The 57,671-nt window shown below is 71.9% G+C and carries 44 protein-coding genes, 1 tRNA gene, 1 rRNA gene and 1 pseudogene (1 of these 47 running past the window's edge); 17 read left to right on the top strand and 30 right to left on the bottom strand.

What is annotated here, in order from left to right; all coding sequences use genetic code 11:
• The 6 genes from hflX to miaA form a co-directional block, all read right to left on the bottom strand.
• Window positions 1-538 carry the beginning of a GTPase HflX gene (gene hflX / locus ACZ4VA_RS07950; RefSeq protein WP_355792093.1) on the bottom strand. It extends 956 nt beyond the left edge of the window, so 538 of the gene's 1,494 nt are visible here — the first part of the coding sequence; it begins with the start codon at window positions 536-538; its stop codon lies off the left edge, out of view.
• Window positions 539-707: 169 nt separating this feature from the next.
• Window positions 708-2,192: a M1 family metallopeptidase gene (locus tag ACZ4VA_RS07945; protein WP_468080378.1), complete on the bottom strand. Its 1,485-nt coding sequence runs from the start codon at window positions 2,190-2,192 to the stop codon at window positions 708-710.
• 92 nt (window positions 2,193-2,284) lie between these two features.
• Window positions 2,285-4,438, bottom strand: coding sequence for a RelA/SpoT family protein (locus ACZ4VA_RS07940; protein WP_356243872.1), 2,154 nt, complete (start codon window positions 4,436-4,438; stop codon window positions 2,285-2,287).
• Window positions 4,439-4,732: 294 nt separating this feature from the next.
• The gene (gene dapF, locus ACZ4VA_RS07935) at window positions 4,733-5,620 is read right to left on the bottom strand and encodes a diaminopimelate epimerase (protein ID WP_468080375.1); all 888 of its coding nucleotides are present in this window, start codon (window positions 5,618-5,620) and stop codon (window positions 4,733-4,735) included.
• Between the two features lie 64 nt (window positions 5,621-5,684).
• A complete protein-coding gene (locus ACZ4VA_RS07930) occupies window positions 5,685-6,239 on the bottom strand; it encodes a hypothetical protein (RefSeq protein WP_355792876.1) in 555 nt (184 codons plus the stop codon).
• A gap of 107 nt (window positions 6,240-6,346) precedes the next feature.
• Window positions 6,347-7,285 (bottom strand): tRNA (adenosine(37)-N6)-dimethylallyltransferase MiaA, encoded by a 939-nt coding sequence (miaA, locus tag ACZ4VA_RS07925; RefSeq protein WP_355792868.1) that lies wholly within the window; start codon window positions 7,283-7,285, stop codon window positions 6,347-6,349.
• 182 nt (window positions 7,286-7,467) lie between these two features.
• On the opposite strand from miaA, the gene ACZ4VA_RS07920 reads away from it, so the two are divergent.
• Both ACZ4VA_RS07920 and ACZ4VA_RS07915 read left to right on the top strand, forming a co-directional pair.
• Window positions 7,468-7,725 (top strand): hypothetical protein, encoded by a 258-nt coding sequence (locus ACZ4VA_RS07920; RefSeq protein ID WP_356172411.1) that lies wholly within the window; start codon window positions 7,468-7,470, stop codon window positions 7,723-7,725.
• A 25-nt stretch (window positions 7,726-7,750) separates the two neighbouring features.
• A complete protein-coding gene (locus ACZ4VA_RS07915; RefSeq protein WP_452922659.1) occupies window positions 7,751-8,011 on the top strand; it encodes an antitoxin in 261 nt (86 codons plus the stop codon).
• A gap of 129 nt (window positions 8,012-8,140) precedes the next feature.
• On the opposite strand, the gene ACZ4VA_RS07910 is transcribed toward ACZ4VA_RS07915, so the two are convergent.
• The 3 genes from ACZ4VA_RS07910 to ACZ4VA_RS07900 form a co-directional block, all read right to left on the bottom strand.
• Window positions 8,141-8,854: a class III extradiol dioxygenase subunit B-like domain-containing protein gene (locus ACZ4VA_RS07910; protein WP_356172414.1), complete on the bottom strand. Its 714-nt coding sequence runs from the start codon at window positions 8,852-8,854 to the stop codon at window positions 8,141-8,143.
• A gap of 99 nt (window positions 8,855-8,953) precedes the next feature.
• Window positions 8,954-10,480, bottom strand: a complete 1,527-nt coding sequence (miaB, locus tag ACZ4VA_RS07905) for a tRNA (N6-isopentenyl adenosine(37)-C2)-methylthiotransferase MiaB (protein WP_355792797.1) — start codon at window positions 10,478-10,480, stop codon at window positions 8,954-8,956.
• A gap of 38 nt (window positions 10,481-10,518) precedes the next feature.
• A complete protein-coding gene (locus ACZ4VA_RS07900) occupies window positions 10,519-10,923 on the bottom strand; it encodes a pyrophosphohydrolase domain-containing protein (RefSeq protein WP_355792800.1) in 405 nt (134 codons plus the stop codon).
• Window positions 10,924-11,030: 107 nt separating this feature from the next.
• Here ACZ4VA_RS07900 and ACZ4VA_RS07895 point away from each other — a divergent pair, with 107 nt between their 5' ends.
• Window positions 11,031-12,041: a TAXI family TRAP transporter solute-binding subunit gene (locus ACZ4VA_RS07895; protein WP_356172418.1), complete on the top strand. Its 1,011-nt coding sequence runs from the start codon at window positions 11,031-11,033 to the stop codon at window positions 12,039-12,041.
• 42 nt (window positions 12,042-12,083) lie between these two features.
• On the opposite strand, the gene ACZ4VA_RS07890 is transcribed toward ACZ4VA_RS07895, so the two are convergent.
• Entirely contained in the window at window positions 12,084-13,499 is a 1,416-nt protein-coding gene (locus tag ACZ4VA_RS07890; protein WP_355788035.1) for a sensor histidine kinase, read from the bottom strand.
• Window positions 13,500-13,508: 9 nt separating this feature from the next.
• Window positions 13,509-14,195 (bottom strand): response regulator transcription factor, encoded by a 687-nt coding sequence (locus ACZ4VA_RS07885; protein ID WP_356243880.1) that lies wholly within the window; start codon window positions 14,193-14,195, stop codon window positions 13,509-13,511.
• A 283-nt stretch (window positions 14,196-14,478) separates the two neighbouring features.
• On the opposite strand from ACZ4VA_RS07885, the gene ACZ4VA_RS07880 reads away from it, so the two are divergent.
• The 8 genes from ACZ4VA_RS07880 to ACZ4VA_RS07845 all read left to right on the top strand — a co-directional run bounded on the left by ACZ4VA_RS07880 (window position 14,479) and on the right by ACZ4VA_RS07845 (window position 21,486).
• Window positions 14,479-15,255: an amino acid ABC transporter ATP-binding protein gene (locus ACZ4VA_RS07880; RefSeq protein WP_468080370.1), complete on the top strand. Its 777-nt coding sequence runs from the start codon at window positions 14,479-14,481 to the stop codon at window positions 15,253-15,255.
• Window positions 15,256-15,316: 61 nt separating this feature from the next.
• Complete coding sequence (locus tag ACZ4VA_RS07875; RefSeq protein ID WP_355788042.1) at window positions 15,317-16,156, top strand: glutamate ABC transporter substrate-binding protein; 840 nt, start codon at window positions 15,317-15,319, stop codon at window positions 16,154-16,156.
• Between the two features lie 105 nt (window positions 16,157-16,261).
• Window positions 16,262-16,930 (top strand): amino acid ABC transporter permease, encoded by a 669-nt coding sequence (locus ACZ4VA_RS07870; protein WP_356172424.1) that lies wholly within the window; start codon window positions 16,262-16,264, stop codon window positions 16,928-16,930.
• Window positions 16,927-17,844, top strand: a complete 918-nt coding sequence (locus tag ACZ4VA_RS07865) for an amino acid ABC transporter permease (protein WP_356172427.1) — start codon at window positions 16,927-16,929, stop codon at window positions 17,842-17,844. Before ACZ4VA_RS07870 ends, ACZ4VA_RS07865 begins: the two co-directional genes overlap by 4 nt.
• Window positions 17,845-18,343: 499 nt before the next feature.
• Window positions 18,344-20,095 carry an FAD-dependent monooxygenase gene (locus tag ACZ4VA_RS07860; protein WP_356172430.1) on the top strand — a complete coding sequence of 584 codons (1,752 nt, stop codon included), beginning with the start codon at window positions 18,344-18,346 and terminating at the stop codon, window positions 20,093-20,095.
• Window positions 20,096-20,175: 80 nt separating this feature from the next.
• Window positions 20,176-20,478, top strand: coding sequence for a putative leader peptide (locus ACZ4VA_RS07855; protein WP_355783336.1), 303 nt, complete (start codon window positions 20,176-20,178; stop codon window positions 20,476-20,478).
• Between the two features lie 76 nt (window positions 20,479-20,554).
• Complete coding sequence (locus ACZ4VA_RS07850) at window positions 20,555-21,082, top strand: cupin domain-containing protein (protein ID WP_355783333.1); 528 nt, start codon at window positions 20,555-20,557, stop codon at window positions 21,080-21,082.
• Complete coding sequence (locus ACZ4VA_RS07845; protein WP_468080366.1) at window positions 21,079-21,486, top strand: rhodanese-like domain-containing protein; 408 nt, start codon at window positions 21,079-21,081, stop codon at window positions 21,484-21,486. The genes ACZ4VA_RS07850 and ACZ4VA_RS07845 overlap by 4 nt, the downstream gene beginning before the upstream one ends.
• A 749-nt stretch (window positions 21,487-22,235) precedes the next feature.
• Here ACZ4VA_RS07845 and recX read toward each other — a convergent pair.
• Window positions 22,236-23,129 carry a recombination regulator RecX gene (recX, locus tag ACZ4VA_RS07840; protein WP_468080364.1) on the bottom strand — a complete coding sequence of 298 codons (894 nt, stop codon included), beginning with the start codon at window positions 23,127-23,129 and terminating at the stop codon, window positions 22,236-22,238.
• Between the two features lie 3 nt (window positions 23,130-23,132).
• The gene (gene recA, locus ACZ4VA_RS07835; RefSeq protein WP_355783324.1) at window positions 23,133-24,257 is read right to left on the bottom strand and encodes a recombinase RecA; all 1,125 of its coding nucleotides are present in this window, start codon (window positions 24,255-24,257) and stop codon (window positions 23,133-23,135) included.
• 462 nt (window positions 24,258-24,719) lie between these two features.
• Here recA and ACZ4VA_RS07830 point away from each other — a divergent pair, with 462 nt between their 5' ends.
• Window positions 24,720-25,568, top strand: a complete 849-nt coding sequence (locus ACZ4VA_RS07830; protein WP_452922649.1) for a hypothetical protein — start codon at window positions 24,720-24,722, stop codon at window positions 25,566-25,568.
• A 3-nt stretch (window positions 25,569-25,571) separates the two neighbouring features.
• Here the strand turns inward: ACZ4VA_RS07830 and ACZ4VA_RS07825 are convergent, their stop codons facing one another.
• Together ACZ4VA_RS07825 and ACZ4VA_RS07820 are read right to left on the bottom strand one after the other, a co-directional pair.
• Window positions 25,572-26,828, bottom strand: a complete 1,257-nt coding sequence (locus ACZ4VA_RS07825) for an AI-2E family transporter (protein WP_468080361.1) — start codon at window positions 26,826-26,828, stop codon at window positions 25,572-25,574.
• Window positions 26,829-27,092: 264 nt separating this feature from the next.
• The gene (locus tag ACZ4VA_RS07820) at window positions 27,093-27,287 is read right to left on the bottom strand and encodes a DUF3046 domain-containing protein (RefSeq protein ID WP_355783315.1); all 195 of its coding nucleotides are present in this window, start codon (window positions 27,285-27,287) and stop codon (window positions 27,093-27,095) included.
• An 80-nt stretch (window positions 27,288-27,367) separates the two neighbouring features.
• Between ACZ4VA_RS07820 and ACZ4VA_RS07815 the strand changes: the two genes are divergently transcribed.
• Complete coding sequence (locus ACZ4VA_RS07815; protein WP_356172440.1) at window positions 27,368-28,321, top strand: prenyltransferase/squalene oxidase repeat-containing protein; 954 nt, start codon at window positions 27,368-27,370, stop codon at window positions 28,319-28,321.
• Between the two features lie 278 nt (window positions 28,322-28,599).
• Here the strand turns inward: ACZ4VA_RS07815 and ACZ4VA_RS07810 are convergent, their stop codons facing one another.
• The 3 genes and pseudogenes from ACZ4VA_RS07810 to ACZ4VA_RS07800 all read right to left on the bottom strand — a co-directional run.
• The gene (locus ACZ4VA_RS07810) at window positions 28,600-28,908 is read right to left on the bottom strand and encodes an AzlD domain-containing protein (RefSeq protein ID WP_355782593.1); all 309 of its coding nucleotides are present in this window, start codon (window positions 28,906-28,908) and stop codon (window positions 28,600-28,602) included.
• Window positions 28,905-29,657, bottom strand: coding sequence for an AzlC family ABC transporter permease (locus ACZ4VA_RS07805; protein ID WP_356243906.1), 753 nt, complete (start codon window positions 29,655-29,657; stop codon window positions 28,905-28,907). Before ACZ4VA_RS07805 ends, ACZ4VA_RS07810 begins: the two co-directional genes overlap by 4 nt.
• A 263-nt stretch (window positions 29,658-29,920) precedes the next feature.
• Window positions 29,921-30,670, bottom strand: a pseudogene (locus ACZ4VA_RS07800) (AraC family transcriptional regulator); the annotation flags it as partial.
• A 107-nt stretch (window positions 30,671-30,777) separates the two neighbouring features.
• On the opposite strand from ACZ4VA_RS07800, the gene ACZ4VA_RS07795 reads away from it, so the two are divergent.
• The 3 genes from ACZ4VA_RS07795 (at window position 30,778) to ACZ4VA_RS07785 (ending at window position 37,589) form a co-directional block, all read left to right on the top strand.
• On the top strand, window positions 30,778-35,847 hold the full coding sequence (locus ACZ4VA_RS07795) for an ATP-dependent helicase (RefSeq protein WP_468080358.1): 5,070 nt from the start codon (window positions 30,778-30,780) through the stop codon (window positions 35,845-35,847).
• Between the two features lie 51 nt (window positions 35,848-35,898).
• The gene (locus tag ACZ4VA_RS07790) at window positions 35,899-36,744 is read left to right on the top strand and encodes an Fpg/Nei family DNA glycosylase (RefSeq protein WP_355793524.1); all 846 of its coding nucleotides are present in this window, start codon (window positions 35,899-35,901) and stop codon (window positions 36,742-36,744) included.
• Between the two features lie 83 nt (window positions 36,745-36,827).
• A complete protein-coding gene (locus tag ACZ4VA_RS07785) occupies window positions 36,828-37,589 on the top strand; it encodes an SDR family NAD(P)-dependent oxidoreductase (RefSeq protein ID WP_355793522.1) in 762 nt (253 codons plus the stop codon).
• Between the two features lie 1,248 nt (window positions 37,590-38,837).
• Here the strand turns inward: ACZ4VA_RS07785 and ACZ4VA_RS07780 are convergent.
• The 9 genes from ACZ4VA_RS07780 to ACZ4VA_RS07740 form a co-directional block, all read right to left on the bottom strand.
• Complete coding sequence (locus ACZ4VA_RS07780; RefSeq protein WP_356172452.1) at window positions 38,838-39,308, bottom strand: Dps family protein; 471 nt, start codon at window positions 39,306-39,308, stop codon at window positions 38,838-38,840.
• A 206-nt stretch (window positions 39,309-39,514) separates the two neighbouring features.
• Window positions 39,515-39,892 (bottom strand): helix-turn-helix domain-containing protein, encoded by a 378-nt coding sequence (locus tag ACZ4VA_RS07775; protein ID WP_037620346.1) that lies wholly within the window; start codon window positions 39,890-39,892, stop codon window positions 39,515-39,517.
• 109 nt (window positions 39,893-40,001) lie between these two features.
• Window positions 40,002-40,547, bottom strand: a complete 546-nt coding sequence (locus ACZ4VA_RS07770) for a CinA family protein (RefSeq protein ID WP_355792692.1) — start codon at window positions 40,545-40,547, stop codon at window positions 40,002-40,004.
• Window positions 40,544-41,251, bottom strand: a complete 708-nt coding sequence (pgsA, locus tag ACZ4VA_RS07765; protein WP_355792689.1) for a CDP-diacylglycerol--glycerol-3-phosphate 3-phosphatidyltransferase — start codon at window positions 41,249-41,251, stop codon at window positions 40,544-40,546. Before pgsA ends, ACZ4VA_RS07770 begins: the two co-directional genes overlap by 4 nt.
• Window positions 41,248-42,723, bottom strand: coding sequence for a 30S ribosomal protein S12 methylthiotransferase RimO (gene rimO / locus ACZ4VA_RS07760; protein WP_356172456.1), 1,476 nt, complete (start codon window positions 42,721-42,723; stop codon window positions 41,248-41,250). The genes pgsA and rimO overlap by 4 nt, the downstream gene beginning before the upstream one ends.
• A gap of 92 nt (window positions 42,724-42,815) precedes the next feature.
• Entirely contained in the window at window positions 42,816-43,670 is an 855-nt protein-coding gene (locus ACZ4VA_RS07755; protein ID WP_356172459.1) for a helix-turn-helix domain-containing protein, read from the bottom strand.
• 265 nt (window positions 43,671-43,935) lie between these two features.
• Window positions 43,936-46,698, bottom strand: a complete 2,763-nt coding sequence (locus tag ACZ4VA_RS07750) for a DNA translocase FtsK (protein WP_356243899.1) — start codon at window positions 46,696-46,698, stop codon at window positions 43,936-43,938.
• Between the two features lie 258 nt (window positions 46,699-46,956).
• Window positions 46,957-47,637, bottom strand: coding sequence for a response regulator (locus ACZ4VA_RS07745; RefSeq protein ID WP_389390237.1), 681 nt, complete (start codon window positions 47,635-47,637; stop codon window positions 46,957-46,959).
• 339 nt (window positions 47,638-47,976) lie between these two features.
• Window positions 47,977-53,472, bottom strand: coding sequence for a HAMP domain-containing protein (locus ACZ4VA_RS07740; protein WP_468080353.1), 5,496 nt, complete (start codon window positions 53,470-53,472; stop codon window positions 47,977-47,979).
• Window positions 53,473-53,815: 343 nt separating this feature from the next.
• Between ACZ4VA_RS07740 and ACZ4VA_RS07735 the strand changes: the two genes are divergently transcribed.
• On the top strand, window positions 53,816-56,563 hold the full coding sequence (locus tag ACZ4VA_RS07735; protein WP_468080351.1) for a SpoIIE family protein phosphatase: 2,748 nt from the start codon (window positions 53,816-53,818) through the stop codon (window positions 56,561-56,563).
• Between the two features lie 86 nt (window positions 56,564-56,649).
• Here the strand turns inward: ACZ4VA_RS07735 and ACZ4VA_RS07730 are convergent.
• The 3 genes from ACZ4VA_RS07730 to rrf all read right to left on the bottom strand — a co-directional run.
• A tRNA-Thr gene (locus ACZ4VA_RS07730) sits at window positions 56,650-56,722 on the bottom strand.
• An 84-nt stretch (window positions 56,723-56,806) separates the two neighbouring features.
• A complete protein-coding gene (locus tag ACZ4VA_RS07725) occupies window positions 56,807-57,469 on the bottom strand; it encodes a DegT/DnrJ/EryC1/StrS family aminotransferase (protein ID WP_355794025.1) in 663 nt (220 codons plus the stop codon).
• Between the two features lie 114 nt (window positions 57,470-57,583).
• Window positions 57,584-57,671, bottom strand: a 5S ribosomal RNA gene (rrf, locus tag ACZ4VA_RS07720); the annotation flags it as partial.

The raw sequence follows: 57,671 nt of genomic DNA, 5'->3' as shown, positions 1-57,671 counted from the left end.
GGATCAGGGCCGTCCGGTCGATGACCTTGACCTTGACGACGTCCTCGAGGTGGATCAGCTGGCCGGGGCTCAGCTCACCGTCGCAGATCACGGTGTCGGCGCCGGTCTCCAGGACGATGTCCCGCAGCTCGTTGGCCTTGCCGGATCCGATGTACGTGGCCGCGTCGGGCTTGTCGCGGCGCTGCACCACACCGTCGAGCACGAGCGCTCCCGCGGTCTCCGCGAGGGCGGCCAGCTCGGCCAGCGAGTTCTCCGCGTCGGTCATGGTGCCCGTGGTCCAGACACCGACGAGCACGACCCGCTCCAGGCGGAGCTGCCGGTACTCGACCTCGGTGACGTCCTCGAGCTCCGTGGAGAGGCCCGCGACGCGGCGCAGCGCGGCACGCTCGGAACGGTCGAACTGCTCGCCGTCCCGCTCTTCGTCGATCTCGTGGCTCCAGGCGACGTCCTCTTCCATCAGGGCATCGGCCCGAAGACCTTCGGGGTAGTTCTGCGCGAGGCTCTGCGCGTCCTGGGAAGGGGAAGAAGAGGAGGTCATTGGATCCTTACGTCGATGGGACCTGCGAGTCGGCGACGGACGTCACCCGACATGAGGGACAACGTCCGGGGGCCCGGGGAGATTCCCGGTGCCCGCGGCGCCGGCCCCGAGGGGCGGTGCCGCCGACCTGAAAGATGGTCGCACGGCACGCCCCGTCTCGTCACGCGACTTATCGCCTGCCCTGTCGCGCCGGCGGGGCGTCGCTCTTCCAGTCCGTGTGCCCCGGCATGGGCGGTGTCTTCGTGTCGTACAGCCACGCGGCGAAGAACCCGCCTAGGTCGCGTCCGGACATCGTCGAGGCCAGGCGCACGAAGTCCGAGGTGGACGCCGTGCCGTCCTGGTGGAGGGCCACCCAGGTCCGCTCCAGGCGCTCGAAGGCGGGGCGCCCGATCTCCTGCCGGAGCGCGTACAGCACCAGTGCGGCCCCGTCGTAGACGTTGGGCCGGAAGATGCTGATCTTCTGCCCCGGCTTGGGCCCCTTGGGCGCGGCGGGCGGCCCGCCGGTCGCCCGCCAGGAGTCGGAGGCGCGATAGGCGGCCTTCATGCGCGTCTCCATGGGCCGGTCGGCCTTCTCCTCGGAGTACAGGGCCTCGTACCAGGTGGCGTGGCCCTCGTTCAGCCACAGGTCGGACCAGGTGCGAGGGCTGACGCTGTCGCCGAACCACTGGTGGGACAGCTCGTGCACCATGATCGACTCGACGTACCACTTCGGGTACGCGGGCTCGGTGAAGACATCCTTCTCGAACAGCGAGAGGGTCTGGGTCTCCAGCTCGAAGCCGGTCTGCGCCTCGGCCATCAGCAGCCCGTACGTCTCGAAGGGGTACCGGCCGACCTTCTCCTCCATCCAGGCGATCTGCCCCGGCGTCCGCTTCAGCCACGGCTCCAGGCGGTCGCGGTCCTCGGTGGGCACGACGTCGCGCAGCGGCAGCCCGTGCGGTCCGCTCCGGTGCACCACGGTGGAGCGCCCGACGGAGACCTGGGCCAGCTCGGTGGCCATCGGGTGTTCGGTGCGGTAGGTCCAGGTGGTGGCCCCGGCCCGGCGGTCCGTTCCGGCGGGCAGGCCGTTGGCGACGGCCGTGTACCCCTCGGGGGCGGTGACGCGGATGGTGAACATCGCCTTGTCGGAGGGGTGGTCGTTGCACGGGAACACCAGGTGGGCGGCGTCCGCCTGGTTGGCCATGGCGAGGCCGTCCCGGGTCCGGACCCAGCCGCCGTCCCGGCCGTCGGCGGAGACGGGGTCGCTGGTGTGCCGCACGGTGACGCGCACCGCGCTGCCCGCGGGGAGCGGCTCCTGAGGGGTGATCACCAGGTCCTCGCCGGCGCTCGTGAAGGCGGTCGGCACGCCGTCGACCTCGACGCCCCGCACGGTGCCGTGCGCGAAGTCCAGGTTGATCCGCTCCAGCGGGGCGGTGGTGCGCGCGGCGATCGTGGTCACGGCGGTGAGCGGCTTGTCGTTCGAGCCGGGGTAGGTGAAGGCGAGGTCGTAGGACGCGACGTCGTAGCCGGGGTTGCCCAGGTGCGGGAAGAGGCGGTCGCCGACACCGAGAGGCGCGGCCGGTGAGGGGGCGCTCGCGGCGAGGAGGCAGACGGACACGGCGGACGCGAGCAGCGCCGTCGTGACGCGTCGCGCGCCGGGGCGGGAGGTGAGCAGCATGGACCACCGCTACCAGCGCGCACGGGCCCCGCGGTGACGACGCGCACCGGGCCCACCCGAACGGGTTCCCGTCGGATGCCTTCTCCGGGGGTTCAGCGTGCGGCGGCGGCCTGGTGCTGCGCGCGGTTGACGTCGAAGACGCCCGGGACGTTGCGCATCGCCCGCATCAGGGCGGGAAGGTGCGCGGCGTCCGGGAGTTGGAGCGTGTACGTGTGGCGGACGCGCTGCTGGCTGGGGGGCTCGACGGTCGCCGAGACGATCGCGACGCCTTCCAGGGCGATGGCCTCGGTGAGGTCGGCGAGGAGGTGGGGCCGTCCGAAGGACTCGGCGACGAGCGTGACCCGGCACTCGGTGGTGTCGCCCCAGCTCACCCCGACCTCCGCGCGGCCCACGCTCTTCATGCGGTCCACGGCGGCGCAGCCGAGGCGATGGACGGTCACCACGCCGCCGCGTACGGCGAAGCCGGTCACCTCGTCGGGCGGTACGGGCGTACAGCACCCGGCGAGGCGTACGGACGCGCCGGGCTGGTCGACGACGGCGCTGGCGGAGCCGGGCCGGGCCGGGGGTGCCTCGGCGGCGGGCCTGGGGGCGGCCGCGGGGCCCTCGGGGGCCGCCGTGTCGCGGGGAGCGGGGTGGGCGGCCAGCCAGCGCTGGATGGCGATGCGGGCGGCGGGTGTGTGGGCGTGCTCCAGCCACTCCCGGGAGGGCTCCGAGGCGGGGTCCTGGCCCATCAGGAGCTGCACGGTGTCCCCGTCGCGCAGGACCGTACTCAGCGTCGCCAGGCGGCCGTTGACGCGCGCCCCGATGCAGGCGTGCGCGTCCTCGCCGTACTGGGCGTACGCGGCGTCCACGCAACTGGCGCCGTCGGGGAGCCCCAACGAGCCGCCGTCGGCCCGGAAGACGGTGATCTCGCGGTCCTGGGCGAGGTCTTCGCGCAGGGTGGACCAGAAGGTGTCGGTGTCCTGCGCGGCCTCCTGCCAGTCGAGGAGGCGGGAGAGCCAGCCGGGGCGGGTCGGGTCGGCGCGCTCGCCGTCGCCGTCCGTCTGCTCCTCCGCGGGCGCGGCGTAGGGGTTGCCCAGGGCGATGACCCCGGCCTCGGCCACCTTGTGCATCTGGTGGGTGCGGATGAGGACTTCGGCGACCTCGCCGTCCCCGCGGGCGACGGCCGTGTGCAGCGACTGGTACAGGTTGAACTTCGGTACGGCGATGAAGTCCTTGAACTCCGAGACCACCGGGGTGAAGCAGGTGTGCAGTTCGCCGAGGACCGCGTAGCAGTCGGCGTCCTCCCCGACGAGCACGAGGAGGCGTCCGAAGTCCGAGCCGCGCATCCGTCCGCGCTTGCGCGAGACCCGGTGCACGGAGACGAAGTGCCGTGGCCGGATCACCACTTCGGCCTGGATGCCGGCCTCGCGCAGGACGCCGCGCACCTCTTCGGCAATCTCCGCGAGGGGGTCGCCGCCGTGGGCCGCGTCGTCGTCGATCAGTTCCCGGGTGTGCTCGTACTCCTCGGGGTGCAGGATCGCGAAGACCAGGTCCTCCAGCTCGGTCTTGAGGGCCTGGACGCCGAGCCGTTCCGCGAGCGGGATGAGCACGTCCCGGGTCACCTTGGCGATGCGCTCCTGTTTCTCGGGGCGCATGACGCCCAGGGTGCGCATGTTGTGCAGGCGGTCGGCGAGTTTGATCGACATCACGCGGACGTCGTTGCCGGTGGCGACGAGCATCTTGCGGAACGTCTCGGGCTCGGCGGCGGCCCCGTAGTCGACCTTCTCCAGCTTGGTGACGCCGTCGACGAGGTAGCACACCTCCTCGCCGAACTCCGCGCGCACCTGATCGAGGGTCACATCGGTGTCCTCGACGGTGTCGTGCAGCAGGGAGGCGGTCAACGTCGTGGTCTCCGCGCCGAGTTCGGCGAGGATCAGGGTCACGGCGAGCGGGTGCGTGATGTACGGCTCGCCGCTCTTGCGCATCTGGCCGCGGTGCGAGGACTCGGCGAGCACGTACGCCCGGCGCAGCGGTTCCAGGTCGGCGTCGGGGTGGTGGGCGCGGTGGGCCTCAGCGACGTGCCCGATGGCGTCCGGCAGCCGGTCGCGGGCGGCGGGGCCGAGGAGTGCGGCCCGGCCGAGGCGGCGCAGGTCGATCCGGGGACGGCCCTTCCTGCGGTGCGGTCGCGCGCCCTGCTCGGCCGGGAGCCCGGGCGACGGCGTCACTGGGCCTGGCGTCGCGGGATTCGTCGCCTCCGCACTCATGGGCACCTCCGGCTGCGTAGACCGGCGGACGGGGCGCCCCATGGCGTACACGGCTCAGGGGCTGGCGTCGTTCCCCCGTCCGGGCCGGTGCTTGATGCTACCGAGCCCACCACGCCCGGCTGACCGCCTCTCGCCGAGCGTGAAACGGATCACCCATTCGAGCGATGATTGGCGGGTTTACGGTTTCGGATCTTTTGCGGGCGAGCCGGACCCGGTGGCCGGCCGCCGTCCAGGCCCCGTGCCGCGCCCGGCCGTGACCGACGATCGATGACGGCCGGATGCGGACGGCAGGGTCTAGGCGAGCGCGACGGCGAGCCAGTCCGCGTCGATCTCGCCCTCGGCGACGATCACCGCGGGGCCCGTCATCTCGATCTCGCCGTCCGGGCGCTCGGTGATCACCAGGGTGCCGCCCGGCACGTCCACCGTGTACGTCGCCGGGGTGCCCGTCACGGCCGGGTCCGCGCCGTCGCGGCGGGCGGCCGCCACGGCGACGGCACACGCGCCCGTGCCGCACGAGCGGGTCTCGCCCGAGCCGCGCTCGTGCACGCGCATCGCGACGTGCCCGGGGCCGCGGTCGACGACGAACTCCACGTTGACCCCGTCCGGGTAGGCGGACGGCGGGCTGAAGGGCGGCGGGGTGAACAGGTTTCCCGCGTGTGCGAGGTCGTCCACGAAGGCGACGGCGTGCGGGTTGCCCATGTTCACGTTGCGGGCGGGCCAGCTGCGCTCGCCGACGCTCACGCTGACGTCCCCCTCGGGGAACCGGGCCCTGCCCATGCCGACGGTGATGTCGCCCGCGCCGGTGCCGCCGGACGCCTTGGCGATGTGGACGCTCTTGACGCCCCCGCGCGTGGCGATCGCGACGTCCCCCTCGGTCACGAGGCCGGCGCGCTGGAGGTAGCGGGCGAAGACGCGCACGCCGTTGCCGCACATCTCCGCGACGGAACCGTCGCCGTTGCGGTAGTCCATGAACCACTCCGCCTCGGCCGCCATGGCCTGGGCCTCGGGGTGCGCGGCGGACCGCACGACGTGCAGCAGCCCGTCGCCTCCGATGCCCGCGCGGCGGTCGCACAGGGCGGCGACGGCGGCCGGGGGCAGCTCGATGGCGTTCTCCGGGTCCGGGAGGATCACGAAGTCGTTCTCGGTCCCGTGACCCTTGAGGAAGGCGATCCGCGTGCTCATCCCTCGATCGTACGGGCTGGGCAGGACAGCGGGCGGCTCCGGTCCGGGTGGCGGACGGGACGGGTCAGCGCAGCCGGGCCACGCGCCACACGGCGAGCACCGCCACGGCCGCGACGACGACGGCGTACGCGATCACGACCCGCCAGTCCGGCCGACGGCCCGAGCCGCGCGGCGGCAGACCCGGCCAGGTGTAGCCGACGCGGCGGGCGGCCATCATGCCCCAGCCCGCGGAGCAGGCGCAGATCAGCAGGCCGAGCATGGCGACGACGGCGCCGCCGTCCCCGAACTCGAAGGCGAGCGGGAACGCGAACATCAGCGAGCCGACGGCCGCCAGCCCCACGATGGGCGCGAGCTGCCAGATCCGCAGCCGGCGCTGCGGGCGCAGCTCGACCACCTCGACCTCGTTCTGGGCGGACAACTCGTCGGGCCCGGGCCCGTCGGCGGTCACGCCGTCCGGGGTGTCCTCGGGTCCGTCGGAACTCAGGCTCACCACGTCCGGACCGTCAGCTTCCGGGTCGATGCCCAGACGCTCCCCGTCCGGACCGATGCCCGGAGGCTGTCCGTCCGGATCGGCGTCGTGCTCAGCGTCACGTGCGGTGTCACGAGGGCCGGCCTCCATCGCCACGCGCCCTCCCAACTCGGACTTCACTGGTCGATCGAAGCTCGATGATGGCACGGCGCCGGAGGCCGGGATGACGGCCGGAGCGTCCCGATGCCAGGACGTGATCAGGCTGTGACCGGTCGTTCGACCAACGCCAGTGCGAGCTCGGGGAGTTCTGTGACATCCGCCGCAGCCCCACTGAGCCAATGCACCCGGGGGTCGCGTCTGAACCACGAATCCTGACGGCGCGCGAAGCGTTTGGTGGCGCGTACGGTCTCGGCCCGTGCCTCGTCCTCGGTGCACTCCCCCGCCAGCACGGCGAGGACCTGCTGGTAGCCGAGCGCCCGGGACGCCGTACGCCCCTCGCGCAACCCCTGCGCCTCCAGTGCGCGCACTTCCTCGACCAGTCCCGCCTCCCACATCCGGTCCACACGGCGCGTGATGCGCTCGTCGAGTTCGGGGCGGGCGACGTCTACGCCGATCTGGACGGTGTCGTACACGGAGTCGTGACCGGGCAGGTTGGCCGTGAAGGGCTTGCCGGTGATCTCGATGACCTCCATGGCGCGCACGATCCGGCGCCCGTTGCTGGGCAGGATCGCGTGGGCGGCCCCCGGGTCGGCAGCGGCCAGCCTCGCGTGCAGCGCGCCGGGGCCGCGAAGCGTGAGCTCCTCCTCCAGGCGGGCGCGCACCTCGGGGTCGGTGCCGGGGAACTCCAGGTTGTCGACGGCGCCGCGGACGTACAGCCCGGAGCCGCCCACCAGGACCGGCCAGCGGCCCTCGGCGAGCAGCGCGTCGATACGGGCCCGCGCGAGCCGCTGGTACTCGGCGACGCTCGCGGTGACCGTCACCTCCCAGATGTCCAGGAGGTGGTGCGGGACGTCCCGGCGTTCCTCGGGCGTCAGCTTGGCGGTGCCGATGTCCATCCCTCGGTAGAGCTGCATGGAGTCGGCGTTGACGACCTCACCGCCGAGGCGCTGGGCCAGGAAGACGCCGAGATCGGACTTTCCGGCCGCGGTCGGTCCGACGACGGCGATGACGCGGGGGGCGGGGGGTGCGCTGCTCACCGCCCCAGTCTCGCAAACCCCGGGGCCGGCCCTCGAACGAGCTACGTGACGCGACGGGTCCGGGGTCGTTGCCTGTTGCGAGGTTTCAGCCGCCGGTTTCGAGAGCCGGTGACCCGGGCGGCGCAAACGGACGCACCGGTCGACGCGGGATTTCGCCCGCACGAGTAACGTATGGAGTGGATATGGGCGTTTTTGCACGACTTCTCCGGAGGTCGAAGGCAGCGGAGGAGGCGTCGACCGCCGAGGCGGAGACCGGTGCGGTGACGGCCGGTACCGACGCGGAGACGCCGGACGAGGCGAAGGGTTCCCACGGGACCGAGAGCGGGGCCGCGACGGAGGAGTCCTCCGAGGCCACCGCGTCGGACGGCGTGGACATCCCCAAGCAGCAGTCCGCCGACGAGGCCGCCGACAGTGAGGCCGGCGACGGCGCCCGCAAGTGACTGCCCCCTCGCGGGAAGGTGCACCATGGGTCTTCTGGACAACCTGAGACACAAGCTCGCCCCGGCCAAGGACAAGGTCTCCGACCTCGCGCACCAGCACGGGGGCAAGATCCATCACGGGCTGGACAAGGCCGCGCGAGTGGCCGACGAGAAGACCAAGGGCAAGTACAGCGACAAGATCCACACGGGCGCGGGCAAGGCCAAGGGCGCCATGGACCGGCTCGCGCACAAGGACGGCGGCTCGACGCCTCCGGACGCGCCGACGCCGCCGCCTCCGGCTTCCTGACCCGCAGCGGATCGGCGGACGGCCGCGGAGCACTCAGCGCTCCCGGGCGTCCGCCGCGCTGCGTCCCGGGACGGCCACCGGTGCATCCGTACGAGGCCGCGAACGCGCGCGGCCCCGTGGTGCCGGCCACTACGACCAGGCCGCCACCAGATACCCCACGCCGTAGGGCGCCTCGTCGTGGAGCAGGGCGCCGCCGAGGCCCGCGCCGTCCGCCGCGCCCGCGAGGACCTGCCAGGGGGCGCGCCCCGAGGCCTTCAGCTCGTACGCCAGCTCGGCGTCCAGCGCCTTCAGGGCGGCAGCGTCCGCCGCTCCCAGCGCCCGCGCGACGCCCGCGTCGAAGTCCGCCGCGCGCTCGTCGAGATAGCCCGGCGCCTTGACCGTGCGGCACGCGCTGCCGTCGCCCATCACCAGCAGCGCCACGCGTTCGGCCCGGGCGGCGATGTCCTGGCCGGCCCGGAGGCACCGATCGGCCGCGAGGGGTTCCCCCACGCCGAGGCCCTCCAGCGGCGCGTCGGCCCAGCCGGCGCGCTCCAGCAGCCAGGCGGCGACGGCGAGGGACGGCGGAAGCTCCCGCTCCGCCGGGCCCGGTTCCCCTCCCCCGAGGCGTACCTCCAGGTCCACGCCGAACCCGCGGAAGGACCCGCGGGTACCGGCCGGATGCGGCCCGCGCGCGGTCTCCTCGGCCGGTCCGACGACGACCAGCAGGTCGGGACGCGCGGCGGCGAGCACGCCCAGCGCGTCGGTGCAGGCGGCGCGCAGGGCGTCCAGCTCGGGGGCCGCACCGGCGGCCACCTCGGGTACGAGCAACGGCGGACAGGGACAGACGGCGGCGGCAACAAGCATGATCGGCAGCGTACGCGCCGAACAGACGATCGGTCCGGGGGTCCCGCCGGTCCGGAACGGGACGCCGTGCCGGCGGCGCTTCGGGGCGCCGCCCGCCCGTCAGTCGCAGCCGCAGCCGCTGCCCGTGGCCACCGGGAGCGGCGCGGGCACGCCGATCTTCGGCAGCCCCAGCAGCACTCCGGCCGGCTTCACGGCCTCGGCGGCGTTGCGCTTCTCCCAGGCGTCACCCGCGCGCGTGCGGCGGACGGCCAGGACGGCGCCCTCGGCGAGCAGGTGGTGCGGAGCTGCGTACGTGATCTCGACGGTGACCACGTCACCGGGGCGCACGTCCTGGTCCGGCTTGGTGAAGTGCACCAGGCGGTTGTCGGGGGCGCGGCCGGAGAGCCGGTGCGTGGCGCCGTCCTTGCGGCCCTCGCCCTCGGCGACCATCAGCTCCAGCGTGCGGCCGACCTGCTTCTTGTTCTCGTCCCAGGAGATCTCCTCCTGGAGGGCGACGAGACGCTCGTAGCGCGCCTGGACGACCTCCTTGGGGATCTGCCCCTCCATGGTGGCCGCCGGGGTGCCGGGGCGCTTGGAGTACTGGAAGGTGAACGCCTGCGCGAAGCGGGCCTCGCGCACGGCGTGCAGGGTCTGCTCGAAGTCCTCCTCGGTCTCGCCGGGGAAGCCCACGATGATGTCGGTGGTGATCGCCGCGTGCGGGATGGCGGCCCGCACCTTGTCGATGATCCCGAGGAAGCGCTCCTGGCGGTACGAGCGGCGCATCGCCTTCAGGACCGTGTCCGAGCCGGACTGCATCGGCATGTGCAGCTGGGGCATCACGTTCGGCGTCTCGGCCATGGCGGCGATGACGTCGTCGGTGAAGTCGCGCGGGTGCGGGGAGGTGAAGCGCACGCGCTCCAGGCCGTCGATCTTCCCGCAGGCCCGCAGCAGCTTGCTGAACGCCTCACGGTCGCCGATGTCGGAGCCGTACGCGTTCACGTTCTGGCCGAGCAGCGTGATCTCGGAGACGCCCTCGCCGACCAGGGCCTCGATCTCGGCGAGGATGTCGCCGGTGCGGCGGTCCTTCTCCTTGCCGCGCAGCGCCGGGACGATGCAGAAGGTGCACGTGTTGTTGCACCCGACGGAGATGGAGACCCAGGCGGCGTACGCGCTCTCGCGGCGGGTCGGCAGCGTGGAGGGGAAGGCCTCCAGCGACTCGGCGATCTCGACCTGTGCCTCCTCCTGGACGCGGGCGCGCTCCAGCAGGACGGGCAGCTTGCCGATGTTGTGCGTGCCGAAGACGACGTCCACCCAGGGCGCCCTCTTCACGATCGTGTCGCGGTCCTTCTGGGCGAGGCAGCCGCCGACGGCGATCTGCATCCCGGGGCGCTTCGTCTTCATCGGGGCGAGGCGGCCGAGGTTGCCGTAGAGCCGGTTGTCGGCGTTCTCACGGACGGCGCAGGTGTTGAAGACGACGACGTCGGCGTCCCCGTCGGAGCCCTCCGGCGCGCGGACGTACCCGGCGTCCTCCAGCAGTCCGGACAGCCGCTCGGAGTCGTGGACGTTCATCTGGCACCCGTAGGTGCGTACTTCGTAGGTCTTGGATTCCTGAACGCCCACTGCCTGGCTCCGGTCGCTGCTGCTCATGTGACAAGGGTAGGCGGTGCCCGGAGCGGGTCCGGCCGCTATCCCCCGGCGGGCGTCCAGCCCTGGCGGCGGAGGATCTCCGCGACGTCCGGGGCGCGGTAGTGCTCGCCCTTGAGGACCTTCCCGTCGGCCCTGCGGTCGACCCGGCCGTCCGGGCCGAGCTTGGTCATGTTGGCGCGGTGGATCTCGGCGATCACCTGGTCGAGGTCGATCCCGTGGACGAGGGCCGTGCCGTACGCCACGTACACGACGTCGGCGAGCTCGTGCGCCAGCCGGTCCAGCGGGCCGGTGACGGACACCTCGGCGACCTCCGCGGCCTCCTCCGCGAGCAGCTCGCCCCGGTGGGCGGCCAGCTCCGGTGAGACCTCGGCGGGCACCGTACGCGCGGGGAGCCCGAAGGCACGGTGGAACTCCTGGACCAGGGAGGCGGGCGACTGCTGCATCCATCGAGCGTATCGACCTCCCGCGCGGCCCCGGCCGGGCGGCTCCGGGACGGGCCGGCCTGGTCCGGCCTGGTCAGCAGGGCGTCCGGACTGGCAGGATCGCGCGCATGTTCCAGGCACTCGCGCGCACCGGCCGACGCCCCGCCCTGCTGGGCGGGACGGCCGCCTTCGTCGTCGTCGCGCTGCTGCTGTGGTGGCTGCTGCCGCTGGGCGACGAGTCGCCGAGCGGGGAGATCAAGTTCAGCACGGGGACCCCGACCGGGGTCTACCAGACCTACGGCGACCTCCTGCGACAGGCGGCGGCCGAGGACATGCCCGACCTGAAGGTGCGACTGCTCAACAGCGACGGGTCGCAGGACAACGTGCGGCGGGTGGCCACCGGCGAGGCCGACTTCAGCATCGCCGCGGCGGACGCCGTCGAGACGTACAAGCACCACAGGGGCAAGGGCGCGGACCGGCTGCGCGGCTGCGCGCGGCTCTACGACGACTACGTGCACCTGGTGGTCCCCGAACACTCGAAGGTGCGCTCGGTGGCGGGGCTGCGGGGCAAGCGGGTGGCGGTGGGACCGGACGGCTCCGGGGTGCGGCTCATCGCGGACCGCGTGCTCAAGGCCGCAGGCCTCGACCCGCGGACGGACATCGTGCCGCTGCCGGACGGCATAAAGACCATGCCTGAGAAGCTCGAGAGGGACCGGATCGACGCCTTCTTCTGGTCCGGCGGCCTGCCGACGAGCGCGGTGACCACCCTGTCGGACCGTTTCCCCGTCCGGCTGGTCCCGATCGACGGCGAGGTCGTCAAGAACCTCCAGGCGCAGGCCGTGGCGGGGATCACCGCGGCCCGCTACTACCGGGCCGCGGTGATCCCCGCCAATGCCTACCCCAAGGCGCAGCAGGGCTCCCCGGTGCCGACGGTGGCGGTGGCGAACCTCCTCATCACCCGCGAGGACACGGACGAGGACCTCACCGAGGCGCTCACCCGTACCGTGATCGACAGCCGTGACTCCATCGGCGAGAAGGTGCACGCGGCACAGCGCGTGGACCTGCGCACGGCCCTGTACACCGACCCGCTCGATCTGCACGAGGGCGCGAAGCGGTACTACCGCTCGGTGAAGCCGTGAAGCCGTGACGCCATAGGGCCCGGGAGCCGCCCTCCGCGGCCCTCAGGAGGCCTGCCGGGTCCTCGGCACGGTGACCGTCACCCGCAGGCCGTGGGGCTCGTGACGGGCGTACGCGATCGAGCCGCCGCCGGCCGACAGCAGGGCCCGCGAGATGGACAGGCCCAGCCCCGAGCCCTTGACGTTCTGGTGTCCGGCACTGCGCCAGAAGCGGTCGCCGACACGGGCCAGCTCCTCGTCCGTCAGGCCCGGCCCCCGGTCGGTGACGACCACCCTCGACGTCTCGCCGTTCGACGCCACCAGCACCTCGACGCTCTCGCCCTCGGGCGTGAACTTCAGGGCGTTGTCGATCACCGCGTCCAGGGCGCTGGACAGGGCGATGGGATCGGCCCAGGCGGTGGTGGCCGGGCAGGTCCCGGTGAGCCGGACCCCCTTGCTGTCGGCGACCGGTCCCCAGGCCGCCACCCGCTCCTGAGCCAGCTCGCCGATGTCGGTGAGGCACAGGTCCGCCTCGGCGTGCTCGGCGAGCGCCAGATCGAGCAGGTCGTCCAGGACCTGCGCCAGGCGCTTGCCCTCGGTGCGGACGGAGGCGATCTCCTCGTTGCCCTCGGGCAGTTCGAGCGCGAGCAGCTCGATGCGCAGCAGAAGTGCCGAGAGCGGGTTGCGCAGTTGGTGCGAGGCGTCGGCGACGAACGCGCGCTGCTGTTCCAGGACGTCCTCGACGTTGTCGGCCATCTCGTTGAACGACCGTGCCAGGCGCCGCAGTTCGGGCGGCCCTCCGGCCGCCGCGACCCGCGACTTCAGCCGTCCGGTCGCGATGTCGTGGGTGGTCGCGTCCAGGACGCGTACGGGCTTGAGGACCCAGCCGGTCAGCCGCAGCGCGGCACCGAGGGCGAGGAGCATGGCGGCGATCTCGCCGGCGCCGATCCAGAGCCAGCCGTGCAGGGTCCGCGAACGCAGCTCCCCGGTGGGCGAGTCGGTGACGACGACCGCGACGACGTCGCCGTCGCGGATCACCGGGGACGCGACGACGAGCCGGCGCCGCTGCCAGGGCCAGACCTGCTTCGGGTCGTGGCTGCGGCGCCCCAGGAACGCCTCCGCGAACGCGTCGCGGCCCTCGCCCTTGACAGGTACGTACCAGTTCTTCGGAGCGTTGGCCATGGGGGCTTGGCCGGACCGGTAGAAGACGCCGGCTCTGATCCCGTAGACGTCGTTGTAGGTGTCGAGTTCGTCCTGCAGGATGTCGCGGCGCTCGTCGTCCCCGGCGCCGTCCGACCGGGAGCCGGTGGGAGGGTCGGTCACGAACTGGGCGAGGGCGGCGAAGCGCGCGGTGTCGTCGATGCGGTCGACGACCACCTTCTGCTGCTCGGCGGCCGCCAGGCTCGCGGCCAGCGGCACGCCGAGCGCGAGCAGCACGGCGGCCATCAGGACGATGAGCAGCGGAAGAAGGCGAGTGCGCACCGGTGCACGCTACGACGTGGGGGTGACGAGCCGGTACCCGACGCCGCGCACGGTCTCGATCAGCGCCGGCATGCGCAGCTTGGAGCGCAGGGACGCGACGTGCACCTCCAGGGTGCGCCCGGTCCCCTCCCAGCTGGTGCGCCAGACCTCGCTGATGATCTGCTCCCGGCGGAACACCACACCGGGGCGCTGGGCCAGCAGCGCGAGCAGGTCGAACTCCTTGCGCGTGAGCTGGACGACCGTGCCGTCGACGCTCACCTGGCGGGTCGGGAGGTCGATGCGCACGGCGCCGAGCCGCAGGGCGCTCTCGCCACCGGCCGCGGCGTCCTCGGGGACGGTGCGCCGGGCGACGGCGTGGATGCGGGCCAGCAGCTCACCGGTGTCGTACGGCTTGACCACGTAGTCGTCGGCGCCGAGGTTGAGTCCGTGGATCCGGGAGCGCACGTCGGCGCGGGCCGTGACCATGATCACCGGGGTGCTGGTGCGCTTGCGGATCTTGCCGCAGACCTCGTAGCCGTCCTGGTCGGGCAGTCCCAGGTCGAGCAGGACCACACCGAACCCGGCGCCCTCGGGAACCAGCGCCTGGAGGGCCTCCTCGCCGCTGCGGGCGTGCGTCACGTGGAAGCCGTGCCGGGCCAGGACCGCGGACAGGGCGGCGGCGACGTGGTTGTCGTCCTCGACGAGGAGCAGTCTCATCCCGGCCCCCTCCGGTTCATCGGTCGTACGGTCTGGGCTTGTATTGACCGGCACACATGTGTGCACCCTGGAAGTCACGCTGATGGACGACGACGGCGTCAAGGGCGTTCCGGTTCGGGGCGGCTTCCGTTACCCAGCCGGTACGCGCTCCGTCCGCGGCCGTCACGGTGAGTACCCGGACGCTACCGGATCGTTATGCTCAATATTCCCTCAGATGTAATGACGCTGGTCGTACGGGGTCACTACTGTCCACCGAAACCGAGGAGGACGGAGCCCCAGAGCGATGACCGAAGTATCGGTGGCCAAGGACGCCGTGGCCGCGACCGACGAGCTGGTCGTCCTGAAGAGCGTCAACAAGCACTTCGGCGCGTTGCACGTGCTCCAGGACATCGACCTGACGATCGCCCGTGGCGAGGTCGTCGTGGTCATCGGACCCTCCGGGTCCGGGAAGTCCACCCTGTGCCGCACCATCAACCGTCTGGAGACGATCGACTCGGGCCACATCTCGATCGACGGCAAGCCGCTGCCCGAGGAGGGCAAGGCGCTCGCCCGGCTGCGTGCCGACGTGGGCATGGTCTTCCAGTCCTTCAACCTCTTCGCGCACAGGACGGTGCTCGAGAACGTGATGCTGGGCCAGGTCAAGGTCCGCAGGGCCGACAAGAAGGTCGCCGAGAAGAAGGCCCGCGAACTGCTGGACCGGGTCGGTGTGGGCACGCAGGCGGACAAGTACCCCGCGCAGCTGTCCGGCGGCCAGCAGCAGCGGGTCGCGATCGCGCGGGCGCTGGCGATGGACCCGAAGGTCATGCTCTTCGACGAGCCGACCTCGGCACTGGACCCCGAGATGATCAACGAGGTCCTGGAGGTCATGCAGCAACTCGCGCGTGACGGCATGACCATGGTCGTCGTCACCCACGAGATGGGCTTCGCTCGTTCGGCTGCCAACCGAGTGGTGTTCATGGCCGACGGACGCATCGTCGAAGAGGCTGTGCCGGACCAGTTCTTCAGCAACCCCCGCAGCGACCGGGCCAAGGACTTCCTGTCGAAGATCCTGCACCACTGACACGGCCCGCATCTCTTCAGTACTGAAGACCTGTATCTCTTCACATCAAAGGATGTTCACGATGAAGCTCCGCAAGGTAACCGCCGCCTCGGCCGCCGTCCTGGCCCTCGCCCTCAGCGCCACCGCGTGCGGCGGCGACGACAAGGACGACTCCGGCTCGGGCTCCGGCGGGGGCAAGATCAAGGTCGGCATCAAGTACGACCAGCCGGGCCTCGGCCTGAAGGAGCCGGACGGCTCGTTCTCCGGTTTCGACGTGGACGTCGCCACCTACGTGGCCAAGGAGCTCGGCTACAAGCCCGACCAGATCGAGTTCGTCGAGACCAAGAGCGCCGACCGTGAGAACGCGCTGGCCCGCGGCGACGTGAAGTTCATCGCGGCCACGTACTCGATCAACGACGAGCGCAAGCAGAAGGTCGACTTCGCCGGCCCCTACCTGCTGGCCCACCAGGACCTGCTGATCAAGGCCGACTCGGACATCACCAAGGGCACGGACCTCAACGGCAAGAAGCTGTGTTCCGTGACCGGCTCCACCTCGGCGCAGAACGTCCAGAAGACGATCGCCCCGAAGGCCCAGCTGAAGCAGCAGGCCGGCTACTCGGAGTGCATCGCGGGCCTGCAGAGCGGCGCGGTGGACGCGGTGACCACGGACGACTCGATCCTCGCGGGCTTCGCCGCGCAGGACAAGTACAAGGGCCAGTTCAAGCTCGCGGGCCTCAAGCTCAGCAACGAGAACTACGGCATCGGCATCAAGAAGGGCGATGCCGCGACCGAGAAGAAGATCAACGCCGCCCTCGAGAAGATGGTCAGCGACGGCGCCTGGGAAAAGGCCGTGAAGGACAACTTCGGTCCCGCCGAGTACAAGAACGAGCCGGCGCCGAAGATCGGCGTCATCGTCAAGTAACGCCCGCAGGTCCACAGCGCGCCGCCGCCCGCCGCGATCACGGCGGCGGCGCGCCGTGTCCGCCCCGTAGCCACGTACTCCACACACCCGGAAGCGCGGGAGATCGTGTTCGACTTTCTTGAAGGTTACGACGTCCTCGGGGCGTTCTGGATGACGGTGAAACTCACCGTCCTGTCCGCCATCGGCTCGCTGATCTGGGGCACGCTCCTCGCCGCGATGCGGGTCAGCCCGGTCCCGCTGATGCGCGGGTTCGGCACCGCCTATGTGAACATCGTCCGGAACATCCCGCTGACCGTCATCATCGTCTTCACCTCACTCGGTCTCGCCGACATCTTCGGCATGACGATGGGCGCACCCGACAACTTCGACGACCAGAGCTTCCGGCTCGCCGTGCTCGGACTGATCGCGTACACCGCGTGCTTCGTCTGCGAGGCGATCCGCTCCGGCATCAACACCGTGCCCGTCGGCCAGGCCGAGGCCGCCCGCGCCATCGGCCTGAGCTTCAGCCAGGTGCTGCGGCTCATCGTGCTTCCGCAGGCCTTCCGTTCGGTGATCGGCCCGCTGGCCAACGTCCTGATCGCGCTGACCAAGAACACCACCGTGGCCGCCGCCATCGGCGTCGCCGAGGCCGCTCTCCTGATGAAGAAGATGATCGAGAACGAAGCCCAGACCCTCGCCATCGGCGCGGTGTTCGCCCTCGGCTTCGTGCTCCTGACCCTGCCCACCGGTCTCATCCTCGGCTGGCTGAGCAAGCGACTGGCGGTGAAGCGATGACCTCCGTCCTCTACGACGCCCCGGGCCCCCGCGCCAAGCGGCGCAACGTGCTCCTCTCCGTTGTCTTCTTCGTGCTGCTCGCCCTGGTGCTGTGGTGGGTCTGGACGAAGCTGGACGAGAAGGGCCAGCTGAAGTGGGCGCTGTGGGAGCCGTTCACCACTGGTCAGGCCTGGACGACCTATCTCCTGCCGGGCCTCGCGGACACCCTGAAGGCCGCGGCGCTCGCCATGGTCATCGCCCTTCCGCTGGGTGCGGTCTTCGGCATCGCCCGCCTGTCGGACCACCGGTGGGTGCGTGTCCCGGCCGGCGTGGTGGTGGAGTTCTTCCGCTCCATCCCGGTCCTGCTGCTGATGCTCTTCGCCAACGAGGTCTACGTCCGCTCCACGGACGTCACCAGCGAGATCCGGCCCCTGTACGCGGTCGTCACCGGCCTGGTGCTCTACAACGCCTCGGTCCTCGCCGAGATCGTCCGGGCGGGCATCCTCTCCCTCCCCAAGGGGCAGTCCGAGGCCGCCATGGCGGTCGGCCTGCGCAAGAGCCAGACGATGACCAGCATCCTGCTGCCGCAGGCGGTCACGGCCATGCTCCCGGCCATCGTCAGCCAGCTCGTCGTCATCGTGAAGGACACCGCACTCGGCGGTGTGATGATCGGTTTCACCGAGCTGCTCAGCGAGCGCGCCACGTTGGCCGCGAACTACGCCAACGTCATCCCGAGCTTCATCGTCGTCGCGATCCTCTACATCGTGCTGAACTTCATCCTCACCAGCTTCGCGAGCTGGCTCGAGGCCAGGCTGCGCCGCAGCAAGAAGAGCACCGGCGCGGTCCTCGGCACCAAGGACGTGGAAGAGATCAACGCCGCCGAGGTGGGTGGCACCTTCGGCACCGGTGCCGGCGGTGGCGGCGGCTTCGCGTGACCCGCTGACCCGGATCGGGACATCCCGCTCGACCCGGGCCGCGTGGACGGTGCCCTCGGAGCAGGACACCGTCCACGCTGAGATCGCACCGGCCGACGGCCGGTCCCGGCGGCAAGGCTCCGGACGGGGGCGGCAGGACTCCTGCCGCCCCCGTCCGGCGTCCGCGTCGGCACGCCGAGCCCCTCGGCCGCCCGCACGGACAAGGCTCTCCCCCCACACGTCAGTAGAGCGGCACGAGTCGGGTCCCGCCGCCCGCCGGCCGCGGCTTCGCCGGCGTCCGAGCCGGCCCGGCGGGCAGGACCGGAGCGCGTGCCGGCTCGACGGCATGATCCGGACGACGCCCGGTGTCGTCCGGCCTCCGGCCGGGGACCCGCTGCCTCCGTCACTTGACGCAAGCACCGGCAATGGGTTGCATACGTTCTGTGATCGTGCACCCCGCTCCAACTGCCTGTTTCCGTACGTCTTCGAGGACTCCGCTCCGGGCAGGGGGCACCGCGTCATGGACCCGGTGATCATCGTCGGCGCGGGGCCCGTGGGGCTCACGCTCTCCCTTGCGCTGGCCCGCCACGAGGTCCCCTCCGTGATCCTCGACGAGAGCCCGGGCAAGGAAGAGCAGCGGTTGGCACGCACCGTCGTCCTGCGCGAGGACACCGCCGCGCTCGTCGAGCGGCTGACCGGATTCCCGCTGGACGCGGCCGGTCTGCGTTGGGCCGGATGGCGGTCGATGCGGCGCAAGCAGGTGATGCGCGAGATCAGGTTCGACGGGGACGGCACGGCCGCCACGGAGGGTGGCACGGGGCGCCCCGGCGGCGCCGTGGTGCCGGCCCAGAAGCCCGGCGGCGCGCGCGGCTCCGTCGGCGCGGGAGGCTACGGCGCCGCACACGGCCCGGCCGGCGCCCAGGGACCCGTCGAGTCCGGTCAGGCCCCACCGCTGCACCTCGCCCAGCACGTCCTGACCACCGTTCTGCGCGAGGCCATCGCCCGCGAGCCGCTGGCCAGGATCGCGGTGAACAGCCGGCTCGACGCCCTGGAGCAGGAGAAGTCCGGCGTCACCGCCCACACCCGCGGCCCCGAGGGCACCTGGTGGCGCGGCAGCCACCTGGTCGCCTGCGACGGTCCGCGGTCGACCGTGCGCAAGCTCCTGGACATCCGCTTCCCGGGCCGCACGGCCGTGGAACGGCACGCCGTGGCGGCGCTGCGCACCGAGCTGCCCTGGCACGGCGAGGCGGTGCTGCACCGGATGCCGCCCTGGCGGACGACGGGCCCCTCGGCCGGTGAGGTGACCGGACGGCCCCTGCCGGACGGCGTGTGGCGTCTGGACTGGCTGCTGCCGCCGGGCAAGGACCTGGTCACCCCCGACCTGCTGGTGGCCCGTATCCGGGAGACCCTGGCCGGCTGGAGCGGCGGCCCCACACCCCCGTACGAACTGCTCGACACCGGTGTCCACACCGTCCACCACCGCCTCGCCCGCCGCTGGCGCGTGGGCCGGGTCTTCCTCGCGGGAGACTCCGCGCACCTGCTCGGCGCGCTGGGCACCCAGGGTCTGGACGAAGGTCTGCGGGACGCCGACAACCTCGCCTGGAAACTGGCACTGGCCTGGCACCAGGGCCCGCACGAGGCGCTGCTCGACAGCTACCAGGCCGAGCGCCGCGCCGTCGTCGCCGCCCGGCTCCGCGCCGCCGACCAGGCGCTCCCGCTTCTGCGCGGGGGCGGAGGACTGCGTTCGTACGTCCCCGGCTCGGCCCGCGGCCACGACGCGCTGCTCACCGACGGCCACCTGGGACGCGGTTCGCTGGGCGCGCCGGGGGCGTACGCCGATTCGCCGCTGGCCCCCGAGCCCAGCGAGGCGGCGGCAGCGGTCGCCACGGCGCCGGGCTCGCCGGTGACGGACGTACGGGTGACCGCCGAGGACGGCTCCTTCGTTCGGCTCCGGGACCGGCTGGGCCGGGCGGTGCTGCTCGTGGTGCTGATCGCGCCGGGAACGGGCGTGTGGGAACGCAAGCACTGGGTCTCGGCGGGCATCATGCCCCGGCTGGCGGCCGCCGTGACCGCGCTGCCGCATCCGGCCGAGCTGCTGGTCGCGGAGAGCTACCCGGGGGCGGCAGCGCACACCGTGCTGCTCGTCCGTCCCGACGGCCACCTGGTCACCGCGCTGAGCGGCGTCCGCCCGGCCGACCTCTACGCGGCGGCCGAGGCGACCCTCGGCGGACCGGCACGGACGGGGGCGCAGGCGACGGCGGGCAAGAGCTGAGGCGCGGGCGCGCCCGGGTCGCGGCGCGTTGGACGCCACCTCGTGCGGGCCTGGAGCGGGCGGCCTCCACGGCTGCGTGGATGCCCAGAGACGCCGTGCGTCCGTCCCGCCGCGCCCTCCTCGCGACCCCGCCACGGGTTCTTCTTGAACCGGAGCCGAGCGGGGCGCGGGCCCGACGCGAGCCTTCCTGGCGACGGGCCAGGTCACGCGGTGTCCGTCCGCCTCCCGGCTCACCGCGCGGTCCACATAGTGACAGTGAGTTGAACCGCCCGCGTCGTCGTGGTCTACTCCCGATCGTGACCGACACCTGCGTGCATCTGTGGCGGAGGGTCCACATGGACCTCGTCCGCTATGCGGGCTGCGTGTGTCGTCCGTCCTGCTGAATTCGCCTCTCTCCTCCCGCGTGCCCGCCTTCGTCGGCGCGGCGCGCCCCCACGCGAAAAGCCCAGGACGGTACCCGTGTCTGTGTCACCCTCTGTCTCCGCACCCGCGCACACCCCCACCCAGGCCGAACTGCTGGACTTCGTGCGCCGCGCGGCCGCCGACGCCGCACTGATCGACTCCCTGCCGCTCGACCCCGAGGGCCGTACCTGGGTACGCCTCGAAGGCCCCGGCGGCAGCGAGGCCTGGCTCATCGGCTGGCCGCCGGGCACCGGGACCGGCTGGCACGACCACGCCGACTCGGTCGGCGCCTTCCTCACCGCGTCGGGCGAACTCAAGGAGAACTCCCTTGCCGCCCGTCTGCCCACCGACGGCTGGCGCACCCTGGAACTCACCGAAGGCGTGGACCGGGAGCGGCGCCTGACCGCCGGCAAGGGCCGCTCGTTCGGCCGTCACCATGTGCACGAGGTGCTGAACGAGTCCACGGAGGAGCACGCGATCTCCGTGCACGCCTACTATCCGCCCCTGCCGCAGATCCGCCGCTACAGCCGTACGGGCCAGGTGCTGCGTCTCGAGCAGGTCGAACGTCCGGAGGACTGGCAGTGAGCACGCGTCCCGAACGACCCGTGGGAATCGACGAGTTGCTGGAGCGGGTCCGCGAGGGCCTCGACCGCGTGACGGCCGAGGAGGCGTACGACGCCACCCGCACGGACGAGGCCCTGCTGGTCGACATCCGGTACGTGGCCCTGCGCGAGCGCGACGGACTCATCCCGGGCGCCCTGGTCGTCGAGCGCAACGAACTGGAGTGGCGCCTGGACCCCCAGGGCAGCCACCGCGCCCCGGAGGCCACGAGCCATGACCTGCGGGTCGTGGTCGTCTGCAACGAGGGCTACGCGTCGAGTCTGGCGGCGGTGTCGCTGCGGCAGCTGGGACTGTGGCGGGCGACCGACCTGGTCGGCGGGTTCCAGGCGTGGAAGGCAGCCGGACTCCCCGTGACCCCTGCCTCGTAGGGGACCTGTAGGGGATGGCCCTGCGGCACCCGTGCAGGTCCCGACGCCGTGGGGCGGCCTCCGCGCCGGGGTGCGGTTGCGGGGATTACTCGGCGGCACCAGGGCAGGTCCCGGCGCCGTGGGGCGACCTCCGCGCCGGAGTGCGGTTGCGGTTGCGGTTGCGGTTGCGGTTGCGGCAGTCGTGCGCCGAAGTGGGCGCCCCTTGTCGTAAGGCGTCCGTGCACAGGTGTCTGTGCATCGCTGTGGCCCGGCGTCTCCCGCGGGGGTCAACCCCGCTTCGGCGAGCGGGAGTTGCCGCGACCTCGGCACCGGAGTCGTTTGCCCCCGGGGTGCCACCGGCGCGGGGCAGATCCGCGTTACCGCCGTACGGGCCCCGAACGCGGTCGGCGCCCCCGCGCGTCCACCGAGTTCAGGGCCCGTGACCGGACAGCCGGTGCGGCGCCGCTGAGCTAACGCTGACGGACCGGTCCGTCACCCACGGAGCGGACGGAGTCCGTGCGGCCGACCGCGCCGTCACGCACGCCCAGCCCAACGCGCCTACTCGGTCTCCCCACGCTCGCCTGATCGTCCCGCCCTTCCACCCTCCCCGCGCGCCCGGTCGTCACGTCGGCCGCGCCGTCACGCACGCCCGATCGTCACTCCGACACCCCCGACGCCCCCACCCGGTCCTCACGGCCACCCCCGCCGGGACAGAAGCCCGCCCGTCACCGCCGCCCCCTGAAGCCAACCTCCCAGTCCTTCCCCGGAGGTCAGAAAATCTCGTCCCCCAGCCCTTCCGTGTCCTCGCCCTCTTCCTCCAGGGCCTGTCGGACCACCCGGAGCGCCATGCCCTCGGAGTAACCCTTGCGGGCGAGCATGCCCGCGAGACGGCGCAGCCGCTTGTCGCGATCGAGGCCGCGAGTGGAACGCAGCTTGCGGGCCACGAGCTCGCGCGCGGTCGTCTCCTCCTGCTCGGAGTCGAGCCGGCCGACGGCGTCGTCGATCAGCGTCGAGTCGACCCCCTTGGTCCGCAGCTCCCGCGCGAGCGCCCGGCGGGCCAGACCCCGGCCGTGGTGCCGGGACTCCACCCAGGCGTCCGCGAAGGCACCGTCGTTGATCAGTCCGACCTCCTCGAACCGGGACAGCACCTCCTCCGCCACGTCGTCCGGGATCTCGCGCTTGCGCAACGCGTCGGCCAGTTGCTTGCGCGTGCGCGGGGTCCCGGTGAGCAGGCGCAGGCAGATCGCCCGTGCCTGCTCAGCCGGGTCCCGCGGGGGCTCCCCCTGCTCGGCCCTCGACGAGAAAGGGGGGCCTCCGTCCTGTGTGCCGGAGGTGTCACCGGGCGGGTCGCCGAATCCCCCGCGCCGCCGGCGGCCCCGGTTTCGTCCGCCCCCGCGCGGACCCCCGTCACCCGCCCGCCGGCCACCGCCACGGCGCGGCCCGTCCCCCGACGGATCCCCACCTTCGGCAGGACCACCCTCGGCTCCGTCGCCGAACGGCCCCGCGGAGCCGTGAGCGTCGCCGTCGTACGGCCCTTCGGCGTCGTACACCTCACTGCCCTTCCACCCGTCGCCGTCCGGGGACGACATGCCGTCCCGTCGGGACGGCCGCCCTTCGGGGGCGACGGGTCGGGCGTACTCGGCCCAGTCGGTTCGCCGTGTCACGGACTAGCTCTTTGCCGCCGCGGCCTTGGACTTGGTGGTCTTGGCCGCGGGAGCGGGCACCGTCTTCGCGGCGTCGTCCGGAGCGACCGAGACCGCCGCGTCCGCACCCGGTTCGGCGGCGGGCTTCTCCGGCTTCACGCCGACGCCCAGCTTCTCCAGGATCTTCTTCTCGATCTCGTTGGCGAGGTCGGGGTTGTCCTTGAGGAAGTTGCGCGCGTTCTCCTTGCCCTGGCCGAGCTGGTCGCCCTCGTACGTGTACCAGGCGCCGGCCTTGCGCACGAAGCCGTTCTCCACGCCCATGTCGATCAGGCCGCCCTCGCGGCTGATGCCCTGCCCGTAGAGGATGTCGAACTCGGCCTGCTTGAAGGGCGGCGCGACCTTGTTCTTCACGACCTTGACGCGGGTGCGGTTGCCGACCGCGTCGGTGCCGTCCTTCAGCGTCTCGATGCGGCGGATGTCCAGACGCACCGAGGCGTAGAACTTCAGCGCCCGGCCACCGGTCGTGGTCTCCGGGGAGCCGAACATCACGCCGATCTTCTCGCGGAGCTGGTTGATGAAGATCGCGGTGGTCTTCGACTGGTTCAGCGCGCTGGTGATCTTGCGCAGGGCCTGGCTCATCAGTCGGGCCTGGAGACCCACGTGCGAGTCACCCATCTCGCCCTCGATCTCCGCACGCGGCACCAGGGCCGCGACCGAGTCGATGACGATGAGGTCGAGCGCGCCGGAGCGCACCAGCATGTCGACGATCTCCAGGGCCTGCTCGCCGTTGTCCGGCTGCGACAGGATGAGGTTGTCGATGTCGACGCCGAGCTTCTTCGCGTACTCGGGGTCGAGGGCGTGCTCCGCGTCCACGAACGCGACCTGGCCGCCGGCCCGCTGGGCGTTGGCCACCGCGTGCAGGGTCAGGGTCGTCTTACCGGAGGACTCCGGGCCGTACACCTCCACCACTCGGCCGCGGGGCAGGCCGCCGACGCCGAGAGCGACGTCGAGTGCGGTCGATCCGGTGGGGATGACCTCGATGGGCTCGTTCGGCCGCTCGCCCAGGCGCATCACCGCGCCCTTGCCGAATTGCCGTTCAATCTGTGCGAGCGCGGCGTCCAGCGCCTTCTCGCGGTCGGTTCCTGCCATGGGTTCCACCCGATTTGCTTGAGTCGATCGCTTCACGTCAAAGACGCTAACGCCTGCCACTGACAATGCGCCTCGACGCCCGCCCGCCCTGTGGATAACTCGGACACTTCTGCCTGAAATCCCCGTCGAAAGCCCTGCCGGAGACTCCATAAGAATGGATGTTCGATTTTAGTGTCAAGCGCACCACGCGGGCTCACGGGGTGCGAGTGACCCTGCTTCGGGTCTCTGACACAGAGCCCGGCATCGAACGCCCCGACCTCGGCACCGACCCGGCACCAAGGGCCCACCGCGCCCCGGACGCCGCGTCGGACCCGAGCCGACGAGGCCCAGGCCGGGGCCTCTTCCCGACCCCTGCTCCCCCCTTTTCCGGCCCCTACTACCCGCCCCCTACTTCCGTGGGCGTAGGGCAGAAGACTTCGGCCGTAGGACGACCCCGGAGCCCCTCCCGCCGAAGCTGGTCCCATGCAACGTCGCAGTGGCTCCCGCGTCCCCGCCGGTATCGCCGTCACCGCCCCCGCTCCCCCAGCCGCACCGCTTCCCGTCCGCGCGGCCGCCGCCCGCTCCCGGTGGAGCACGGCACGTGCCGCCGAGCGCTTCTGCCACGCCACCGGCATCGCGCTCACCCTGTCCGGTCTGGCCCATCTGGTGGTGTTCGCCGTGGACGGCGGCCCCTGGGACGGCCCGGTCTCCTGGCGCAAGCCCGTCACCTTCGCGCTCTCCTTCGGGCTGACGCTGATGGCGGTCACCTGGGTCACCTCGTATCTGCGGATGGGGGCCCGGCTACGGACCGCGCTGCTCGTGGTCTTCGCCGCGGACTGCGTTCTCGAGGTCGGCGGGATCACCCTTCAGGCCTGGCGCCGGGTGCCCTCGCACCTCAACATGGAGACCGCCTTCGACACCGGGGTGTCGATGACGCTGGCGGTGGGCGGCGGCGTGCTCGTCGTGGTGCTCACCGCGTTCGCGCTCGCCTCGTTCCGGCGGCGGCCCGACGGCCCCGCGGGGATGCCGCTCGCGCTGCGTTCCGGATTCGCGATCCTGCTCGTGGCTCTGCTGTCGGGAGCCGCGATGATCGCGCGCGGTGTCGTCCTCACCCGGACCGGCCACCAGACGGCGGCGTACGACTCGACGGCCCCGCTCAAGCCACTGCACGGCGTCAGTCTGCACGCCGTGCTCGTGCTGCCGGCGGTGGCCTGGCTCCTCTCGCGCACGTCGTGGAGCGACCTGACGAGGCGGCGGCTCGTGCTCGCGGCGGTGGCCTGTTACGGCACGGCGGTGGCCGCCGCGGGCGGGTGGGCGCTGCTCGGCCTCTGAGGACTACTCGTCCCCGGACTCCGTCTCCTCCCTCTCCCCCGTCTCCCGCCGGGTCCGCAGCCCGCGCGCGCGTCTCAGGAGGCTGCCCGGTCTGCGCCCCCGGTGCCCGTGGACCCGCGGGTCGTCCGTGACGTCGTACCGCTTCACGTACGCGCCCAGGAACGCCTGGAGCGTGGCGACCGCCGGGATGGCGACGAGCGCGCCGACGGCACCGAGGAGCGCGGTGCCCGCGATGACCGAGCCGAAGGCGACCGCGGGGTGGATGTCCACGGTCTTCGAGGTCAGCTTGGGTTGCAGTACGTAGTTCTCGAACTGCTGGTAGATCACGACGAAGAGCAGCACCCACAGCGCGTACCAGGGATTGACCGTGAACGCGATCAGCATCGGCAGGGCGCCCGCGAGATAGGTGCCGATGGTGGGGATGAACTGGGACACCAGGCCGACCCAGACCGCGAGCACGGGCGCGTAGGGGATACCCAGGGCCTGGAGGAGGACGTAGTGCGCGACGCCCGAGACCAGCGCCATCAGACCGCGCGAGTACAGGTAACCGCCGGTCTTGTCGACGGCGATCTCCCAGGCGCGCAGCACCTCGGCCTGCCGGGCGGGCGGGAGCACGGAGCAGAGCGCGCGTCGCAGCCGCGGCCCGTCGGCGGCGAAGTAGAACGAGAACAGCGCGATCGTCAGCAGATGGAAGAGGCCGCCCAGCACCTGCGCGGACACGTCCAGGACGCCCGTGGCGCTGTTCTGCACGTACTTCCGCAGCCAGTCCGAGTGGACCAGGCTGTCCTGGATGTCCACCCGTCTGAGGTCGGTGTGGAAGGTCGCGTTGATCCAGTTGATGACCGAGTCGAGGTACTCCGGGAAGCTCTCGACCATCTTGATGATCTGACCGGCGAGCATCGAGCCCAGGAGTGTGACGAAACCGGCGGCCACGACCATCGCGCCGAGGAAGACGAGGAAGGTCGCGAGCCCCCTGCGCATCCCGTGCCCGGCCATCCAGCTCACCGCGGGCTCGATGGCGAGCGCCAGGAAGAACGCGATCAGGATGTTGATCAGCAGGCCGGTGAGCTGGTGGAACGCCCAACTGCCCAACTGGAAGACGGCGATGAGGGCGAGGGCGAGCACCATGGCGCGCGGCAGCCAGCTGGGCATACGTCCACCCCGTCCGGCGGCGTCCCCGGCCGGAGGGCCTGCGGGCGGCGTCGTACCGAACGGCGACGGGTGCTGGGCGACCTGCGAGGTCTCGTCTGTCGGGGCCACGGAGCAAGTCTCGCCCACACCACCGACAATCGGCTCCACTCGTCCGATCTCGTGACCCTTCAGCGGCTCAGGGGGCCGGGTCTCGGGGCCTCGCGGACTCCCGGCTGCCGGTTCCGACGCCGGTTCCGACGCCGGTGCCGACGCCGGAACTGGTGCCGGTACTAGTGCCGAGTCCGCCATCCCCGCCCGCCGTCCGCCGTCCGCCGTCCGCCGTCCGCCGTCCGCCGGGCTCCACGGTCCTGCCCGGGTTCCGCTCCCGATGTGTCAGCGGTTCTCGTGCGGCACGTTCATGGCCGTGCAGACCACCCGCCACACGTCTTTGGCCTCCCAGCCCGCGTCCAGTGCCTCCTGCACCGTGCGCCCGCCGAGTTCCGTCATCACGTGATCGCGCGCGAAGGTGTCGGCGTACCCCGCCCCGAAGTGATCCGCCATCCGCTGCCAGAAGACCGTCAACCGCATGACACCAGTATCCCGCCCCTGAGGGTGGGCCCCGGCCGGTACCCCTTGCCGGAAACGCTTTCCGTCCTACGGTCTGACCCATGGCCGAAAACGGAGCATCCCCACTCCCCCCGACGCCCCCGGCGCGGACCCAGCTCTCGCGCGCCGAGCACTTCGTCTGGCTCACCGCGCGCGTGCTGGAGCAGCGGCGTTTCGCGTACCACTTCCTCGACGACGGCGACGGGAACGCGGACGCGGTGGAGACCGCGCTGGCCGCGTACCGCAACGAGGACGGCGGGTACGGTCACGCGCTCGAACCCGACCTGCGCGGTCCCGCGAGCCAGCCGCTGCACACCGCGCACGCGCTGCGCGTGCTCGACTCCATCGGGCGGTGCGGCGGACAGCGGGTGGAGCGCGTGTGCCGCTATCTGACCTCCGTGTCGACGCCGGACGGTGCCCTGCCCGCGATCCATCCCAGCCAGCGTGGCTATCCGGCGGCCCCGTTCGTGCCGGTGGTGGACGACCCGCCGAGCGATCTGCTGGCCACCGGGCCCGTGGTGGGCCTGCTGCACCGCAACGAGGTGTGGCACGCCTGGCTGTTCCGGGCCACCGACTTCTGCTGGCAGGCCGTGGAGTCCCTGGAGAAGTCCCACCCGTACGAGATCGAGGCCGCGGTCGCCTTCCTGGACGCGGCACCCGACCGCTCGCGCGCGGAGGCCGCCGCCGACCGGCTGGGCCGCCTGACGCGCGAGCAGCGGCTCGCGGTGCTGGATCCGGCCAGGCCGGACGCGTACCCGGTGGCGCCCGGTTACGCGCCCGGCGAGCACCACTTCCCGTACGACTACGCGCGGACGCCGGACTCCCTCGCGCGCGCGTGGTTCACCGACGACGAGATGGCCCGCTCACTGGACCATCTGACGAGCGAGCAGCGGGAGGACGGCGGCTGGCCGGTCCGCTGGCGCCAGTGGGCCCCGGGAACGGCCCTGGAGTGCCGCCCCATGGTGACGATCGAGGCGTTGCGCACGCTGCGCGCGTACGGACGGCCGTTGAGCTGACCGCGCCGGTGGGCGACGGCCTCGTCCGCCGAGGGGGCGAGGCCGTCCCGGCGTAGGCGCGGTGCCGCCGCTCGACGAGCGGACCGGAGGCCGAGAGGCGAGAGGCGAGAGGCCGAGCATGGCGGGGATCGGCAGCCGTGACCGACCCCAAGGACTCAGGTCGAGCGGAGCGGCGATCGGGCGCCGTAGCCGGCCCCGAGGCCGAGGCCGAACACGGCGGCGGACCGCCACCCCGGCCGCCCTGCCGGCCGGCCCGCACGGCCGCCACCCCCGCCGCGTCAGCCCGTCACCGCCCGCACTCCGGCCGTCACCGCCACCGCCACAAGCACGACGAGCAGGAAGGGCGCACGCAGGATCAGGGCCACCGCGGCCGCCGCGAGTCCGGCGGCCTTGGCGTCCAGCACCAGCGCGCGCCCGTCCGCGAAGGTCTGCTGGGCCGTGAGGGCGGCGAGCAGGGCGACCGGCAGGAGCGCCGCGAGGCGCTGGACGAGGGGCCGTTCCAGGACGCCCGCGGGGACCAGCAGTCCGACGAGTTTGACGAGGTAGCAGCCGACGGCGGTGGCGCCGATCGCGATCCAGATGTTCAACGGTCTTCCTTCCGTTCTTCGCCGGCCTCGGTCATCCTCCGGCGGCCGGTCGCCCACAGGACGGCGGGGGCGGCCAGCGCGGCCACCAGGACGGGCACACCGGCGGGCAGGACCGGGAGCAGGCCGAGTCCCAGGACGACGGCGACGCCCGCCACCGCGCGCTCGGTACCGGACTTCAGCATCGGCGCGAGGAGCGCGAGGAAGACCGCCGGACCGGCGGCGTCCAGCCCCCAGGCGTCGGTGTCACCGATGGCCTCGGCTCCCATCGCGCCGAGCAGCGTGGTCAGGTTCCACAGCACGTAGAGCGTGAGTCCGGTGACGGTGAAGCCGATACGGACGCTGCGCCGCGTGGGCTGGGCGAGCGCCACGGCGGTGGTCTCGTCGATGACCCACTGCGCGGCGAACGGCCGCAACGCGCGCGGGAGGGCCAGCAGCTGCGACAGACGGAGCCCGTAGAAGGCGTTCCGCACGCCCAGGAAGAACGCTCCGGCCGCCGCCGTCAGCGGGTTGCCTCCGGCGGCCAGCGCGCCCACCAGCGCGAACTGGGAGGCGCCGGTGAACACCAGGAGGCTGAGTGCGCAGGTCTGCAGCAGTGTCAGCCCGCTGCCCGCCGAGGTCACCCCGAAGGCGAAACCGGACAGGCCGACGGCGACCCCGACTCCGAGTGCGTCTCGTACGACGGCGGCGTCGGGTTTCCCCGCCTGCCGTCCGTCCCCGCCTGTGTCCCGGTCGTCCTGCGTGGCGTGGATGTCCCGCGCTCCCCGGGTGTCCTCCGCGTCTCCGTCCCGTCGGGTCCGGCCGCCGGGTCGGTCCTGGTCGCGTGCGTCTGCGGTTGCTGGCTGTTCTCCCACGCCCCCGACGGTAGGAGAAGACCGTCCGGCGGGTCTTGTACGTTCTTGCGCGGCCCGTCGCTCCGCTGGTCCCGCACGCCTTCGCCCGCCTTCAGGCGCTCGCGCTGGTACGCGCCCGGCGGCACCCCCACGATCCGGGTGAAGTGGCGGTTGAGATGCGGCTGGTCGGTGAAGCCGACCGCGACGGCGGCCTCCACGGGGGCGGTACCGGCGTCCAGGAGGTGCCGTGCGCGACGTACCCGGGCGTCCGTCAGCCAGGTGTGGGGCGGCATCCCGTAGGTGTCCCGGAAGGCACGCAGCAGCGCGAACGGACCGGCACCGAGGTCGGCGGCGAGCCGCTCCAGGGACGGCGGGTCGGCCATGCGCTCCTCGAGCACGGCACGCGCGCGTGCCGCGATCCGGGCGCCCGCGGTGCGTACCGCGCGGCGCGGCATCGGCCCGCCGTTCAGCCGCAGCAGCCGGGTGACGGCCACCCGCAGGAGCGTGTCGGCGGCGAGCGCGTTGCCCTCGTCGGCCGCCCGGAGCACCTGGTGGACCAGGCGGGCGGCGTACGGATCGTCCAGTACGGGGCTGGTGAAGCCGGGCGTGCCGTGGATCCGGGTGGTCTCCGCGGCGATCTCGGCCACCAGGTCCGGCGACGGGTACACGGCTCCGTACCGCCAGCCCTCGGGGACGCCCGCGCGGCCCGTGTGCGGGGTCTCCGGATTGACCAGCGCCAGGGAGCCAGGGCCCGCGTACTGGTCGGCGCCGCCGTGGTGGAAGACCTCGACGCCCTCGGAGATGGCGGCGATCACGAAGTTCTCGTGGGTGTGCCGAACGAAGATCTTCTCGACGTAGCTGGCGCGCAGCAGGTCGACACCGGGCAGCTCCGCGTACTGCCAGTGCCGTGCCCGCTCCCCGGAACCCGCCATGCACTCCATTCTGCGCCAGCCCTCGCCCCGCCCTTCTCCCGCCGCCGCACCGCTCCTCGTTTCCGCAGGTCAGGCGCGATGTCAGTGGCCGGGTGCAGGATGGACGCATGGCGAGCTCTGCACATCGAGCCCTCGAGGGCTTCTCCCCCGCGACCCGCGGCTGGTTCACGGGGGCCTTCTCCGCGCCCACCGCGGCCCAGGCCGGGGCGTGGCAGGCGACCCGTGAGGGCTCGGACGTGCTGGTGGTCGCCCCGACCGGTTCCGGCAAGACACTGGCCGCTTTCCTCGCCGCGCTGGACCAGCTGGCGTCGACCCCGCCGCCGGCCGACCCGAAGAAGCGCTGCCGGGTGCTGTACGTGTCACCACTCAAGGCCCTCGCGGTCGACGTGGAGCGCAATCTGCGCAGCCCGCTGACCGGTATCCGGCAGGAGGCGGTCCGGCTCGGCCTGCCCGAGCCGGAGGTGAAGGTGGGCATCCGCTCCGGTGACACCCCTCCCGCGGAGCGCCGAGCCCTGTCCACCCGCCCGCCGGACATCCTGATCACGACCCCGGAGTCGCTGTTCCTGATGCTCACATCGGCCACGCGCGACGCGCTGACCGGCATCGAGACGGTGATCCTGGACGAGGTGCACGCCGTCGCGGGCACGAAGCGCGGGGCGCACCTGGCGCTCTCCCTGGAGCGCCTGGACGAACTGCTGCCCAGGCCCGCCCGCCGCATCGGCCTGTCGGCCACGGTGCGCCCGGTGGACGAGGTGGCACGCTATCTCTCGCCGCGCCGCAAGGTGGAGATCGTCCAGCCGCCGTCGGGCAAGGAGTTCGACCTCTCCGTCGTCGTCCCGGTCGAGGACCTCGGCGAGCTGGGCGGTTCCCCGGCCTCCGACGGCAAGGAGGGAGCCGAGAAGCCCTCCATCTGGCCGCACGTCGAGGAGCGGATCACCGACCTCGTCCTGTCCCACCGGTCGACGATCGTGTTCGCGAACTCGCGCCGCCTGGCGGAGCGCCTGTGCAACCGGCTCAACGAGATCGCCTACGAGCGGGCCACCGGCGAGACCCTGGAGGAGCACCACTCGCCGGCCGAGCTGATGGGCGGCTCGGGTGCGGCGCAGGGCGCCCCCACGGTCATCGCGCGCGCCCACCACGGTTCCGTCTCCAAGGAGCAGCGCGCCCTCGTCGAGGAGGACCTCAAGGCCGGTCGCCTGCCCGCGGTGGTCGCCACGTCCAGTCTGGAACTCGGCATCGACATGGGAGCGGTGGACCTGGTCGTCCAGGTGGAGTCGCCGCCGTCCGTGGCCTCCGGCCTGCAGCGCGTGGGCCGTGCCGGCCACCAGGTGGGCGCGATCTCCACGGGAGTCGTCTTCCCGAAGTACCGGGGCGACCTCGTCCAGGCCGCCGTCGTCACCGAGCGGATGCGCACCGGCTCGATCGAGTCCCTCCGGGTCCCGGCCAACCCACTGGACGTGCTGGCCCAGCAGATCGTCGCGATGACCGCCCTCGACACCTGGCAGTTCGACGACCTCCTGGCCACGGTGCGCCGTGCCGCCCCCTTCGCGGCGCTCCCGGAGTCGGCGTTCACCGCCGTGCTCGACATGCTCGCGGGCCGCTATCCGTCGGACGCCTTCGCGGAGCTGCGTCCGCGCGTGGTGTGGGACCGGGTCGCCGGCACGATCACCGGCCGCCCCGGTGCCCAGCGCCTCGCCGTCACCTCCGGGGGCACGATCCCCGACCGCGGTCTCTTCGGCGTCTTCCTCGCGGGCTCCGACCCCAAGAAGGGCGGCGGCCGGGTCGGCGAGCTCGACGAGGAGATGGTCTACGAGTCCCGGGTCGGCGACGTCTTCACGCTGGGCACCAGCTCCTGGCGCATCGAGGACATCACCCGCGACCGCGTCCTCGTCTCGCCCGCGCCCGGTGTCCCCGGCCGGCTGCCGTTCTGGAAGGGCGACCAGCTGGGCCGCCCCCTCGAACTGGGCCGCGCGCTCGGCGCGTTCCTGCGCGAGGTCGGCTCGCTGTCCAAGGACGACGCCCGGGTGCGGCTCCTCGCCGCCGGGCTCGACGACTGGGCCGCGGACAACGTGCTGTCGTACCTGTCCGAGCAGCGCGAGGCCTGCGGGCACATCCCGGACGACCGCACGATCGTCGTCGAGCGGTTCCGTGACGAGCTGGGCGACTGGCGGGTCGTCGTGCACTCCCCCTTCGGCGCCCAGGTGCACGCCCCCTGGGCGCTCGCGCTCGGCGCCAAGCTCTCCGAGCGGTACGGCATGGACGCCCAGGTGATGCACGCCGACGACGGCATCGTGCTGCGGCTGCCCGACGCCGACCTGATGGGCATGGACCTCCTCGACCAGGAGCCCGTCAAGCTCGGCCGGGAGTACGACGCGGAGCAGGCGCCCGTCGGCGCCGCGGACGTCGTCTTCGACAAGGGCGAGGTCGACCAGGTGGTCACCGACCAGGTCGGCGGGTCGGCCCTCTTCGCGTCCCGGTTCCGCGAGTGCGCGGCCCGCGCGCTGCTGCTGCCCCGCCGCAGTCCGGGCAAGCGCACCCCGCTGTGGCAGCAGCGCCAACGCGCGGCCCAACTGCTCCAGGTGGCGAGCGAGTTCGGTTCGTTCCCCATCGTCCTGGAGGCGGTCCGCGAATGCCTCCAGGACGTCTTCGACGTACCGGGCCTCACGGAGCTGATGGGCGACATCGAGTCGCGCAAGGTGCGCCTGGTGGAGGTCACCACCCCGGAGCCGTCGCCGTTCGCCCGCTCCCTGCTCTTCGGGTACGTCGCGCAGTTCCTGTACGAGGGTGACTCGCCGCTCGCCGAGCGGCGGGCCGCCGCCCTGTCGCTGGACTCGCGGCTGCTGGCGGAGCTGCTGGGGCAGGCGGAGCTGCGCGAGCTGCTCGACGCCGACGTCCTGACCGAGCTGGAGCGGGAGCTCCAGTGGCTCACCGACGACCGCCGGATCAAGGACGTGGAGGGCGTCGCCGACCTGCTGCGCGTACTGGGCCCGCTCACGGACGCCGAGCTGGCCGAGCGCGGCGCCGAGCCGCAGTGGGCCCAGGAGCTGGCCGGGGCCCGCCGCGCCATCAAGGTCAGGATCGCCGGTGCCGAGCACTGGGCGGCGATCGAGGACGCCGGCCGGCTGCGCGACGCACTGGGCACGGCCCTGCCCGTCGGTGTCCCGGAGGCCTTCACCGAACCGGTCAAGGACCCGCTGGGCGACCTCCTCGCCCGGTTCGCGCGCACGCACGGCCCGTTCACGTCGCACGCGGCGGCGGCCCGCTTCGGACTCGGCACGGCCGTCACCGAGGGAGCGCTCCAGCGGCTCGCGGCCAACGGACGTGTCGTACAGGGTGAGTTCCATCCGGCGGGCATCGGCCAGGAGTGGTGCGACGCGGCCGTCCTGCGCCGCCTGCGCCGCCGGTCCCTGGCCGCCCTGCGCCACGAGCTGGAGCCGGTGCCGCCCGCCGCGCTCGCGCAGTTCCTCCCCCAGTGGCAGCACGTCGACAGCGGGCACGGCCTGCGCGGGGTCGACGGACTGGTGCGTGCCGTCGAGCAGTTGCAGGGTGCGTCCGTGCCCGCGTCCGCCCTGGAGAAGCTGGTCCTCCCGTCCCGCGTCTCGAACTACACGCCCGCGATGCTCGACGAGCTCACCGCGGCCGGAGAGCTCGTCTGGGCCGGCGCCGGCGCCCTGCCCGGCAAGGACGGCTGGGTCTCGCTCTACCTCGCCGACGCGGCCCCGCTCCTCCTGCCGCCGGCGCACCCGCTGGAGCTGACGGCACTGCACCAGTCCGTCCTGGACACCCTCTCCGGGGGCTACGGCCTGTTCTTCCGTCAGATCGCCGATCAGGTCCGCGCCACCACGCACCCCGACGCCACCGACCCCCAACTGGCCGAAGCGGTCTGGGACCTGGCCTGGTCCGGCCGCCTGACGAACGACACCCTGGCGCCGATGCGCGCCCTCCTGGGCTCGGGGCGCACCGCCGGATCCACGGCGCACCGCGCGAAGCGTGCCGTCCCGCGCGGAAGGTACGGCTCGTTGACGGCCGCGGCGCGCTCCCAGTCCCGTACGGGACCTCCGACCGTCGCCGGCCGGTGGTCGCTGCTGCCCGAGCGGGAACCCGACCCCACCGTGCGCGCCCACGCGCTGGCCCGCACCCTGCTCGACCGCCACGGAGTGGTGACCCGGGGCGCCGTCGCCGCGGAGGGTGTCGAGGGCGGCTTCTCGGCGGTGTACCGCATCCTGTCCGCCTTCGAGGAGACCGGCCAGGCCCGTCGCGGTTACGTGGTGGAGGGCCTCGGCGCCGCGCAGTTCGCGATGGACGGCGCGGTGGACCGCCTGCGCGCGGCGGCGAACGCACGGGACCGGGGCGAAGCCCTGCCCGCGGAGGGCTTCTCGTCGCCGTTCCCCGCAGCGGACCCCGGCTTCCAGCCCGACTTCACGGGATCGCGGGGCGCCCCGGACTTCGGGTCCGAGTTCCCCGCGGAGACGGGGCGCGGCCCCGCCGTACCCACGGTGGACGGCAGCGATTCCCGCAGCTCCCCCGCCGACTTCGGCACACCCCCGGGCGCCGGCATCCTCGACGGCCCCGGCGCGGCGAACGACTTCCGATTCCCCGGCGACGGCGAGGGCACCTCGGACGACTTCCCCTTCCCCGGCGACTTCGGCCCGCCGAACGGCTCCGACCCCTTCGCCACCGGGCCCCGCTCGGGACGTCCGGGCCGCCCGACCGGGAACCGCGGCTGGGCGAACGGCGCCTCACCGAGAGGCGGCGCCCCAGGCGGCCGCTCCCGGTCCAACGGCACCAGCCGGGCCGTGGTCCTCGCGGCCGCCGACCCCGCGAACGCCTACGGCGCGGCCCTGTCCTGGCCCGAGCCCCCCACCGGCGCCGGCCACAAACCGGGCCGCAAGGCTGGTTCCCTCGTCGTCCTGGTCGACGGCGAGCTGACGCTCTACATGGAGCGGGGCGGCAAGACGCTGCTCGCCTGGCCCTCCACGCCCGATTCCGAGGTCACCGACGACCCCCGCCTGCGGTCGGCCGCGGAGGCCCTGTCCCTGGCGGCCCGCGCGGGCTCCCTCGGCACGGTCACCGTGGAGAGGGTGAACGGCGCCTCCGCGCTCACCGCCCCACTCGGCACGCTCCTCGAAGCGGCAGGGTTCATCGCGACCCCGCGCGGCCTGCGGATCCGCGCGTGAGCGGGCCGACGCCTCCGGCGAACCCCTCGAACCCGTGCGACCCTTGAACCCATGCCCGAAGGAGACACCGTCTGGATGGCCGCGAAGCGACTGCACACCGCCCTCGCGGGCACCGTGCTGATCCGCTCCGACCTGCGCGTGCCCAAGTTCGCCACAGCCGATCTCACCGGCCGCACCGTCCTGGACGTGACGCCGCGCGGCAAACACCTCCTCACCCGCATCGAGGGCGGCCTGACGCTCCACTCGCACCTGCGGATGGACGGCTCCTGGAAGGTGTTCGAGAACGGCCGCCGCTGGACCGGCGGTCCCGACCACCAGATCCGCGCCATCCTCGGCAACGCCGACCGCACGGCCGTCGGTTACCGCCTCCCCGTACTGGAGCTGCTGCGCACCGCCGACGAGGAGCGGGCCGTCGGCCACCTCGGCCCGGACCTCCTGGGCCCCGACTGGGACCCCGACAAGGCGCTGGCCAACCTGCGGCGCGACCCCGACCGAGCCCTCGGCGAAGCCCTGCTCGACCAGCGCAACCTCGCCGGTATCGGCAACGTCTACAAGAGCGAGCTGTGCTTTCTCCTCGGCGTCACTCCCTGGCTCCCCGTCGGCGAACTCCCCGCGGACCGCGCCGCCCTGCTGACCCCGCTGGCCCAGAAGCTCCTCCAGGTCAACCGGGACCGCCCGAACCGCGTGACCACGGGCCGCCCCGAGCAGAAGCTGTTCGTGTACGGCCGCGCGGGCCGCCGCTGTCTGCGGTGCGGGACGCGCATCCTCGTGGCCGAACAGGGCGACGGCTCGCGCGAGCGGCCCACCTACTGGTGCCCGTCCTGCCAGCCCGGCCCCACACCGCCCGGCACGGCCCCCAGGACCGCGGGACCGACGTCGCGCAGCGTGCCCCGCTGACCCGGACCCCGTCGCGGAACGGCCGGAATGCCACCCCGCACGACTAATTGACGACCCGTCAGAAATGCTCGTACCGTCGTCACATGGCCCTGAAGGCGTACGACCTCACCGGACGCACGGCGTTCGTCACGGGAGCCGCCGGCGGCATCGGGCGGGCCTGCGCCGTCCTGCTCGCCCGCGCGGGGGCCGAGGTGCGCTGCGCGGACCGTGACGAGCAGGGCCTGCACGAGACGGCGGCCCTGATCAAGGACGAGGGCGGTACGGCCCGCACCCATCACCTCGACGTGACGGACCCGGCCGGGCTCCAGCAGGCCATGGAGTCCTGCGAGCGCCTCGACGTGATGGCGGCGGTCGCCGGGATCATGCACAGCAGCCCGGTCCTGGAGACCCGGGACGAGGATCTCGACCGGGTGCTGGGCGTCAACTTCAAGGGCGTGCTGTACGCCTGTCAGGCGGCGGCCCGCCACATGATCGCGCGGCAGGTGCGGGGCAGCATCGTCACGATGGCCTCGGGCGCCGTGGACACCGGCGGCCCCGGTCTGCTCTGCTACGGCGCCTCGAAGGCGGCCGTCGTGCAGCTGACAAAGACGCTGGCGACGGAGGTCGGCCCGCACGGGATCCGCGTGAACGCCGTGGCCCCCGGCTGGGTCCGCACCCCCATGACCCAGCGCCACGGGGAGGCCCAGGCGCACACCGAGGCGCTCATGGCCCGGCGGTCACCGCTCGGCCGGGTCGGCGAGCCCCAGGACGTCGCCCATGCGGTGCTTCACCTCGCCTCGGACGCGTCGTCGTTCACCACCGGCCAGATCCTCCGCCCGAACGGCGGCGTCGCGATGCCGTGGTGACTCAGCCCGCCCCGCGCGCCCCGTACCACCCCGGCCCCGCACCGGCGGGAGCACGCAAAGCCCGCCCATGCCGTTGACAGCAAGCGTCATGCACCGCGCGACATGCTGCCCGCCCAGGAGTCGCGTTCAACGGCAGCGTCGCGTTCCCGTGGAGACCAGGGACCACTCCCGCGCCGACGACGACGGGAACGCGCACAACCCGCCCACACGCCCACGGCAAGCAGCAGGCCCCACGCCGCGATCTGCCTGTCCAGGAGTTACACAACTGCCCCCTGACAAGGGCACGCCCGGACCAGCCTCACAGAACCCGGCGCATCACCCACCTCGTACGCCGCGCACGACAACGGCCAAGCGCCCCTGCGCCATCCCCGTACGAGGGACCGGGCCCCCCGAGTACGGCACACACGCGAGCCGGCGCGGTGCGACCCACACCGCGCCCAACCCTCGCGAACGGCGCCCCTCGACGCCGCCCCAGCGCACCCACCAGCCCCCTTGCCGGAAGAGCGGCTCCGCAGCCCACCCCTCCGCCACAGGACATCCCGGCATCAGCGCACCCCGAGGCCCCACGCACCCACCGGCACCCCCGCACGAAGAGGCGGCTCCGCAGCCCACCCCTCCGTCGCACGGCATCCCGGCATCGGCGCACCCCGTCGCCCCGCGCCCCCGTCCCCCGAAGTCGCGCCCCCTCGCTACACCCCCCGTCCCCGCTCCTCACCGGACCCGCGTCGCCATATCCCCGCGAGGCGAAGACTCCGCATCGCCCGCTGGTCCGAGTCCACGGCCCGGGCAGCCCGCGCCTTCGGCACGCAATGCACGGGCAGCAGGCTCAGCCCCCACCCTCCGGCCGCGACAGCCCCCTCCCACACCCCTGCGTCGGGAGCCAGCGCGAGCCGGAGGATCCCCCACCACCACAGCGCCCCCAGCGTCAGCGTCGCCCCCCAGCGCGCCGTCCGCCCTGCCATGGTCTGCCACCTCCAGCCCGACGCTAGACCGCCGCTCGAGGCGGCAGGGAGGGCGCACCACCGGCACAGAGGCGCACCGCACGCACACACACGCCTCACCCTGCCGGGATCTCGGGGCCGTGCCCCGCCGGGCGCCCCGCGTCCGGGGCCGCGCGCCCGGCACGCGCCCCGCCCACGGTCCGGCGCGGCCCGCCGCCCGCGCCGGCCACGCCACGGCACCGCACGTCGCGGTATGCAGCCCTCGGCGGCCCCCGGTGGTCCGGCCCGCCTGGCCCTCACTCGGGCCTCAGCCGTTCTCCGCCTGGAACATCCAGTGGTGCTTCTCCAGATCCGCGGTGATGCCGATGAGGAGGTCCTGGCTGACCGGGTCCGGGCTCTCGGTCGCCTTCACGCGCTCCCGCATCCGTGTGATGACCGCGCCCAGCGCGTCGACCAGCCTGCCCACGGCGTCCGCGTCCTTGACCCAGCCGTCGGCCACGGCGCCGATGCCGCTGCCGGCGGCGACCGTCGCGGCGCGTCCGTCGGGCGAGACGCCCAGCGCGGAGGCGCGTTCGGCCACCGTGTCGGAGTGCAGCCGCGCGCTGGCCACGACGTCGTCCAGTTGGAGGTGGACGGAACGGAAGCGCGGTCCGACGACGTTCCAGTGGACCTGCTTGGCCACCAGGGAGAGGTCCACCAGGTCGACCAGGGCGCCCTGCAGTGCCTCGGCCACGATCTTCAGGTCCGAGTCGGACAACGGGCTCTTCACCACGTACATCGAATCCTCCGATTCAAGATCATTCGCTACGGCCCCGAGCCACCGCCCCTCCACCATGACCGCCGGGGAACACACCGGCAAACGGGGTGGCACGGGGTACGCGGAAACACGAGAGCCCCGGCCGGTCCCCTCCGGGTCTCCCCGGAGAAGCCCCGGCCGGGGCTCTCGTGTACGTGGTTCAGTCCAGGACCGCGAGGCCGTGGACGCTAGGCCGCGACGACGTCGACCGCCTCGGCAGGTGCCTTGATCGTGACCCGTTCCGGTGGCACACCGGTCACGGACACGGAATTGAGCATCGGGCGACGCACCGGTGCGGGCACCGGTTCGGTGGCCGCAGCCGACTGTGCCAGCTCGGCGAGGGCGAGTTCATCGCTCACTTCCCGCATGAGCTCGGACATCCGTACGTCAAGCGCGTCGCAGATCGCGGAGAGCAGCTCGGAGGATGCCTCCTTCTGCCCCCGCTCCACCTCGGAGAGATAGCCGAGTGAGACTCGGGCGGACGAGGAGACTTCGCGCAGAGTACGGCCCTGGCGCTGGCGCTGCCGACGCAGCACGTCACCCAGCAGGCGACGGAGCAGAATCATCGGTGGCTCCCTCCTCGGACCGCGTAGCCGCATCCTTCACGCCCCACCGTACCGCCTCGCGCCGCGGCCGTGCGGGGAGCGATGTCGTGTTCACTCAGGGCTGCAAACATCAAGTCCCCCCGTTCTGTTCCGTATCCTGTGCCAGCTCGTTTCCGGTCTGTTCGCCCGCGAGCTCCTCCAGGAGCAGCGCGAGTACGCTCCGTACACTCTCCATACGAATTTCCGCCCGACCGCCGTTCAACCGCAGTGAGGCCACTTTCCCGCCAACATCGGCCGCGGATTCCGCCGTCGCCGGTCCGTCGACGGCGACGAAAACGGTACCGACCGGCTGCCCGTCCTGGGAATCGGGGCCCGCTACGCCGGTGGTGGCGATCCCCCAGTCCGCACCGAGCGCCTTGCGCACGCCGGCCGCCATCTGCGCCGCGACCTGCGGATCCACCGCGCCGCGCTCGGCCAGCAGAGTGGCGTCGACCCCGAGCAGCGCGTGCTTGAGCTCGGTGGCGTACGCGGTCACGGAACCCCGGAAGGCCTTCGACGCCCCGGGCGTCCCTGTGATCTCCGCTGCCACCAGGCCACCGGTGAGCGATTCGGCGACGGCGAGCGTCTCGCCTCTCACCGTGAGTAGTCGCAGCACGTCAGCGGCCGTGGAACTCACCGCTCCGCCTCCTCGGCGGACGCCTGACGGGCGGCGATGCCCTGTCGGCGCAGCACAATGGCCTGTCTCACGTAGTCGAGTCCCGTCACGACGGTCAGGACGACCGCCACGGCCATCATCCAGAACCTCAGGGTCGCCAGCGGCCCCGTCAGCGCCAGTACGTACATGCCGACGGCGGTGCCCTGGGCCAGGGTCTTCATCTTGCCGCCGCGGCTCGCGGGAATCACCCCGTAACGGATCACCACGAAACGCAGCAGGGTGATCCCGAGCTCCCGCCCGAGGATCACCCCCGTCACCCACCACGGCAGATCGCCGAGGTAGGACAGACAGATCAGCGCCGCGCCCATGATCGCCTTGTCGGCGATGGGGTCGGCGATCTTCCCGAAGTCGGTGACCAGGTTGTACGTGCGGGCGATGTGACCGTCGAAGACGTCGGTGATCATCGCGACGGCGAAGGCCGCCCAGGCCCACGCGCGCCACACGGGGTCGTACCCGCCGTCGGCCAGCAGCAGTGCCACGAAGCCGGGCACCAGCACGAGCCGGAGCATGGTGAGGAGGTTCGCGACGTTCCAGAGGCTGGCCTGGTCGACGGCCGCAGCGCCCAGCTTTCGCACCGGCTTCGTTCCTCCCGGGGTGCCGGACGCACCGGCCGCGCCTTTCGCGCTGGAGGAACTGCCCGCCGCGGATGCCGGGGCTCCGGTCATCTGCCCGCCTCCTCAGTCCCCGCGAACGAGCCCGGGAGCGGCTCGGCCACCAGGTCGACACCTTCCGTGCCGACCACCTTTGCCTCGACCATACGACCGACGGTCAGACCCGCGCTGCTCGTGAGCAGCACCTGTCCGTCCGTCTCGGGCGCCTGGTGGGCGGCGCGGCCGACCGCACCCTCCTCGTCGTCGATGGACTCGACCAGGACCTGCAGGCTTTCCCCGACGCGCTCCTCGGCGCGCTGGGCGACCAGTTCCTCGGCGAGCCGCGAGACCCGCGCGAGACGCTCGGCGACGACGTCCTCGTCGAGCTTGTTGTCGTACGTCGCCGCCTCGGTGCCGTCCTCGTCGGAGTAGCCGAACACACCGATGGCGTCGAGCCGCGCGCCCGTGAGGAAGCGCTCCAGCTCCGCCAGGTCGGCCTCGGTCTCCCCGGGGAAGCCCACGATGAAGTTCGACCGCACGCCGGCCTGCGGGGCCTTGGAGCGGATGGTGTCGAGCAGCTCCAGGAAGCGGTCGGTGTCGCCGAAGCGCCGCATCGAGCGCAGCACGTCGGGGGCGGAGTGCTGGAAGGACAGGTCGAAGTAGGGCGCGATGTTCGGCGTCGACGTGAGCACGTCGATGAGCCCGGGGCGCATCTCGGCGGGCTGGAGGTAGCTGACGCGCACGCGCTCGATGCCCTCGATCGCGGCGAGCTCGGGCAGCATCGTCTCCAGGAGGCGGATGTCGCCCAGGTCCTTGCCGTACGAGGTGTTGTTCTCGGAGACGAGCATGACCTCCTTGACGCCCTGCTCGGCGAGCCAGCGGGTCTCGTTCAGCACGTCGCTGGGGCGCCGAGAGATGAAGGAGCCGCGGAAGGACGGGATGGCGCAGAAGGAGCAGCGCCGGTCGCAGCCGGAGGCGAGCTTCACGGAGGCGACCGGGGAGCCGTCCAGGCGGCGGCGCAGGGGCGCACGGGGGCCGGAGACCGGGGCGACGCCCTCCGGCAGGTCCGCGGGCGCGCCGTGGCCGGGCAGGGCCACCTCGTCGCCGGCGGACTGCCGCTCGGCCGGGCTGATCGGGAGCAGCTTGCGGCGGTCGCGCGGGGTGTGCGAGGCGTGGATGCCGCCGTTCAGGATGGTCTGGAGGCGGTCGGAGATGTCGGCGTAGTCGTCGAAGCCGAGCACGCCGTCGGCCTCGGGGAGCGCCTCGGCCAGTTCCTTGCCGTACCGCTCGGCCATGCAGCCCACCGCCACGACGGCCTGGGTTCTGCCGTGCCCCTTGAGATCGTTGGCCTCCAGGAGGGCGTCCACGGAGTCCTTCTTGGCGGCCTCGACGAACCCACAGGTGTTGACGACGGCGACGTCCGCTTGCTCGGCGTCCTCCACGAGGTGCCAGCCGTCCGCCTCCAAGCGGCCTGCGAGCTCCTCCGAGTCCACCTCGTTACGGGCGCAGCCAAGGGTGACGAGTGCGACGGTACGGCGTTCAGGCATGGGCTCTAGACTACTTCGTCCCGCCGACAGCCCACGTCGACGGGGTTGGCCGATCCCGGCCAACCCCGTACGCGCCTTGCCCCGCGGGCCGTTTATCCGACCTCGGGGTCGCCCTTGGTGTAGGTCAGGCGCTCGACCTGGCCGGGCTGGAAGTCGTCCTCGATCTTCTTGCCGTTCACGTACAGCTGGATGGCGCCGGCGTCGCCCAGGATGAGGTTGATCTTGGTGTTGTCCTGGAAGGTCTGCGACTGGCCCTTCTTGAGCAGCCCGTCGAAGAGCATCCGGCCGTTGTGGTCCTTGGCGGAGATCCAGCTGCGTCCGTCGGTGGCGGTCACCTGGACGGTGACCTTGTCCTGCGGCGCGGCGGCGATGGCGCTGTCGGACGGGTCGGGCTTCGGGTCGGTGGGCTTGGTCGGCTTGGGCTTGTGCGCCGGCTTGCTGGTGGTGGGCGTGGAGCCCTCGGCGACCTGGGCCGTCGAGCCGTCCCCGTCGTCGCCGCCCTTGACCATGGTGAACCCGACGAAGCCGATCACCGCGACGATCGCGGCGACCATGGCGGCCGTCCAGTTCGGCCCGCGGCGCTCGGGACGGATCCGTTCCGCCTCGAACAGGGGGGCCGCCGGGGTGGGCGCGGGGCGCCCGCCGTGCTCGTCGTCGTACTGCGCGAGAAGGGGGTCGGGGTCGAGGTGGACGGCGCGTGCCAGGGTCCGGATGTGACCGCGCGCGTAGACGTCACCGCCGCAGGGCGCGAAGTCGTCCTGTTCGATGGCGTGCACGATGGCGATGCGGACCCGGGTGGCGCTGCTGACGTCGTCGACAGTCAGCCCGGCCTCGATGCGCGCCTGCCGCAGGGCGTGACCGATCGAGGGGCGTTCCGCCTCGCGATCGTCTTCGAACGGACGCTCGTCTTCGGGGGAGTTGCCGTCAGGGGAGTTGCCGATGGACACGGGGGCGCCTTTCGAGCGTGTAGCCACCTGTGCTGGAGGTTCAGTCTAGGGGGGGTACGAAAGGGTGGGGCAACCGGGCGGTGGGACTTTGTACGCCATCAGAATGGCCGGTCATCCTGATGATGGGACAGGTGATCGTCCCCTCGCTCAACTTGACGTGCGAGGAAGGGAAACGGTTGCTCACAGATCCCTTACAGCTGAGTCACGTTCGAATACCCGCTCGTCGCGGATCCACCCCTGCGGCGGCTCGTGTGCCCCCGTTTCCCTACGCTTCGGTCTCCCCGCGGATCACGGCCAGTACGCCGTCCAGTTCGTCGGCCTTGACGAGGACGTCGCGCGCCTTGGAGCCCTCGCTCGGGCCCACGATGTTGCGCGACTCCATGAGGTCCATCAGCCGCCCCGCCTTGGCGAAGCCGACGCGCAGCTTGCGCTGGAGCATCGAGGTGGACCCGAACTGCGTGGAGACGACCAGTTCGGCCGCCTGGCACAGCAGGTCGAGGTCGTCGCCGATGTCCTCGTCGATCTCCTTCTTCTGCTTGGTCCCGACGGTGACGTCGTCCCGGAAGACCGGCGCCATCTGATCCTTGCAGTGCTGGACGACGGCCGCGACCTCGTCCTCGGTGACGAAGGCGCCCTGCATACGCGTGGGCTTGTTGGCGCCCATCGGGAGGAACAGTCCGTCGCCCTTGCCGATCAGCTTCTCCGCGCCCGGCTGGTCGAGGATGACCCGGCTGTCGGCGAGCGAGGAGGTGGCGAAGGCGAGCCGGGACGGCACGTTCGCCTTGATCAGGCCGGTGACGACGTCCACGGAGGGCCGCTGCGTGGCGAGCACCAGGTGGATGCCGGCCGCGCGCGCGAGCTGGGTGATGCGCACGATGGCGTCCTCGACGTCCCGCGGGGCGACCATCATCAGGTCCGCGAGCTCGTCGACGATCACGAGCAGGTACGGGTACGGGCTCAGCTCGCGCTCGCTGCCCTCCGGCAGCTTCACCTTGCCGTTCCTGATGGCCTCGTTGAAGTCGTCGATGTGCCGGTACCCGAACGCCGCGAGGTCGTCGTAGCGCAGGTCCATCTCGCGGACGACCCACTGGAGCGCCTCGGCGGCCCGCTTCGGGTTGGTGATGATCGGCGTGATCAGGTGCGGGATGCCCTCGTACGCGGTCAGCTCGACGCGCTTGGGGTCGACGAGGACCATGCGCACGTCCTCCGGGGTCGCCCGCACCATGACCGAGGTGATCAGGCAGTTGATGCAGGACGACTTGCCGGAACCGGTGGCGCCGGCGACCAGGACGTGCGGCATCTTCGCCAGGTTGGCCATCACGTAGCCGCCCTCGACGTCCTTGCCGAGCGCGACCAGCATCGGGTGGTCGTCCTCGGCCGCGTCCGCGAGGCGCAGCACGTCACCGAGGTTGACCATCTCGCGGTCGGTGTTCGGGATCTCGATGCCGACCGCCGACTTGCCGGGGATCGGGCTGATGATCCGCACGTCGGGGCTGGCGACGGCGTACGCGATGTTCTTGGTGAGCGCGGTGATCCGCTCGACCTTCACGGCGGGGCCGAGCTCGACCTCGTAGCGGGTGACCGTCGGACCGCGCGTGAAGCCGGTGACGGCGGCGTCGACCTTGAACTCCATGAAGACGTTGGACAGCGAGGCGACCACGGCGTCGTTGGCGGCGCTGCGCGTCTTGCCGGGTCCGCCGCGCTCCAGCAGGTCCAGGGACGGCAGCGCGTAGGTGATGTCGCCGGAGAGCTGGAGCTGCTCGGCCCGGGAGGGCATCTCGCGCGGCGTATCGGGTGCGGCCTTGGTCAGGTCGGGCACGACGGCCTCGGCCTTGAACGGGTCCTGCTTGGCCTGCTTCGGCTGCTTGGCACCGGCGGGGGGCTTGGCGGCCGCCGGAGCGGTCCTGGCCCGCGCGGCCGGCACCGGCGTCGTCTCCTCGTAGCCGTCCCGCTCCGGGTGGACGCCCTGGGTGAGGTCGGCGACCAGCGGCGAGGGCGGCATCCCGTGCAGGACGGCGCCGTCCAGCGCGGCGGCCGCCGCCGCGGCGACGTCGACCGCGTCCATCGGCCGGTCCATGTCGGGCTGCTGTACGGCACGCCGGGGGCGGCTCCGGCGCTTGGTGAGCGCCTCCTGCTCGGCTCCGTCGGGGTCGTACGCCTCGGGGGCGCGCGGGCGCCGGGAGCGCGCCGGCAGGGCCTCACGCCACTGCTCGTCGTAGCGCTCGTCGTCCTCGGCCCAGTCCTCCGCGTCCTCGGGGGACGCGAGGATGCCGAGCTTCTCGCCGAGCAGGCGCAGCCGCTGCGGGATCGCGTTCACCGGGGTCGCCGTGACGACGAGGAGCCCGAAGACCGTCAGCAGCACCAGGAGGGGGACGGCGAGGACGTCGCCCATCGTGTACGTCAGCGGGGTCGCCGCGCCCCAGCCGATCAGCCCGCCGGAGTCCCTTATCGCCTGCATGCCGTCGCTGCGGGCGGGCGCGCCGCACGCGATGTGGACCTGGCCGAGCACGCCGATCACGAGCGCGGACAGGCCGATGACGATGCGGCCGTTGGCCTCGGGCTTCTCCGGGTGCCGGATCAGGCGGGCGGCGACGATGCCGATCAGTATCGGGACGAGCAGGTCGAGGCGCCCGAAGGCGCCGGTCACCAGCATCTCCACCAGGTCGCCGACGGGCCCCTGGAGGCTCGACCAGGTACCGGCCGCGATGATCAGCATGAGGCCGAGCAGCAGCAGCGCGACGCCGTCCTTGCGGTGCGCCGGGTCGAGGCCCTTGGCGCCCGCCCCTATGCCGCGGAACAGCGCTCCGACGGCGTGCGCGACTCCGAGCCAGACGGCGCGCACCAGTCGGTACACGCCTCCGGTCGGGCTGGGCGCCGGCCTGGGAGGGGCCTTCTTGACCGCGGCCTTCCTGGCGGGCGCCCTTTTGACGGCGGCCTTTTTCGCGGGGGCCTTCTTCGCCGGAGCCTTCGTCGGGACGACCGCCTTCTTCGCGGGCGGCTTCTTGGCTGCGGACTGACGTGAGGCCATGGGTGTGAGGTTACCGGTGGAGACGACAGCGGACACGTGTGCCTACCGCTTCACCCGTTCGTGTCGCCCTTCACGGGGACCACAACTGACGCCGTTTCACCACTTTTGCACCTCGACGGGCGTGAAGTGACGGTCCGTCCGCCGCCGGAAAGGGCACCCCTGGACGGTCGGCGGTCTCGGTCCGTACGGCGGCGGCGGCGGTGGGCCCGCTCCCCCTGACGGGAACAGGCCGACGCGGCGCGGGAGTTCCGGCCCGCGTCAGTTCTGCGAGGGCAGCGACGGCGCCCCGCTGCCCGTGCCGGGCTCCAGGGCGTCCAGCGCTCTGCGCAGGCCCGTCAGTTTGCGTTCGAGATGGGCCGCGGTCGCCACGGCGGCCGCGTCGGCGGAGTCGTCGTCGAGCTGCTTGGACAGCGCCTCGGCCTGCTCCTCGACGGCCGCGAGCCGCGCGGACAGCTCGGCCAGCAGCCCGGCGGGCTCCTTGGTGTCGGCCGCCGCCTTGCCGCCGCCCTCCAGCTGGAGCCGCAGCAGCGCCGCCTGCTCCCGGAGTTGGCAGTTCTTCATGTAGAGCTCGACGAAGACCGAGACCTTCGCGCGCAGCACCCACGGGTCGAACGGCTTGGAGATGTAGTCGACCGCGCCCGCCGCGTACCCGCGGAAGGTGTGGTGCGGACCGTGGTTGATCGCGGTGAGGAAGATGATCGGGATGTCCCGCGTCCGCTCCCGCCGCTTGATGTGGGCGGCGGTCTCGAAACCGTCCATCCCCGGCATCTGCACATCCAGCAGGATGACCGCGAAATCGTCCGTCAGCAGCGCTTTGAGCGCTTCCTCCCCGGACGATGCCCGCACCAGTGTCTGATCGAGCGCGGAGAGGATGGCCTCCAGCGCCAGCAGATTCTCCGGCCGGTCATCGACCAGGAGGATCTTGGCCTTCTGCACCATGGCCCGCCCTCCTCGCCCCGGCAGTGCACCGGGCGCCGCCCCAGAGGACGACTCCCTTGCGCCGCCCGTCCTTGTGCCGGTCATGGTAGCCGCACCCCGCCTGTCGCCACACCCTGTCACCGCGATGTCACTGTGCACATAGCAGAAACGTAGTGGGAGACCAGAAGGTTCCCCGAATCCCGGGTTTCTACACGGCCTCGGCCACCCTCGGTCATGCCACGTCGGGCGCGCCCCGCCGCCCCGCAGGGCGGTCCGGCCGGCCGAACGGACCGCCCGGCGGACGGGACCCGCCGGCCGCCTCCGGACGCCGGGCGCTGACACCGCGTAGCCGCCCGCACGTCACTGCCCCCGCATCCACTGCTCCATCACCGACAGCAGGTGATCGGGGTCGACCGGCTTCGTGACGTAGTCGGAGGCACCCGACTCGATGGCCTTCTCCCGGTCGCCCTTCATCGCCTTCGCGGTGAGGGCGATGATCGGCAGACCCGCGAACTGCGGCATCCGCCTGATCGCCGTGGTCGTCGCGTACCCGTCCATCTCCGGCATCATGATGTCCATCAGGACGACCGTCACGTCGTCGTGCTGCTCCAGCACCTCGATGCCCTCGCGGCCGTTCTCGGCGTACAGCACGGACAGACCGTGCTGCTCCAGCACGCTGGTGAGCGCGAAGACGTTGCGGATGTCGTCGTCGACGATCAGCACCTTCTCGCTGTCGAACCGGATGCCGGACCGCGGCTTCGGAGCCGTGTCCTGCTGCCCTTCTACCGGCCACTGCTCATGCCCCTGCCCGGCGGCCGACGGGCCGGTGAGCCCCGGCCGCTGCTCGACCGCGGGCACCGCCCGGCGGCGGCGCCGGAACAGCGCGGCGGGCCCGTTCTGGGTCTCCTGGTACGACTTCACCTCGGCCGGCGTCTCGATGCCCGGCCCGGCCGGCTCGGCCTCGGAGGCGAGCAGTTCCCCGGCGCCGAGGGCCGGCGCCAGCTGCCCGTAGCCCTGCGGCGGCAGTTCGCTCGGGTGCAGCGGCAAATACAGCGTGAACGTCGAGCCGCGCCCCGGTTCGCTCTGCGCGTGGATCTCCCCGCCCAGCAGCCGCGCGATCTCCCGCGAGATGGACAGCCCCAGACCCGTACCGCCGTACTTGCGGCTGGTGGTGCCGTCCGCCTGCTTGAACGCCTCGAAGATCACCCGCATCTTGCTCGCGGCGATCCCGATGCCGGTGTCGGTGACCGAGAAGGCGATCAGGTCGCCGTCCGCCTCCCGCAGCGAGCCGGACTCCAGCAACTGCTCCCGGATGGCCACGGGGACGTCCGCTGCCGCCGGCCTGATGACCAGCTCCACCGCTCCCGAGTCGGTGAACTTCACCGCGTTGGACAGCAGGTTGCGCAGCACCTGGAGCAGGCGCTGTTCGTCGGTGTGCAGCGTCGCGGGCAGCTCCGGCGAGACCCGTACCGAGAAGTCGAGCCCCTTCTCCGCCGTCAGCGGGCGGAACGTGGCCTCCACGTAGTCGACGAGCTGCACCAGCGCGATACGGGTCGGCGAGACGTCCATCTTGCCCGCCTCGACCTTCGACAGGTCGAGGATGTCGTTGATCAGCTGAAGCAGGTCGGAGCCCGCGCCGTGGATCGTCTCGGCGAACTCGACCTGCTTCGGGGTGAGGTTGGAGTCCGCGTTGTCGGCTAGCAACTTGGCCAGGATCAGCAGGGAGTTGAGCGGCGTACGCAGCTCGTGCGACATGTTGGCGAGGAACTCGCTCTTGTAGCGCATCGACACCGCGAGCTGCTCGGCACGCTCCTCCAGGACCTGCCGCGCCTCCTCGATCTCCGTGTTCTTCACCTCGATGTCGCGGTTCTGCTGGGCCAGCAGCTCGGCTTTCTCCTCCAGTTCGGCGTTGGACTCCTGGAGCGCCTTCTGCCGGTTCTCCAACTCGGCCGACCGCTCGCGCAGTTGCTCGGTCAGCTCCTGCGACTGCTTGAGCAGCACCTCCGTCTTGGTGTTGACGGAGATGGTGTTGACGCTCGTCGCGATCATCTCGGCGATCTGGTTCAGGAAGTCCTTCTGGATCTGCGTGAACGGCGTGAACGACGCCAGCTCGATCACGCCGAGCACCGTGCCCTCGAAGAGCACCGGAAGGACGATCACCTGCGCGGGCGGCGCCTCGCCGAGACCGGAGGAGATCTTCAGATAGCCGCTCGGCGCGTTCTCCACCAGGATCGTGCGCTTCTCCTGCGCGGCCGTCCCGATCAGCGCCTCGCCGGGCCGGAACGACGTCGGCATGGAGCCCATCGAGTAGCCGTACGACCCGAGCATGCGCAGCTCGTACGCCTCCTCGTCCTGGGTGCCCGCGTCCTTGCCGTCCATCAGCGGCATCGAGAGGAAGAACGCGCCGTGCTGCGCGGACACGACCGGGGTCAGCTCGCTCATGATCAGCGAGGCCACGTCGTCGAGGTCGCGCCGCCCCTGCATCAGGGCGGAGATGCGCGCCAGGTTGCCCTTGAGCCAGTCCTGCTCCTTGTTGGCGATGGTGGTGTCGCGCAGGTTGGCGATCATCTTGTTGATGTAGTCCTGAAGTTCCTGGATCTCGCCCGAGGCGTCCACGTCGATCTTCAGGTTGAGGTCGCCGCGGGTCACCGCGGTCGCCACGCGCGCGATGGCGCGCACCTGCCGGGTCAGGTTCCCGGCCATCTCGTTCACCGACTCGGTGAGGTCGCGCCAGGTGCCGTCCACGTCACGCACCCGCGCCTGGCCGCCCAACTGCCCCTCGGTGCCCACCTCGCGGGCGACGCGGGTGACCTCCTCCGCGAAGGACGACAGCTGGTCGACCATCGTGTTGATGGTGGTCTTCAGCTCCAGGATCTCGCCGCGCGCGTCGATGTCGATCTTCTTGGTCAGATCGCCCTTCGCGATGGCCGTCGTGACCATCGCGATGTTGCGCACCTGGCCGGTCAGGTTCGACGCCATCCCGTTCACCGACTCGGTGAGGTCCTTCCACGTACCCGACACCCCCGGTACGCGCGCCTGGCCGCCGAGGATGCCGTCCGTGCCCACCTCACGGGCCACCCGGGTCACCTGGTCGGCGAACGAACTCAGCGTCTTCACCATGGTGTTGACGGTGTCGGCGAGCTGCGCGACCTCACCGCTCGCCTCGACCGTGACCTTCTTGGTGAGGTCGCCGTTGGCCACCGCCGTCGCGACCTGCGAGATGTTCCGCACCTGGTTGGTCAGGTTGTTGGCCATCACGTTGACGTTGTCGCTGAGGTCCTTCCAGATGCCCGTCACGCCCGGCACCCGGGCCTGACCGCCCAGGTTGCCCTCGGTGCCCACCTCGCGGGCCACCCGGGTCACCTGCTCCGCGAAGTTGGAGAGCTGGTCGACCATCGTGTTGACGGTGGTGACGAGTTCGAGGATCTCGCCCTTGGCGTCGACGGTGATCTTCTTCGACAGGTCGCCCTTGGCGACGGCGGTCGTGACCTCGGCGATGTTGCGGACCTGGATGGTCAGGTTGTTCGCCATGAAGTTCACGGACTGGGTGAGGTCCTTCCAGGTGCCGGAGACACCCTGCACCTCGGCCTGGCCGCCGAGCATGCCCTCCGTACCCACCTCACGCGCGACCCGCGTCACCTGCTCGGCGAAGTTCGAGAGCTGGTCCACCATCGTGTTGAGGGTGTTCTTCAGCTCCAGGATCTCGCCGCGCGCGTCCACGTCGATCTTCTGCGACAGGTCACCCCGCGCCACCGCCGTCGCGACCTGCGCGATGTTGCGGACCTGCGCGGTCAGGTTGCCGGCCATGCCGTTCACCGAGTCGGTCAGGTCGCGCCACACACCGGCCACGCCGGGCACCTGCGCCTGACCGCCCAGCCGGCCCTCCGTACCCACGTCACGGGCGACCCGCGTCACCTGGTCCGCGAAGGCGGAGAGCTGGTCCACCATCGTGTTGATGGTGTTCTTCAGCTCCAGGATCTCGCCGCGCGCGTCCACGTCGATCTTCTGCGACAGGTCACCCCGCGCCACCGCCGTCGTCACCTGGGCGATCTGCCTCACCTGAGAGGTCAGGTTGCCCGCCATGAAGTTGACGGAGTCGGTGAGTTCCTTCCACGTACCGGACACGCCGTCCACGCGGGCCTGCCCGCCGAGCCGGCCCTCCGTGCCCACGTCCCGGGCCATCCGCGTCACCTGGTCCGCGAAGCTCGACAGCTGGTCCACCATCGTGTTCACGGTGTTCTTCAGCTGGAGCATCTCGCCGGACACGTCGACGGTGACCTTCTGCGACAGGTCGCCGTTCGCCACCGCCGTCGTCACCTGCGCGATGTTGCGCACCTGACCGGTGAGGTTGCGGAACGCCGTGTTGACGGAGTCCGTGAGGTCCTTCCACGTACCCGCCGCGCCCGGCACCTGCGCCTGCCCGCCCAGTTCGCCCTCGACACCGATCTCCCGCGCCACCCGCGTGACCTCAGCACCGAAGGACGACAGCTGGTCGACCATCGTGTTGACGGTGTTCTTCAGCTCCAGCATCTCGCCGGCCACGTCCACGGTGACCTTCTGCGACAGGTCGCCGTTCGCCACCGCCGTCGTCACCGCGGCGATGTCCCGCACCTGCGTCGTCAGGTTCCGGAAGACCGTGTTCACCGAGTCGGTGAGGTCCTTCCAGGTGCCGGCCGCACCTGGCACGTTCGCCTGGCCGCCGAGCCGTCCCTCGCCGCCGACCTCGTTCGCCACCCGGGTGACCTCGTCCGCGAACGTCCGCAGCGTCTCGGTCATCTGGTTGATCGTCTCGGCGAGCTGCGCCACCTCGCCGCGCGCCGACACCGTCACCTTCTGCGACAGGTCACCGCTGGCGACCGCCGTCGTCACCTGCGCGATCCCGCGCACCTGGGCCGTCAGGTTGCCGGCCATCAGGTTCACCGAATCGGTGAGGTCCTTCCACACACCCGCCACACCGGGCACCTGGGCCTGACCGCCCAGCTCACCCTCCGTGCCCACCTCGCGGGCGACCCGCGTCACCTCGGAGGAGAAGGAGGACAGCTGGTCCACCATCGTGTTGACGGTGTTCTTCAGCTCCAGCATCTCGCCGGCCACGTGAACCGTGACCTTCCGGGACAGATCACCCTTGGCCACCGCCGTCGTGACGAGCGCGATGTCCCGTACCTGAGCGGTCAGGCGATACGCCATCGTGTTGACGGAGTCCGTGAGGTCCTTCCACGAACCGGACATCCCGCGCACCCGGGCCTGCCCGCCCAGCTTGCCCTCGGTGCCCACCTCGCTGGCCACCCGCGTCACCTCGTCGGTGAACGTGGACAGCTGGTCGACCAGGTTGTTGACCGTGCGCCCGACCTTCAGGAACTCCCCCCGCAGCGGATGTCCGTTCCCGTCCGGCGCCTGCGCCCGCAGCTCCATACGCGGCGACAGATCGCCCTCCGCCACCGCGGACAGCACCCGGCCGACCTCGGCGACCGGCCGTACGAGATCGTCGACCAGGGCGTTCGACGCGTCGATCGCGGCCGCCCAGGAACCCTCGCAGGCCCCCGTCTCCAGCCGCTCCGTGAGCTTGCCCTCACGCCCGACCATGCGCCGCACCCGCGACAGCTCACCCGTGAGGTGCAGGTTCCGGTCGGCCACCTCGTTGAAGACGGCCGCGATCTCGGACATCACACCGTCGCCCGAGACGGTCAGCCGCTTGCGGAAATTGCCGTCCCGCATCGAGACCAGGGCCGTCAGCAGCCGGTTCAGGGCAGCCGTGTCCACCGCGGTGGTCCCACCCCTCGGTTTCCGCTCGTTGCTCGGGGACTGTCCGCCCTTCGCGCGCGTCTTCGTGCCCCGCGTCGCTGCGCCAGACTCCACTGTGTCCCTCCCGCAGGGGTCGACCATTACTGCTCTGCGTGCGCTGTACTTCCACTCGGTGTACCGGGCGGGCTTCCGCTCGGCATACTCGGAAAGGCCCTCTGCCTGCCCGGACCTTCCCATGGAGCCTGCCCAGTGTTTCACCCCGACCGAACCAGGCCATAACAGTTCGGCAGCTTCGCACATCGTCCGCACACCCTCTGGACGGAAACACTGGCGACCGGCATCCGCACGGGCGGCGAAGGTAAGTAACCTTGCATGCGGCTGTCCAGCCACGCCGGTTCCGTCCGGACTGGGCGGTGGCACGAGCACGAGCGGGCAGGCATCGGAGGGGCGCCGCACCATGACCACCGGACTGCATCCTGGGGAAGCGCCCCGGGATCCCCGGCCGACGGGGAACCAGCCCCTGCCCCGGCAGGAGCGAGTCGACCCCGCATCCGTGCACGCCGACAACCGGACAAGGAGATCTGTGATCACCGCGCGCGCGGCCGCCAGCTTCGAGCCCTTGGGGCGATCGGTCGCGACCGCCCGCGCCTTCGTCCGTGACACCCTCCAGGGCTGGGGCTTCGCCGATGTCGTCGACGACGCCGTGGTCCTCACCAGTGAACTGGTCACGAACGCCGTGGTGCACGCCGGCACGTCCGCGGACGTCCTGTGTCTGCGCAGCGACGACGGCGTACGTATCGAGGTGGCGGATCGCTACCCCGAACGCGAGATCCCACTCCAGGGCTCCGTCGCGAACATGGGCAGCCCCGACCGCGAGGGCGGCCGCGGCCTCCAGCTCTGCGCCGCCCTGGCCGACCGCTGGGGCGTCGACTACACGCCCACCCAGAAGCAGGTCTGGTTCCAGCTCGACCTGCCCGAACGCGCGGTGGGCACCCGCACCGCCGGCCCGTCCCTGCCCGCCGCCCTCCTCCCGCTCGCCGACGGCCGCGTACGCGTCGCCGTCGTCCAGATCGACCGCGTCGGCGCCATCACGGCGTGGAACGAGGACGCCGAGGAGCTCTTCGGGTACACGGCCGAGCAGGTCACCGGCAAACCGCTCACCGACCTCGCCGCCTGGCCGCACACGCCGGGCACCAGCACCGGCATCGTCGAGGCCCTCCAGCTCTCGCGCTGGGAGGGCAGCTATGGCCTGCGGGGCGCCGACGGCCGCGTGACCGCCGTGTACGCCTCCCACCTCCGCGTCCGCGACACCGGAGGCGAGCCCTCCACGGTCTGCCTCCTGGTCCGCAACCACGAACGGGCCGTCCTCCAGACGCCGTTGCGCGGCGCCTCCCCCGACTCCGGCACGATGGCCGAAGGCCAGACCACCGACCCGTTCGAGGTCTTCATCGGCTCCCCCGCCCCGGACGACCTGGACGGCCTCCTCCAGCGCACGGTGGAGCGCGCCCGCGACATGCTCGACGCCGACTCCGCCTTCCTGCTCCTCGCCACCGACGACGAGACGGAACTCGAGGTACGCGCCTCCACCGGCCTGCCCTCCGCCCGCCAGCGCTTCGCCCGCGTCCCCGTCGAAGCGGGCCCCGGGCGCTACGGCTCGGCCCGGATGCCGGCCGTCCACGACGACCTCTCGGCCGTCCCGGGCGCGGTCCCGCTGCTCAACGGCACCGGCATGCGCTCGGTCGTCACCGTCCCGCTGAAGGTCGAGGGCCGCCTCACCGGCTCCCTCGGCGTCGCCGCGGAGGCGCCGGGCCGGTACTCGAACGAGGAGGCGCTGCGCCTGCAGTTCGCCGCCGACCGCATCGCGCTGGCCGTCGAGTCCGCCCGCCTCGGCGAACTGGAGCGCCTGCGCCGCGGTTCGCTGTCCTTCCTCGTCGAGGCCTCCGACCTCCTCGCCGGCACCCTGGACCGCGACCAGACGCTGGCCCTCATGGCCCAGATGACGGTCCCGACGCTGGCCACCTGGTGCGCGGTCTACACGATCGCCGACCAGTCCTCGGACCCCTACCTCTCGTACGTCCTGCACGAGGACGAGGAGCGCATCGACGGCGTCAAGGCGCTGCTCTCCAAGATCGACCCGCCCGACCCGGTGCCCACGCCGGGCGCCCGCGTCTGGTCGGCCCCGGCCGAGGCGGCCCACCAGGCGGCGCTGCGCACCTCCATGCGCAGCCTCGGCCTCGGCGAGTCCCCATCGGTGGGTTCGGGCATCGGCACGACGCTCGCGACGGCCGCGGCGGTCGGCGGCGAGACCGTCGTGCTGCCCCTGGTGGCCCGCAACCGCGTCATCGGCATGCTCACCCTCGGCAAGCCGTCGGACGAGCACTTCCGCCAGGAGATCCTGGAACTCGCCGAGGACCTGAGCCGCCGCGCGGCCCTGGCCCTGGACAACGCCCGCCTGTACTCGGAGCGCACGGCGATCAGCCAGTCCCTCCAGCGCAGCCTCCTGCCGCCCGAGCTCCCCGTGATCGACGGCGTCGAGGTCGAGGTCATCTACCGAGCGGCCGGCGAGGGCAACGAGGTCGGCGGCGACTTCTACGACGTCTTCCCGATCCGCGACGGCGCCTACGGCTTCGCCATCGGCGACGTGTGCGGTACGGGTCCGGAGGCGGCGGCGGTCACCGGCCTCGCCCGGCACGCACTGCGGCTCCTGGCCCGCGAGGGCTTCGGCGGTCCCGCGGTCCTGGAGCGCCTGAACTCCGCGATCCTCGACGAGGGCGCCCGCAGCCGCTTCCTGACGCTGCTGTACGGCGAGTTGTGGCCCCAGGAGGACGGCTCGGCGGTGCTGAAGGTGGTCTGCGCCGGGCACCCGCTGCCGCTCCGCCTGCGCCAGGACGGCACGGTCGAGCCCGCCGCGGAACCGCAGCCGCTCCTCGGCGTCATGGACGACCTGGAGCTGTACGAGGAGACGGTGACGCTGGATCCCGGCGACGTGCTCCTGTGCGTGACGGACGGCGTCACCGAACGCCGTGAGGGCACCCGCATGCTCGGCGACGACGGCCTGGCCGACGTGCTGACCACCTGCACCGGGCTGACGGCGGGCGCGGTGGCGGCCCGCATCATGCGCGCCGTGGAGCGGTTCGCGTCCGACGCCCCGTCCGACGACATGGCGATTCTCGCGATGCGTGTTCCAGGACTCCAGAAGGACTGACCGAAAAGCCCGGATTTCCGGACTCCCTGAAGTCCGGGCAATGCAGAAAGGCCCCCACCCGAATGGGCGGAGGCCTTTTCTTTCGGAGCCCCCCAACGGAATCGAACCGTTGACCTTCTCCTTACCATGGAGACGCTCTGCCGACTGAGCTAGGGGGGCCGGTCGCCTTTTCGAGGTTTCCCTCGTGGCAACGGAATAGATCATACCCCGAACAGCGGGGTGGTCCCAACCAGTCCGGCCGAATCAGAAGGCGGGCTGAAGCAGTCCCCCGAGCGCATTGCACGAGGACACGATGCGCTGCATCTCGCGCTTGGTCAGGGACGCGTCCACGGGCAGCGCGAGTGTCTCGTCCGCGGCCCTCTCGGTCTCGGGAAGGCACACGTCGCGACGGAAGACGGGCATGCGGTGCACCGGCGTCTTCACGGGCACCCGGCAGTCGACTCCCCTGGCCCGCACCGCCCGCGCGAAAGCGTCCCGGTCCGGCCGCCCGTTGCCGGGCACGCGCACGACGTACTGCTGGTAGGTGTGCCCGTCACCGCCGTCCGGCGTCCGCACCCCGCTGAGCCTGGAGTCGAGGTACGAGGCCCGCGCCCTGCGCTGGGCGATCTCGTCGTACGGCGCCTCGGACTCCCCGTGTTCCAGGACGAGGAGGCCGTGCCGCTGCCCGAGCGCGTGCAGCGGAGCCACGGCAGCCGGCCGTCCGAACCGGTGCACCACGACGACGGCGGCGGTCCGCGAGGTCACCGCGTACTCGACCGCCAGTGCGTCGAGGCAGTACGTCGTCGGGTCTATGTCGGCGAACACGGGCGTCGCCCCGGTGAGGGTGACGGCCTCGGCGACCTCGACGTTCCCGAAGGCCGGCACGACGACCTCGTCACCGGCGCCGACACCCGCGGCCCTGAGCATTGCAGCAGTACCCATGCCTCGGATGGTGGTCGCGCAACGTGAACGACAAGTGACGCACAACAAAAAAGAGCTGGTCCCCGAACCGAAGTTCGGGGACCAGCTCTATTAAAATTTGTTCGGCGGCGTCCTACTCTCCCACAGGGTCCCCCCTGCAGTACCATCGGCGCTGTAAGGCTTAGCTTCCGGGTTCGGAATGTAACCG

Source organism: Streptomyces sp. NPDC028308, from assembly GCF_055565855.1.
Note: the sequence above shows the minus strand (reverse complement) of the source record. Positions and strands in the feature narration are given on the sequence as shown.

Coding starts and splice junctions, on each gene's coding strand:
- ACZ4VA_RS07790 (WP_355793524.1), top strand. CDS start 35,899: ATGCCCGAAGGAGACACCGTCTGGATGGCCGCGAAGCGACTGCACACC.
- ACZ4VA_RS07910 (WP_356172414.1), bottom strand. CDS start 8,854: ATGCTTGTTGCCGCCGCCGTCTGTCCCTGTCCGCCGTTGCTCGTACCC.
- ACZ4VA_RS07735 (WP_468080351.1), top strand. CDS start 53,816: ATGACCACCGGACTGCATCCTGGGGAAGCGCCCCGGGATCCCCGGCCG.
- ACZ4VA_RS07830 (WP_452922649.1), top strand. CDS start 24,720: ATGCAACGTCGCAGTGGCTCCCGCGTCCCCGCCGGTATCGCCGTCACC.
- ACZ4VA_RS07875 (WP_355788042.1), top strand. CDS start 15,317: ATGAAGCTCCGCAAGGTAACCGCCGCCTCGGCCGCCGTCCTGGCCCTC.
- ACZ4VA_RS07945 (WP_468080378.1), bottom strand. CDS start 2,192: ATGCTGCTCACCTCCCGCCCCGGCGCGCGACGCGTCACGACGGCGCTG.
- ACZ4VA_RS07750 (WP_356243899.1), bottom strand. CDS start 46,698: ATGGCCTCACGTCAGTCCGCAGCCAAGAAGCCGCCCGCGAAGAAGGCG.
- ACZ4VA_RS07915 (WP_452922659.1), top strand. CDS start 7,751: ATGGGTCTTCTGGACAACCTGAGACACAAGCTCGCCCCGGCCAAGGAC.
- ACZ4VA_RS07815 (WP_356172440.1), top strand. CDS start 27,368: ATGGCCGAAAACGGAGCATCCCCACTCCCCCCGACGCCCCCGGCGCGG.
- recA (WP_355783324.1), bottom strand. CDS start 24,257: ATGGCAGGAACCGACCGCGAGAAGGCGCTGGACGCCGCGCTCGCACAG.
- ACZ4VA_RS07795 (WP_468080358.1), top strand. CDS start 30,778: ATGGCGAGCTCTGCACATCGAGCCCTCGAGGGCTTCTCCCCCGCGACC.
- ACZ4VA_RS07900 (WP_355792800.1), bottom strand. CDS start 10,923: ATGCAGCAGTCGCCCGCCTCCCTGGTCCAGGAGTTCCACCGTGCCTTC.
- ACZ4VA_RS07725 (WP_355794025.1), bottom strand. CDS start 57,469: ATGCTCAGGGCCGCGGGTGTCGGCGCCGGTGACGAGGTCGTCGTGCCG.
- ACZ4VA_RS07895 (WP_356172418.1), top strand. CDS start 11,031: ATGTTCCAGGCACTCGCGCGCACCGGCCGACGCCCCGCCCTGCTGGGC.
- ACZ4VA_RS07785 (WP_355793522.1), top strand. CDS start 36,828: ATGGCCCTGAAGGCGTACGACCTCACCGGACGCACGGCGTTCGTCACG.
- ACZ4VA_RS07745 (WP_389390237.1), bottom strand. CDS start 47,637: ATGGTGCAGAAGGCCAAGATCCTCCTGGTCGATGACCGGCCGGAGAAT.
- ACZ4VA_RS07855 (WP_355783336.1), top strand. CDS start 20,176: ATGCCCAGAGACGCCGTGCGTCCGTCCCGCCGCGCCCTCCTCGCGACC.
- ACZ4VA_RS07940 (WP_356243872.1), bottom strand. CDS start 4,438: ATGAGTGCGGAGGCGACGAATCCCGCGACGCCAGGCCCAGTGACGCCG.
- dapF (WP_468080375.1), bottom strand. CDS start 5,620: ATGAGCACGCGGATCGCCTTCCTCAAGGGTCACGGGACCGAGAACGAC.
- ACZ4VA_RS07820 (WP_355783315.1), bottom strand. CDS start 27,287: ATGCGGTTGACGGTCTTCTGGCAGCGGATGGCGGATCACTTCGGGGCG.
- ACZ4VA_RS07860 (WP_356172430.1), top strand. CDS start 18,344: ATGGACCCGGTGATCATCGTCGGCGCGGGGCCCGTGGGGCTCACGCTC.
- miaB (WP_355792797.1), bottom strand. CDS start 10,480: ATGAGCAGCAGCGACCGGAGCCAGGCAGTGGGCGTTCAGGAATCCAAG.
- rimO (WP_356172456.1), bottom strand. CDS start 42,723: ATGCCTGAACGCCGTACCGTCGCACTCGTCACCCTTGGCTGCGCCCGT.
- ACZ4VA_RS07775 (WP_037620346.1), bottom strand. CDS start 39,892: ATGATTCTGCTCCGTCGCCTGCTGGGTGACGTGCTGCGTCGGCAGCGC.
- ACZ4VA_RS07780 (WP_356172452.1), bottom strand. CDS start 39,308: ATGTACGTGGTGAAGAGCCCGTTGTCCGACTCGGACCTGAAGATCGTG.
- pgsA (WP_355792689.1), bottom strand. CDS start 41,251: ATGACCGGAGCCCCGGCATCCGCGGCGGGCAGTTCCTCCAGCGCGAAA.
- ACZ4VA_RS07865 (WP_356172427.1), top strand. CDS start 16,927: ATGACCTCCGTCCTCTACGACGCCCCGGGCCCCCGCGCCAAGCGGCGC.
- ACZ4VA_RS07885 (WP_356243880.1), bottom strand. CDS start 14,195: ATGAGACTGCTCCTCGTCGAGGACGACAACCACGTCGCCGCCGCCCTG.
- ACZ4VA_RS07920 (WP_356172411.1), top strand. CDS start 7,468: ATGGGCGTTTTTGCACGACTTCTCCGGAGGTCGAAGGCAGCGGAGGAG.
- ACZ4VA_RS07930 (WP_355792876.1), bottom strand. CDS start 6,239: ATGGAGGCCGGCCCTCGTGACACCGCACGTGACGCTGAGCACGACGCC.
- ACZ4VA_RS07880 (WP_468080370.1), top strand. CDS start 14,479: ATGACCGAAGTATCGGTGGCCAAGGACGCCGTGGCCGCGACCGACGAG.